Origin of the sequence: Paenibacillus camelliae (genome assembly GCF_023715345.1) — a bacterium.
GTDB classification, from domain to species: Bacteria; Bacillota; Bacilli; order Paenibacillales; family Paenibacillaceae; genus Pristimantibacillus; species Pristimantibacillus camelliae.
The window spans coordinates 230,686-288,356 of sequence record NZ_JAMBNY010000001.1; the positions used below are offsets into that span (position 1 = coordinate 230,686).

Consider the following 57,671-nt stretch of genomic DNA (forward strand, 5'->3'; position numbering starts at 1 on the left):
ATGAGATACTGCAGCTTTACTATCCGTTCGAGGTGCTTTAATCCTCTTCATCAGTCGTGCTTACAACGCTTGTTCATCGATAAAATAAGAAGCAAGCCATGATTGATTGACCAATCATGGCTTGCTTCTATATGATGGTACCTTGCTACTTTGTCAACATCACCGTTCTCGTTTCCTTATCAAAGCCAATGAATAGACCTAGCGCGTTGCTCACCTCACGCAATGGATATAGGGCCGGGTAATTTCCGTCAGGCTTAATGATGCTAGTAAACGTTACAAGCTTACCGTTAAGAAGCATCGTGTGGTCGGTAATTTCAACTGGCTTCGGTTTAAGTACTGATAGCAGCTGTTCTGCCGTTTGATCGGAGCGCCCTGCATTGATACGATAGCCTAGCTTATCGTCTGCCGTATTCATACCAGCCTGTATCGTAAAGGCTGTACGAATATCGAGGCTATCAATGATATTCAGCAGACGTTCATTGTATGCACCGTACGGGAAGGCGATGACCGATAGCGTATTACCTAGCTCCTCCTGCAGTCGCTGCTCAGCCTTGCTTAGATCATCCGTAACTCTTGCGATATACTCTTCGTCAGTTTCCATTCGATCATCTTCAGCTCTATAGAGATTGCTTATCGTTACAGGAAGCTCAATGCCTTCTCCATTCACTGCCCCAAAGGCATGCATGTCGTACGTATGATTGTGGAAAGCGATGTCTTGCTCCTTCATCTCTCGCATCTGCTCCCAGCTTAGCTTTTTTATTCCTGGAAGGCTCGGATCATCAACGCCAGACACGATTACAAAATTAACCGCAGCGTATCCGAATTCCTTCAGTATAGGAAACGCGTACGTATAGAAGTTCTCATAGCCATCATCGAATGTAATTAATACAGCATTGTCAGGTACCTCCGCAGCTTCATGAATAAATGCATCATACTGTTCAATTGATATAGGTGTGAAGCCTTCCTCCTTCAGCCACTGCATATGCTCGCGGAATTGTTTCGCTGAGATGATGCTGGCATCGGTCGGCTCCTCCATAATGGCATGGTACATCAACACTGCCACCTGATTACGATAATAAACGCCCATATCTAACTCCTCTAATTGTTCCGCATCAGGCTGAAGCCCACTCTCATCGTTCTCATTAGTCACTTTCGGCTTCTCTATGCTCGCTCCAAGTGTTTCTGTTATAAATGAAGCGGGTACATACATCGTATTCTTTTTTTCTACTAAGCCGGAGTTTTCAATTTCTACCCCATTTAATAATAAGGTTGGTTCAACTGCTGCAGTTGTTGCTGTGATGCTTGAACATGCAGCTGCGAATGTAAGCATTGTAAAAAGTATTAGTACTTTCAATGAATGAGATAATGTCTTCAACGATAACGCCTCCATATTGTTTTAGTTCTTGCTCAGTATAGCGAGCAAAACTTAATATCGAAGGCTAGAAATGCTTAACATTTCCTTAAGAAATCCACATATTTTCTAAACAATGTGCGACTACACAAACAAAAAGATGACTCTAACAGAATCAGAGTCATCTTGTAGGCGTATCGTATTCGTATTCATTTAATCTTCTGTTCCATAATGCTTCTCTACATAAAGTGGAAAGCTCAACAGGAAGGCGGTACGATGCGTATCACTTTCCGCTCGTATCGTGCCCTCGTGTAGCTCGACAACGCTTCTCGCTATCGCTAGCCCAAGCCCTGTGCCACCTGTTTCTAGCGATCTAGACTTATCCAATCGATAGAATCGATCGAAGATAAATGGTAAATCCGTTGCAGGTATCGGGTTTCCATAATTAGCAATCGTCACGACAGCGTGCGTCTCGTCAGCTCGGAGCGTTACATCGACGTACTTCCCATCCTTCCCGTATTGCATTGCGTTATGAATAATATTAGCAAAGGCTCGTACAAGCAATGCACCATCCGCAGTAATGATTACCCGCTGCTTCTCAATCATTAAACGACCCATAAGCCCAGCCTTCTGCAAGGAAGGTTCATATTCCTCCATTAGCTGGTGGAGGAAATCGTCAAGTGCCAACGGCTCCCGTGCTAGCGGCATCCCGTTATTCATTCGTGTATATTCAAACAAATCATCAATAAGATGCTTCAAATGCTCAGCCTTACTGTACGCTATGTCGACATAATGCATCATCTCTACCTCGTCACGGTAATGCTCATCCTTAATGACCTCCAAAAAACCTAAAATGGAGGTCAAAGGCGTCCGTAAGTCATGAGAAACGCCGGTGATCAAGTCATTTTTACTTTGCTCGGTTCTGCGCTCCTCTTCCATGAGCTGTTTAAGCTGCTGTGCCATAAGATTAATATTTAGAGCTACTTCACCGAGCTTATGATTCTCATTTACAGGTATCGTATGCTCCAGCTTTCCTTCAGCAATGAATCGCAAACCATCAACGATTTCATTAATGTATCGATTCAGCACATCTGCTGCTTCGTGAACATGTTGAGAGATAACGGCGATTTCATCATAGGAAGCATGCATAGCTTTAAGCTGAAAGTCACCTTTGCTCATTTGCTTAAGATCAGCCTGCACCTGTAGCAATTGTGTAATGACCGAACGGGTAAATAAAATATAGCAGGTGATAAAGAGTGATCCGCCAATTATGCATAATATAACGGTGGAGCCAAGTGTATTGATCCCCCATTTAATAGGTCCGCTGAACGGCTCTCTATCAATTAAGCTTGAAGCAAGCGTAGCCGTTATAAACAACACAATACCCGTTATGAGGGCACTTAACAGCATCGCTAGCAGCAGCTTCCAACGTACCGAGAATATCCAGCGCTTAGTCATCTTCGCTCACCTGCATATCACCTTTAAGCTTATATCCTATGCCCCATACGGTCTGTATGTAGCGCGGCTTTTGCGGATCAGCCTCCAGCTTTTCTCTAAGCTTGCGGATATGTACCATCACTGTATTTTTCGATTCCATAAAGGGATCCTGCCAGACATGCTCATAGATTTGATCCATACTAAGCACCTTTCCAGCATGCTGAGCAAGCAATAACAATATGGCAAATTCACGCGGCGTAAGCTTGACGACCTCATCATCAATCGTTACAACGTGGGAAGCGCGATTAATGACTAATTGATCGATACGAATTTCATCCTCATTATTTTTTCTCGCTGTCTGGAAGTGATTAACGCGTCGCAATTGCGCCTTAATTCTCGCGACAAGCTCCAGAGGACTGAATGGCTTCGTTACATAATCATCTGCACCAACACTAAGTCCTGAAATTTTATCAATATCTTGACTTTTTGCCGACAGCATAATGATTGGTATATGGTTCTTCTCGCGAATTCGCATACATGCCTCGATCCCGTCCATCTTTGGCATCATCACATCCAGCACAATGAGATCTACTACATTTCTCTCGAGCTGCTCCAATGCCTCAAGCCCGTTGCTCGCCTTAAGCAGCTTATAGTTTTCATTCTTAAAGTATATTTCCATTAGCTTAATAATCTCGTATTCATCGTCAACCATCAGTATTGTAGCAACGGCCATCATTAAACCTCACTTCATCTCATCTAAATTATTTCTAGCAGACTATCAATAATAGTTTATAGATTTTGTCGAGAACTGGCAAATTTATGTATAATTATTCGTAAGTAACGAATCAGTTTCATAATAATCATTTCACCCATACGAGCGAACATGGTAGAATGTGTTTAGGGAAGGAGGCAAACCTATCTAATGACAACAGACGTGAATGAAAACCAAGACAAGAAAATCGAAGAAGCTAAAAAGCTGATCTCAACGATCTACTCTCGATCACTTAAAATGCTGCAATTGGAATTTGAAAGCTTCCAAGTTGAGGGAAGAATTATGAATCATCCAGGCTTTGGCCCATTGTTTGCCTATCAGCTAAAGGATAATGATTCGGATAAGCAGTACGCTTGTGGATTCTTAATGAATGAAATGCTGGAAAAGCATAAGGATGCCGCTCGCGCACAGCAATGGCTTGCTTCCTTTTTTATCGATATGATCGATGAGCAGGTCAGCAAACCGCTGCCTACACCGCCACAAAGCCAAGAGGAAAGTAAAAAGCTGTTTGATCAGCAGATTATGCCTCATTGCGCCTCATCCGTCCGTGAAGAATTCAATACGGAAAAGCTATATATTAATATTAGCGTGCATGAAAAGGTTGGACCTGTGCTTGAAGCGGGCTTTCCTTCGATCAAGGATGGCAACAACGTGTGCGCAATGCCGATTCAATATTTGTTGACACTGTATTTGTTGAATCGTGATCCGGCAGAGCCGCTCGTTAACGGACTATATCTTATACGTGAGCAGCATGGGTTAGATTAATCACTTTCGCGACTCATCCGTTGTACATGCTGTCAGTCACAGCTTGTACGCTTTAGTTCTTGCATATGCTTTATCAAGCTCAAACGAGCAACTAGCAAAATGTCATTGCAATAAAAAAGCGCTAGCTGTAAGCAATTAGGGAGTTCATCACTATCCCGTGCTTTGAGCTTGCGCTTTTTTTGTTGATAAACATGAATCCAGCCTGCTTATTGATACTTAGGCAGCCAGCTTCCATGCGCTTCAATTAATTCATCACATAACGCCACAATATCATCCATTGACAGCTCAGCAGACGTATGTGGATCTAGCAGAGCAGCATGATAGATATGCTCTTTTTTCAGTGTCATCGCTGCTTCAATCGTAAGCAGCTGCGTATTAATGTTCGTACGATTCAATGCAGCTAACTGTGGAGGCAAATCCCCAACATAGGTTGGATGTACGCCATTGGCGTCAACTAAACATGGAACCTCTACACATGCTTCCTTCGGCAGGTTCGTAATAAGACCTGTGTTCATCACATTACCACCAATTTTAAATGGCCTATCATTCTCGATCGCATCAAAAATGTAGGAAGCATACTCATGCGTACGCTCGTGCCCTAGACTTGCTGATGCCATAATCTCATCCCGCTTACGCTGCCAATCCTCGATTTGCGCAATGCAGCGGCGAGGGTACTCATCGAGCGGGATATTAAAACGATCAATGAGCTCTGGATACTTTGATTTAATAAAGTATGGGTGGTACTCCGCGTTATGCTCGCTTGATTCGGTTACATAATAGCCGAACTTGTCCATAAGCTCGAAGCGTACCATATCATAATGCTTTTCCTTTTGCTTTTCTTTGGCAAGCGCTTTAATTGTAGGGTATAGATCCTGCCCATCCTTCGTAATTTCCAGCAGCCATGCCATATGATTAATTCCAGCGATTTTTGACTTCACTCCGTTATTTTCAATGCCGAGATGAGATAACAGATCCTTCACGCATACTTGTACACTATGACATAAGCCAACTGTATTGACCCCGCCATACGTGTTCATCACATTCGTTAGCACCGCCATAGGATTCGTGTAGTTAATGAACAACGCATCTGGACACACCTCTTGAATATCCCTAGCAAAATCAAGCATAACAGGAATCGTTCGCAGGTTGCGAAATATTCCGCCGATCCCTACCGTATCGGCAATCGTTTGACGTAAGCCGTATTTTTTAGGAATCTCAAAATCTGTAATCGTACAAGGATCGTAGCCACCTACCTGAATCGCATTGACGACATATTTGGCACCACGCAGCGCCTCTTTACGATCAGCATAGGCGACAATTCGGCAGCTGCTGCCGACCGTTTCCTTCACGTTGTTCAGGATAAGCTCTGATTCCTTAAGTCGAACAGGATCAATATCAAAAATTGCCAATTCAAACTGCTGCAAGGACGGCACAAGCATACAATCACCTAGTACATTTTTTGCAAAGATAGTACTACCTGCACCTAGGAATGTAATTTTGGACACGTATCATCTCTCCTTCTCAAGCTCTTGATTTACTTGAATTTATTAAGATCGAACACTTATAATATACTTGCTCACAAGCTATAAGCCTATAGATAATTACAAGCAAATTCATGGACAAATGTTGCATTATATTGAGAGGAGAGCAACGATGTCAGAAAAACTAGAGTATATTGCGATTCATACCTCGTTCGATCCTCAGGTCGATGAGATCTTGTTCGCAGGACAATCACAAACGGATCCACTGCACTATATGGGACCGCTTATTCATTCTCATTATATTGTTCACTATGTTATCTCGGGCAAAGGCAGCGTAACGATGCGAGGCGTTACCTATCAGCTCTCAGAGGGGGATAGCTTTTTTATCTTTCCAGATGAATCTGTACGTTATCAAGCCGATCAAGACGAGCCTTGGCGCTACTGCTGGGTTGGCTTTAGAGGAAGCCGCTTCAAGCCTATGCTGCAGGCGTGTCGCATTACAGCTGAGCAGCCCATTATACGAAGCATCCCCTTTACGGAGGTGAGCGAGTATTTCGAGCAAATTCGTCAGCAGCTTGCAGTGGGCAGCCTGCCTGCTGCATTGCAAGCTTCAGCTCATCTGCAGCTGTTGCTAGCTCGTTACAGCGAGGAAAGAGAGCAGCAGCTCCCGATGCGTTCACGCAAATCACCAGCTCAGCTCGCTATCGATGAGGTGGTTGCTTACATAGATTTTAATTATCCGCTTCCTCTAACAATTACGGAGCTAGCTGAACGAGCAGGCTATCATCGCAGTCATTTATCGAAGCTTTTTAGACAGATACACGGTATGTCACCGCTAGCGTATCTCATCAAAGTAAGGCTAGAGCAAGCCCAGCTGCTGCTTGCTCAGCAAATTCCCGTCCACCAGGCAGCACAGGCTGTTGGCTTTCATGATGCACTATACTTTTCCAAATTGTTTAAGCGCCAGGTCGGTATGACCCCATCACAATATCAGGCTGCCCATCAATAAGGACGTTAGCATACTAATAAGATTAATTCCGATTACCAAAGCCAATGATGGATCGATGGAATCACGTGGTTGGCAGCCAAGCCTTTCATTATCGCTAATATGCCTATAATAATGGCTGCCCCATTACCGATCCTAAACATCACTCTGCGCCACTGCTTCGTTGCGATTGCAGAGATCGATGCGGTCAGCGCAAGTGCTGGCAATGTGCCTAGTGAAAAAACGAGCATCGTCAGTCCACCTGCATACCATGTGCCGGTTGAAGCTGCCTGCATTCCCATAGCATACGTTAAGCCACAAGGCAAAAATCCAAATGCGATACCTGTCATTAATATGTATACTCGCTCACCGCCGCGAAGGTATTTAACGACCTTAATTAATCTTGCATGTACATGAGCTGAGACCGTCTCCAGCTGAGGGATCTGAATCTTTCGCCATACCCACAGCAGCAGCATACAGCCACCAACGATCGAAGCTACCCCCTTAATCCCGCTCCAGTCTCCTGCCACCTCAATAAAGCTGCCAATGATGCCTAGCACGATGCCAAACAACGTATACGAGAAGCCGCGTCCAATGTGATATAGCAGATTCGTCTTCAGGGCTGATAGCTTCGATTGCAGCGTAACCGCTGTTATGATACCGCCGCACATGCCGATACAATGCGCAGCACTCATTAAACCAGTAACGAACACGAGAATGAGACTACTTAATGTCATGCTCAGATCCCTCCACCTTATTCAAGCGAGGATGCAGCAGCAATGCATTAAACACAACGCATAGGGAGCTGAGAGACATCGCAACGCCAGCCATCCATGGCTTAAGATAGCCTAATGCAGCAACGGGCAGCATGAGGCAGTTATACATCAAAGCAAAGAGCAGATTCTGCTTTATATTTTTTACAGTAAGGCGACTCATTTGAATCGATACAGGAATGCTCGTCAGCTTTGAATGCAGCAAGGTCATATGTCCAGCATGCAGCGCAGCCTCCGTGCCGTTACTCATCGCAATACCGATATGTGCGCCTGCTAGTGCTGGTGCATCGTTCCAGCCATCCCCTACCATGGCTACAACACGATTGCGCTCCTGCTTCTGCTTTATTAACTCGAGCTTTTGATCGGGGAGCAAATTAGCATGCATATGTGCGATGCCCGTTTCTTGACCAATACGGTAAGCAGAGCCCTCATGATCGCCAGTCGCCATGCTCACATCAATCTTCATTCTTTTCAGAGCATTGATTGCCGGGATCGTTGTACTTTTAATCTGATCGGACAAGCCAATCAGTCCAATGCACCGGTCATCCTCATAGATATAGCATAGCGTCTCTCCGAGCTTAAAGCGTTCCTTAGCGATGATCGATACATAGGGAGCTAGCACCTTCCCTTCAAGCTTTAACAAGCGCTCATTCCCTACCATATATCGATGCTCTCCGATTATCCCTACAACGCCATGTCCGAGCTTATGCTCAGCGTCGCTCACCTCGTACAATTTAACGTTTAGCTCTTCTCCGTAGCTCCTTATCGCTTGCGCAATAGGATGTTCAGCATATTGCTCTAATGCTGCTGCGATCGCGATCATTCTTTGCTTTGAATAATAGAAGCTATGCACGAATCCAACACTTAATCTGCCCTCCGTCAACGTACCTGTCTTATCGAACATGACCTCTGCTACATGATGCAGTCGCTCTATAATGCTAGCGTCCTTCACAATGACGCCATGCTTCACTAGACGACCGCTTGCGATCGCAAGTGAGATCGGTGCGGCTAAGCCGAGTGCGCAAGGACACGCAACGAGTAGAACAGCAAGGGCACTTAATACAGCAGTCGCTTCGCTTGCGCCAAGCAGTATCCACATCGCCGCAGTGCTAACAGCTAGTACGACAATGATGGGAACAAACCACCGCACGACTTGATCCACCTGACGCTGTATATTAGTTTTCGAGCGTTGACCTTGCTTAACCAGCTCACGAATCCGCTGCAGCAAGGTGTCATTACCCGCTGTTATTGCTTGAATCACTAAAGCACCTTGACTAATTGTCGTACCTGCCCAAACCTTATCACCAGCTGATTTGCTTATTAGCTGCTGCTCACCTGTGAGCAGCGATTCATCTATATAAGCCTCACCTGCAAGAATCATTCCGTCGACTCCAACAATATCTCCCTCTGATTGTCGAACACGATCACCAGCGACAATATAAGCCGGACGCAGCGGGAATATATGTCCATCACGGTCCACCATTACCTCATGTATCTGAAGCTGTGCAAAGGGCTCATGCTGCTCCTGCAGCCTTAGCGTAGCTGAAAGCTCAATATATTTACCAAGCAATACAACGGTTATGACAACGGCTGACGTCTCAAAATACAGTGAAGGCTGATCGAACCTCGCATAATGCAGCAAACCATCCAATCCATTGGCAAACACCTCGTAATGACTATAGATATAAGCTGCCGAAGTACCAATCACAACGAGCACATCCATATTAGCTAGCTTCTCTCGAATGGCATGATAGGCACTAATATAGAAGGGTAAGCCGATAAAAAATTGAACACAGGTCGCTAATAGCAGCTGCAGCCAAGGGGCAAATAGCCAATCAGGAAATAACGTCAATAAAGGACTCAGCATCGGTATATGCTCGGCCATCGAACACAATAGCGGTAAGGTAAAGATGATCGCAAGAATCAGACGCTTTTGAAGCATCTTTTTCTCCTGCTTCATCTCATCAATTGCTGCTGTATATGGCTTTGCTTGAAATCCAAGCGATATAATTTTTGCTATAATTTGACCTAGCTCTAGCTTAGCTGGATCACCCTTTATCCATGCAGTACGCAGCGGATAGCTTACTGCTACCTGCTCCACATCCTGCAGCTTCGATAAGCTACGCTCGATTCTAGTCGCGCATGCCGAACAGCTCATCCCACTAACGGAGAGCACCAGCTCGTTTTCATTCCATTCATTTTGCTGCTGCATATTAACCCTCCTTTACTTCCGAACGAACAAGGATCATTTACTTATATGCGCTAGGACGGCTTGCTAGTCCACATTTACATAGGTAGCGGACATAAATTGCAATAAAAAAAGCAGGAGCTCTAAGAAAAGAGCTTCTGCTTTTTACTTTTGATCACGACCAGTTGATTGCCATCTGTTGGATAGGTCTTTACGCCACTAATCTCGTTCGTAGATGGAGCCGCTTCTGCTTGCGAACAATTCCGTGTAAACCTTCTCCGCGTAATGATCGGTCATCCCCGCCATGTAATCTGCGATTAATCGATGCCACGGGTACTTTTGCTTATGCAGATCATAGGTTTCAATCCAGTCGGGCGGCAGGATTAATCTCCCTGTCGCTTCATCCTCTAGGCTTTCCCACAGCTTTCGCAGCATATTCTCACTACGCTTCTGTAGACGCTGCACACGAAAATCTTTAATCATCGTCACCCAAGCAAGCTTCTTCAAGATTTCCATCGTTCGAAGCGTATTGACGTCCTCTGCGCCATCCTTTACGAAGGTAATCTTCTTCCAGCCGCTATGATGCGGATCATCGATAATGCCAACAAGCGAGGCGAAGTAATTCACCCACTGTGCCTTCATTTCTCGACGTGAACGAGAGGTTTCTCGTCCAAACTGCTCATAGATGCTTTTCCACTGCTTATAGTAATCTCCTAGCACATTGCTGACCATCTCTCGCACGTCGATGTTAGACCAGTGCAATGAGCACATGCTTGCAGGATCCTCTACAATTTCTTTTACAACACTGTCAATACGTCTGGAATCAAGTAAAAAATCCTCGGTCAGCTGGATTTTACCGGCGCGAATTCCATCCTCAATATCATGTGTTGAGTAGGCGATATCATCACACAAATCCATTAGCTGCGCCTCAAGCGTGCGGCAGCCTTTTGGCATCTGCCATAAATCACGCAAATAGCTAATGCCTTCCCACTCGCTTGCATAAACACCCTTAATCTGTCCATCCTTACCGAGCTGTGTCGGATACTTGTTCACCGCCAGCAAGGAAGCTGCGGTTAGATCTAGTCCTCGATCACTGCCCGCGCGCTTTTCCAAAAACATCAGTATACGAAAATTTTGTGCATTTCCTTCATAGTAATCATCATACCGTGCCTGTAAAATATCGTTCAGCACTTCCTCTCCGCGATGACCAAACGGAGGGTGACCTAGGTCATGAGCAAGTGCAGCAATCTCGACGACCTCTGGAACAAGCTTTAATCCGGGATGTATTTCTTGATTCAAGAATGCATATTGCTTGCCCAGCTTGCGCGATAGCTCGCGTGCGATTTGGGACACTTCTATTGAATGCGTTAAGCGCGTGCGATAGTAATCACCTGAGCCTGCACCAAACACTTGTGATTTGCCCTGCATTCTGCGAAAGGCAGGGGATTGTATAAGCCGAGCATAGTCCTTCTCGTATTCTTCTCGATCTTCACTTGATTTTATATGCTCGCGATCATTAAGCCGATACTTTCGAATACTCTTCATGATGCGCTCTCCTCTCTAGGCTGTCATGTCATTACATATCCAGCTTCTTAATCCATTGCTCCAGCGCAGCATCATACGTTTGTATGAATTCCTCACGCGCAGGCTGCTCGAGAAATATCGATTCAACTGCGTTCCGTTGAAGCTGAACAATATCCTCCGTCGTCAGTCCGCATTGCTGCTGAAGCGTAAGCAGCTCCTTCGTTAAGGATGTATGAGAAACCGTTAAATTATCGGTATTAACGGTTACTTTAATTCCTTTGTTCATATAGTCAACAATCGGATACAGCTCCCAAGCTGTAACCGCCTTTGTCTGCAAATTACTAATTGGACAGAACTCTAACGGAATGCCGCGCTCAACCATCTGCTGTAAAAGATGCGAGTCCTCCTGTAGCCGTACACCATGCCCAATACGTGTTGCTCCAAGCTTGAGGACGGAGGTTTCGATATTCTGCGCACCTCCTGCTTCACCTGCATGGATCGTTATCGGAATACCAAGCTGCTGTGCACGAACGAAGACTGGAGCATACAGCTCAGGAGGATACAATGCTTCAGCGCCTGCGAGATCAACAGCAACAAGCCCTTTATGTAAATATGCTTGAGCCGCTTCTACGACTTCCATGTTTTGCTCCTCTGAGTGCCCACGAAGACAGATTCCGATGCAGCGCACGATAACGCCAAACTGCTTCTCTCCTCGATTCATGCCTCGAATGACCGCTTCATATACGTCATCGATCGATAGACCTCCAAGACGATGCAGCTGCGGGGCAAACCGTACCTCGACGTAGCGTACGTGATCGCTAGCGCATTGGTCAACAACCTCATAGGCAACACGCTCGAGCGCTTCTGCCGTTTGCAGGTAGGGCAATACGACATCGAAGGTGCGTAAGTAATCATTCAGATCCAAGCAAGTCTCTGGCGCCCGCATTAGACTAGACAGCTCCTCAATCGCTGTCGTTGGCAGCTCTTTTCCTTGTTCAGCCGCCAATTCAATTAAGGTCTGTGGCAGCACACTACCGTCAAGATGAAGGTGCAGCTCAATTTTCGGCATTGATTTCAGTTGTTCATTCGTTAAAGTCAATGTATCTCACTCTCTTTCAGAAAGTTCCAGCTTTTGTATATGATTTGTTAGCTAATATAACATGAAAAAAGCATCAGTGCCAGTTGCTATAGCACATTATGCAAAGGATTGCTGTATTAATCTAAATTCTCGTTATTTCCTCTATAATTACTTTTAACGAGGATGATCTCCTTTGCACATAATGGTATGCCGTAGTCCTTTTTCAAATCAATAGGTTTTGAGAGAATAGCCTTACTTCTGATTCTGGTAAAAAGCTATCAACAGCTAAAGCATCCCCATTTTTTTCTATAAATTTTGTATCGTTGCGATATGTAACAGTACAAGTATATCCAATGGAGTATACGTTTTTCTTACGCTTGTTTATTTCATTAGAACAGTCGACTGTAAAACTGTTTTCTTGCAAGAAAAAGACTAATGCTGGTCAGCGACTACTCAGCAAGCTAATGTACGCTCTTCATCCCATATGAACATAATGTTTCAAGGGATTCACGTATTGAGCACAATGTGAGCTTAAAGCACAAAGAGCGAGCACAGTAGGCTCGCTCTTTGAAGCAAAACTATAATTTAGATAAGGTGATTCCGAACAGCAGTTGACTTACTTGCCGTACACAACAGGACCATGCCATCCTAAGTTTCCATCGCTCACATTTGTCACTTCGAAGCCTTGTCTAGCCAAAAACTCGCAAACTCGACCGCTGCGTGCACCGCTGCGGCAAATAACAATAACTTCTCCTTCTCTATCATGCACCTCATTCTGACGTGCATCGAATTCAGAAAGCGGTATTAAGCGAGCTTCAGCGATATGACCAGCTTCCCACTCATCAGGCTCTCTTACATCAATTAAATTAATCGCTTCACCAGATTGTAATCGCTGTTGAAGTTCATCTGCAGTAATTTCATTGTACATGGAAGTAACATCCTCTCATTGATATACTCAAAATTTTACCGAAACTCAAAAGTAAAGTCCATCCTTCACAAAGGAATCTAAGTGAAATTTTTATGTTCTACCTACTGCTTTCTCCGAATTTTTGCGGCAAGCAGTCGATTCATCGTTTCATTTTTCTCAGTAGAATGTGGCTCTTCTTTCTGATGGTTTTCTAGGCCTTGAGAAACTTGCAGCTTCTGATCATTCTGTCGATCGACGGGCTGCTGAGCTGCTTCTCCCCATTGCTCTTCCTTCGTCAATAATGTATTACCTCGCTCTGCCAGCTGCTGCTTGCGCTCATTCAGGCGCTGGAAGGTTGACTGTTCAACGGACGTTCGCTGCTGCTTGTGTCCATTACTCATGCTAGTAGCCGTTCTCAGCTTCGCTAGCCATCTTCCCCAAGGTAATGCCAAGCGTCGATTCGCAATATCAGCTAGCCATAAAATAATTAGAAGAAGCAACAGCTCTCTTGACCAATCATAGCTTTGCTTCAACGTTACGGGATCAAACTGAAATAACGATTCTGCTTCTTCTAACGTGCGTACATGACCGCCAGTCAGCTGCGCCAACGCTTCAAGCTTTTCACGTGCTTCAGCCCTATTGGCATCAAGACGATATTCCGCTGAATATGGAACAACAAAGCCAGTCGTTACAGCATTCTCTAGCTCGGCTTGCTCACCTGAATTCGTGGGCTTAGTTTCTCCGATCTGCGATAGATAGATACCGCTTGTCAGCTTCGAGACATCAGCTTCATAGCGTCCGTTACCTAACGGAACCAGCGGTAGTATCGATGTGCTGTCTTCCTGCTGAATACTCATTCCTAGATTCGAATACGATGCTTCATCGTTGCTAGTTACGATCACGCTGCCTTGTTCACTTAGCTTCAGCTCGTATGGAGATTGACTGAACTGTGGGTATGTCCATTTCACCCACTCAACGAAAATATTAGGGAATTCACTCCATGTCACCCAATCTGAGCTCCACCTGCCATTCAGATCTGATGTAAAGGCAACGCTTTTCCCTGAACCGATATTCCAGCGAGCCAGCAATGGATCCTCCTGTGGTGTCCACAGTGCGATCTCTGCCGTAGTTTTCGGACTAGTCGCTACATAGGCATCAATATGCGGCAGTCCGCCGCTCCATAGATTAGTCCAGGTGCCTGCATAGCCTTCGATAGGTAAGACGCGCTCATCGACAATATAGGCGCGTGACATCATCGTTGCTTCTCTTGAAAAGATAGCTGGCAGCGTCGTTTCGTCCTCTGTATAATAGGAGCGTCCAGAGCCGAGCTCAGCAAGTCTAGCAAGAAAGTTAACATCAGAATCTTGACCAACTGCAACCGTTGACAATGTAATCCCGTTCTTTTTTATATCTGCTAATAGCGTCTCATACTCTGGTGTATAGGGTGAGATGCCATCGGTTAGCAGTATGATATGCCTGCGTCCCGCCGCGTCCAGGTCAAACCCATCGAACGCATCGTTTAGTGCAGGATAAATATCCGTTCCTCCAGCTGGTTGAATCGACATGATGCTGCTAATAACATCGTCACCGTTTTGCAGCTTAGTCGGCTGTACAATCCAGGTCGGTCTTGAATCAAATGCAATAACACCTACTGTATCAACCTCTCGCATAAGCTCCACCGTGCGGGCAGCAGCTTCCTTAGCAAGCTCCATCTTCGAGCCCGACATACTGCCTGAATGGTCAATGACGAGCATGAGCGACAGATCTGGAATTTTCTTTTTGCCTGATAGCTGCATATTTACTGGCAAGATGGATTCTATAGGAGTATCAAAATACCCACCGATTCCGAAGCTATTATCGCCGCCGATCATGACGAAGCCTACACTATAATTGCGCACCGCTGATTCAATATGCTCCATCTTTAGTTGAGGCAGCTGGACCGCACTTACATTATTAAAAATAATTGAATCATACTGAACATACTGTGCCAGCTCATAGCTTAGCTGCTCCGGCTGAATCGTTTCATAGGCGATATATGAAGCCGATAAGGCAGCCTCGATATTACGCGAGCTGCCTTGCTCTCCTTCGACGATCAGCACCCCTGCTGGTCCACTCACCCGACTTAAGGCATAGGCCGTATTGTTTTTCGCTTGTGTATCTTCCGCCATACGTAGCACGGCACGGTAGGATCTTATTCCAGAAGAGGTTGCTAAAGCATCAATTAGATACGTATTTGTTCCTTTAATAAGCTGGATCATTTGCTCAGCAATGAGTTCGTCATTCTCATAGATGAGCAGCTCAGCTGGTGCTTCATTCGTGCTATCAATCTTTACATTAAGCTGATACTTTTCACCTTGCTTTAATTGACTTGGCACATGTAGTGTCGAGATCGCAGCATCCTCACCGACTTTACTCGATAACGGTACGACATCTACTACAATATTCATTGCATCCATGAGCTGGGCTTCCTTCGTCAAGCTTCCGATTGTCTCTAACCCATCAGAAAATAATACAATTTTCCCTCCGCCTACTTGATTCAGTATACCGCCAGCCTGTCGCAGGGCAGCCGCAATATTCGTTTGCGAGGGATCGACAATGGTGCGGAACGAATGCAGCGACTCCTGTTGCTTTATTGGCTGCAGCGCTCGATCCATCATAATATTGTTAGCAAAGGACATAACTGCCATATGATCTTTGTCATCCTTACTATCCAACGGTTTTAAATAGTTGATAACTTCATCAGTATGACCAACAGAATCAGAGCGATCGACAAGGACAAGCACATTTCGCTGTTCAACCATTGTATATGGTGTTAAACCAATTACCATGATGAAGATGAGCAGCAAAATGAGTGTGCGAAGGCTGATGGCGATATGCTTCTTGCTTCCTGTAATTCTCGTAGTATAGCGATATTGAAGCCATACATAGAGCGGCAATAGCAGCAGGATCGGAAGCAACCAAGGTGACGCAGTATTAAATCCCACGACGATACACCTCCCACTCTAGCAGCAACAATAGCATTAGACAGGCAGCAAGCCATGCCGTCAGCTTACTCATCCCTGTGCCTTCGCCTTGGTCATTCGGCTCCTCAGCGTTTGAGCTGCCGCTAATTAGCTCGGCAATGCTGGCAGTAGCAAACTCCGTTGCATCAGCCGTAATGACAGCTGTACGCTGCTGAACAGTATCGCCTTTCTCATTTAGCTCGATAAGTGAATATACGCCGGGTACGGATGGAGCTGTGACGTATCCATCTTCAACTGCGGTCTCGCTTATCTTTTCATCACTAGGTTCTTCATCTAAATGGTGCCAATAGCTCGTGCTCGTATCCGCTGACATTGATAGCGTAGGGATCGCATTGGCGAGCATAGAGCCAAGCTGCTTAGAAGAGCCAGATACTAAATAATCAACGCTATTCATCACTAATAGCGGAAACACAGCTCGCAGCGGCAGATCACTATCCTGCAGAGCAAATGTATAGCGCAGCAATGGCTTCTGATTATGTGTTCCGGCAAGGATGGCAGCGGCTCCACCGTATTGTACGAGCACGTCATGCGGCGCTAGCTCCTCAGCACTTAGCTCCCGAATTGAAGAAATAAATATATCGTCCATTGTGAAATATTGTGTTACCTCATGCTCTTTTACTACAGGCTCCGCATGAACTAGCTTAGCTTGCTGATCAGCTGCAGGGTGATCAACGATCCAAAGTGGAAAACGATCCAGCACATCCTTCCATGCGTTATCCTTCGTAAGCTTTTCATAGCTACCATCTGTAATAATAAAATGAACCGTCGACAACAGCTCCTGACTTGGAACAGCTGAGGTTGGTGCCAGCTTCGTTACTCCTACATTCATAAGCTGAAGCGCCTTTTCCAGAAAGAGATTGCCGTCGCTGATGAGCAGTGCCTCATAAACCCGTTCTTCAGCAATTAACCCATACTGCTTGTTATTGTACGGATTAGGATCCTGATCGTGTGGTGTTAAGCGTGCCATATAATAATGGCCTTGTGGCAAGTCGTACATCTGAAAGGTTGTAACACCACTTGCTGCTGCCGATTGCTTGTAGCTCTTATCTGACAGCTTTCTCCCTTGCTCATTATAGGCGGTTACGGTCAGCTCCAGCTCACGCTGCTCTTGAGGAGCATGCATTACGGTCGCAAAGCCATGAACGGCGCGTTCCTCCTGAGACAATGTAAAGCTGCGAATCCGTTCATCCTCAGCTGCCGCAGGCGATGCGTACATATGCCATATCTCTAAGCTATTATCTTCAGCTTGTATGACCTCTTGATTGATGTTGTAGCGCTCATCGACAAAGTAGTGAATCATCGATTGCTCACTGCTATTCGCAAGTGCTCGTGCTAGGCTTAATGCTGTCTCATCATCGGTAGTGCCATAGTACGGATCGATATGCTCAATGATTCGTACGAGTTCTTGCTTCTGATTACTTTGGTTAGCTAAAATTTGTGGGTACTCGCCGTTAACGATGAGCGTAACTTCGCCCCCACCCCATTCCTTGTCGAGCCAGCTAATCAACTCATGCTTAGCGGTATCTAGGTAGGTCTTGCCATCTGTGTCTATACTTGTCGCCATGCTAGCAGAGCGATCAAGCAAAATAACAGCATGTGTATCCTCTGCAAGCTTCCTTTCCACTGCTGGTTCCATTAACGCTATAACGATAAGCAGTAATATCATGAGCTGCAGCCATAATAGCAGCTGCTGCTTTAATCGCTGCCATGGGCGGTTAGCTTCCTGCTCCTGAAGTACCTGTCGCCAGAGCAGATGACTCGAAATTCGCTTTGGCTCATAGCGTTTTTTCAATATGTACATGGCGATGATGAGCAAAGCAGCTAGCCCAAACCATGCTGATGTCAATGAAAGCCAGTGCATGCTCTCACCTCCGTTTATGTTATTTACAGATCTGTTCGTCAACTACCGATATTGAATGTAGCTGCCCGACGAAAGCAGCTTCATGAAGCTATCAGGCAATGCTTCACTGCAAACTATGCTAAAAAATCCGATACCACGACTCTCACAGAGCTTACGAAGCCGCTCGCGAAATTCGCTGACTCCGCGCTTGTATTTCTCTATTACTGCAGGCGACATCGCGACCTCCTTGGCACGACTCGTCTCAATATCAATGAATCGCCACTCACCCTCAAGCTGTGGAGCTAGCTCATCACCATGCAGAATATGAACAAACACGACCTGCTGCTGCCTTGCTTGCAGGCTAGATAACAGTGAGTCTAACCCTTGCTCATACAGTCCGTCAGAGAAGATCCACGTCACACCAGCTCTTCGCGGCAGCTTGCTGCCGCCTGCAAACGGTGCTGCTGCATCGCTAATTGCTGAACCCGCATCTTCGACAAACGCCTCGTCGATCGCCTCCGAAGGTATAGAGGCTTCTGTGATCGATTCAGACAGCCTGCTTATCATCGTAAATTTTGCATGCTTGCCATGCAGCATCGGGAGCTGCCTGTGTACCTCTTTCTCATTAAACAACGAAATACTCACTCGGTCATCGCCTTGCAGCGCAACATAACCAACACTCGCTGCCATGCGAAGCGCTGTAAGCCATTTATTATGCTCACCTTCACCAATTGCGGTCATCGAGCGAGAGCTATCGACATACAGATGAAAGCTGCGCTCTTGCTCATCCCAATACTGACGAATATAAGCCTTGTTCGTACGTCCATACAGGTTCCAATCGATTCTTCGAATATCGTCACCGGCGATATAAGGACGATAATCTGCAAATTCCAAGGAGCTGCCAAGGCTGCTTGAGCTTCGTTTACCTGCCAGCATCCCCCTCGTACGAGCTCCGCCGTGCAAGGCCATCGCATCAAGCTTCGCTAGCCAGCCCTCATAGGGGAATAGTTGCTGCAGCGCAGCAAGCATATTATTAGAACCTAGCTCTGTCATGGCTATCCTCCCTTACACCTTCGCGCGCTGCTGCTCAAGCGTGCGCTCAATCTGCTCGATCAGTGTATCTGCGGCGATGCCTTGGGCAAGCGCTTCATAGCTAAGCCCAAGCCGATGCCGCAGCACAGGCTTAGCTGCATAGGTGATATCTCCCCAGGAGACATGAGCTCTTCCCAAGGTTAGAGCTCTTACTCTACTAATCGCTATAAGGGCTTGAAGCGCTCGTGGTCCAGCTCCATAACGTACATATTGCTTTATCTGCTCAGGTGCATCCTGCTCATGCGGATGCGTACGCATCACAAAGCTTACGGCAAGCTCAAGCATGTCTTCAGAGCATAGCACCTGCTTTGCGAGCTGCTGCAGTGCTTCCAGCTTCTTGCCGTCAATAACAGGTCTTGCAGACTCATGCTTTACACCAGTCGTTCGTTTTACAATTTCCTTAAGCTCATCGCGCGTCGGAAACTGAATGCCGATCTTAATGAGAAAGCGATCAAGCTGAGCTTCAGGCAGTGGGTACGTACCTTCCTGCTCGATTGGGTTCTGAGTTGCTAGAACAAAGAATGGCCTAGGCAGCGTATAGCTTTCTCCTCCTGCTGTCACCGTTCCTTCCTGCATCGCCTCAAGCAACGCACTTTGCGTCTTAGGTGTAGCGCGATTGATCTCATCCGCAAGCACAATATTGCCAAATATCGGTCCTTTGCTAAATCTTTGCGTATGACTGCTTAGATCAAGCAGCATCGTACCCGTAATATCCGCCGGCATCAGATCAGGAGTAAACTGTATTCTTGAGAACTCTAGCTCCATTGCATCGGAAACTGTTCGAACAAGCATCGTTTTTCCGAGACCAGGTATCCCTTCAAGTAATGCATGGCCTCCTGCGATCATGCACCAGAGCAGCTGTTCAACCACCTGCTCTTGACCGACAATGACCTTCGCTACTTCTTGCTTTAATTCTGCGATCATATGTTTAGCATCTTCCATCTGCAGCGTATGTTCCAAGATCGTTTCCTCCATTTCATGCCGGTCGTTAATCCGGCTGTATTGAATCAAAATATTGCTGAACTTTATTTTGCATATGAGCAGGCAAATTAGAACGCTGAAGTGCATCCTTGGCTGCCGATTCATATTCACGATACACCTCAGAATAATTTCCTTGCTGACCTGTAACCGTTGGTGAAATGCCTCCTGAGCTAATCTGTCCTCCTGCGCTTGGACCGCCATCAACAGTCGGCTCACTTTCTCCCTCATAGATTCGTGGCGTAGTGACTGTAGCATGCTGCCCTGGTGTCGAGCCTGCACCTGTGCCACCCGCTCCTTGACCGCCTCCCTGACCCGCACCTTGGCCCGCACCTTGGCCTGCTCCTTGACCTGCTCCTTGGCCCGCACCTTGGCCTGCTCCTTGACCCGCTCCTTGGCCCGCTCCTTGGCCTGCTCCTTGACCTGCTCCTTGACCTGCTCCTTGACCCGCTCCTTGGCCTGCTCCTTGATCAGGTTCCTGATCTGCACCGTCTCCTTCTCCATCGCTTGAGCCGTTGCTTGTAGTATCATTATTAGCGTCTGTTCCGGAGCCTTGGCTCGCTTCTTGCTCATTCGCTTTATATTCATCTGCCGCTCTTGCTAGCTGATCACTAAGATTAGTGTCTACACCAGCAAGCGCCTCGCTCAGATCTGACAGTTGCTGCGCTAATGAGTTACCAGCTTCACTTAATTCGCTGCTGCTTAGATTAGAGGACAGCAGGTCACTTAGCTGCCGAGCGAGCTGTTCAGCATCCTCGTCTGTAAGCGCTCCATCTGATTCTAGCTGCTCTGCAGCTTTACCAAGCTCATTAGCTAGCTCTGCCTGAGCTGTTTCCAGCTCCCTCGCTAATTGCGCTAATGCATCGGCCTGTTCTGACGTTAACTGCTTTAACGCCTCACGAACCGCTTGCTGCTGACTCTCCTTGGCCATATCCTTTGCTGCTTCTAGCGATTGCTGCAGCTGTTGAAGTGACTGCTCCCGTTCCATAGCATCATTCAATTGCTCTAAGCGCTGAACCGCTTGATCCTTTTCCTGTTCGAGCTGCTTTAGCTCTTTAAGTGCTTCCTCTAGCTGCTCGGCATGTGATAGTGATAAGCGCTCTTTGTTATCTAGCTGCTCTAGCAATTCATCTAAGCTCGCCAACAGCTGCTCCTTGTCCTGCTCCTCCAGCTCCGCTTGCTCTACAGCATCCTTCGTATGCTGTAATTCCTCTTCTAGCTCTGCAATCAAGCTTTCTTGCTCCTTCATCTGCTTAGCAACTGCATCCTTCTCATTTGGCATAATGAACAACGATCCTATGATTACAATAGTTAACCCCATTAAAGACATCCATAGCCGCGCATTCCAGCCTCGCTGCCAAGGTATGCGTTGCTTCAGCTCGGCTCGGTAGCGTTCAGCTGCAATCGCTGCATGCTCCACCACATGCTTTCCCATCATTGAAAGCTGCTGCTCTTCAGGAAGGGTTAATGCCGTTCTGACTGCATCATCGCCAAGCTCTACGTCAACTAGCTTTGCTGCACTGCTAGCAGTCATTCTATTTCTTAATCTGATGATCAAAAACATCACGATACATAGAAGCCAGATCGCCGCAGCGATCCATTTGCTATATAAAATCGGAACGAATCTCGCAACGATTAGTAGAAAAGCAGCGGGCAGTGCGCCGCAAACAACACCCTTAATGAATGCAGACAGCAACGATGTTCTATTCCATCGCCGAGCAATAAATTTTAAATGGTTGTATATCGCAGTCATATCAGCCCTCCTTACCTTCTACGTTACACTCAGCTTGTCGTCCATTAACTTACTCCGCATTATCGGATGTGGAATGCAGGAAAAGGAGTCTATGGCTAGACTCCTTGTTTCTTCCTGCTTACTGGTCTAAGATTGCGAATCGCTCCATATATAGCAAGCACAAGTATCGCTGTATAAAAGATTACGTACTCCAGCCAAAACGGCACATGATCGAAGAACGTCTTCGATGCTCGAGATGATCGAGCTAGTGACATATACCAATCTCCACCGTCGAGCACACTGTACAATGCGAAGCCTGGATTGATCGCTAGGAAATGAAGTATCCACGAATCATTAGCCGGATTATTTCCACCGAAGCCATAGCTATTATAGCCAAACGAGAACAGCAGGTAGATAATACCCGTACCTACGAACATAAACAGCACAACACCGTACGTTACAATAACCGCGATCATCGTCCGTTTGAATATCGTGGAAAACAATACACCGAATGCTCCAAACACAAGCATATTAAAAATAAAGAAAGCAAATACACTTAACAGCTGTCCAGGTGAAATCCCACCATATAAAAATACAATTCCGTATAAAGGAAGTGTGCTAAACACAATAAGCAGCATAAAGCTAATGCTAGCAATCAGCTTGCTTACAATGATCGTAAAGGACGTTTGCTGCGTAGTCAGTAATAGATTAAGAGTTTGTTTTTCACGCTCGCTGCTTATCACACCTGCCGTCAATCCAGGCGACATAAAGGCAATAAGACCTAGCTGAGCAAATGACAATACGATGAACGCAATGCCCGTAAACCCACTGGAATATATGGAATTTCTCATATCTATGCCTACGATTGAGAAGATTACGCCAGAAAACAAGCCCATTGCAATCAAATATGCCAGCAATGTCCACATCGATCTGGAGGTGCGCATCCGTAATCGATATTCCTTGTCAATAACAGGATTCATAAAAAACTGCTTCACGGACTGCAAAGGTTGAAGTTTACTCATTGCTCTGCTCCTCCTCCCTTCGTAATCGCTAGGAAGATATCTTCCAGATCCGTCTGCTGCTCCTGGTAGGAGATAACCTCATAATCGGCCAGCAGTATGTGCTTTAACAATGCAGCCTGTTCTGCATCCTGTCCAGAGAATTGCACCTCAAGCTTCGCACCATCAATAAAGACACCCTGTACAAGAGGCTGATCGAGCAAAAATTGCTTCAGTTCCTCCTGTCGACCGCTTGTTTTTATCGTTAGCTGCCGCTTCGCCATCAATTGCTGCTGTATGCGATTAATGTTGCCGACAGCAATCATACTGCCATGCTCGATAACCCCTATTTCATCAACCATTTCCGCCAGCTCAGGCAAAATATGCGATGATATAATGATCGTCTTGCCCATGCTTTTCAATTCCTTTAATATTTCGCGCATCTCAATGCGTGCACGAGGGTCAAGACCTGAAGCCGGCTCGTCAAGAATTAACAGCTCCGGATCATGCACGAGGCAGCGTGCCAAGCATAGTCGCTGCTTCATCCCCCGTGAGAGGGAATCTACATAAGCATCCTTTTTGTCTGATAAATTAACGAGCTCCAGCAGCTGAGGAATAAGCTGCTCACGTTCCTTACGAGGTATGCCATAGCTGCCGCCATAAAAGTGTAAATATTCCTCTGTTTTCAGCTGGTCATAAACACCGAAGAAGTCAGGCATATACCCGATCTTCTTGCGAACCTCATGCGGATGCTCCGTCACATCCAGTCCATCCACCTTGACCGTTCCTTCTGTTGGAAGCATCAAGGTTGCGATAATCGACATCGTTGTTGATTTACCTGCTCCATTGGGTCCGACAAAGCCAAACACGCTTCCTTTTGGAATAATCATGTCGATCCCCTTCAGCGCTTGAAAGGTGCCAAATGTTTTAGTTAGTCCACTGATCTCAATCATATTGTCCGTCATGGCTGCACCTCGCGATCTAATAGCAGCATAGGCAGGATGCCCTCGTAGTATTCGTTTCCGCTATCGAGCTTAATTTTTATACTATTCCATTCATCTACATAGGGATCTAGTTCGTAGCTTTTCGTTGTAGCTTCCTCCCATTCCCCGCTCTGTACATTGTATATCTGCATCGTTAGCTGTGCACTGAACTGCGAAGGCTGCGGAATGAATTCGGCTGTTCCATTGTAATCAGATGGCAGCGTATATTTTAACTTTACTGCTCCATCGGTCAATGAGAAAAACTGCTTTTTATCATTGAGGATGGAGTATTCGCCTCTTTCAACAACTGCACCATTTGGTTCAATCATTTGCTGAGCCCATATCCCTTCACTAAGCTGCTGCTCTATATTGACGACCCACATTTTCAGCTCATCGTTTTTCACTGACTTGTTGTTTACTACGTAGCCTGCCTCATCCTCCTTGTAGCTGAATGCGATAATCATCGCTGCGTAAGAGAATGGTGTATTATCGAGAAGATAGGTTTCTCTAGATAGCTCATCCCAACCCTTCCCGCTTCCTTGACTTAAACTCGACCCATAATTGTTATGGTACGCATTCATATTTGCAAACCCGTTGCTTGAGATTGCTCGCGGCAGTCTATACTCGAGCGACTCGCCCGCTGGCAAATGATCGATATAATATAATCTAGAATAGGCAACGAGAGAAACATGGTTAAGATCTACGCCCGTTTCATTATAGACAGTCATCATATTATCCTGGTCGTCTACAGCTTCAATGTCTACTGTAATGGAGCCGTATTGCTCTGCGTTATAGATTTGTTCCTCCAGCAGCGTAGATTTCATTGTCCAATACTTATTATTTGTAAACATGACCTCTTTGCTTGGAGTATGATGATAAACTCTTTGCTGCTTATTCGTGCTTACCTCTGAGCCTGCGTTCGTATTACCTGTCATTATAGTCGGATTTACATGCTCAGGGAGCTCCATTACTACATCCTTACTGTTAGGAATGAATATATTGTTCACTCCAGTTTCACGTACCGCGCCTTCATCTATCATCGCTACTCGTATTCCATTCACGTACAGACTAGATTTGTCTCTTGAACCGATCACGACAATAATGATCGTCGACAGCACGGCCGTAAGTGGTATCACCCACCAAGACCATTCTCTGCGATCGACACGCTTCAACACGACATACAGAATCGGTGCAACAATTAAAATATAGATAAAAAATATAATAAGCAGTGCAGCTACTTCAGGTGGATGCAAGCGTGGAAAATAATTCGAGCTGTTCTCCATTGCGTACATATCTGGTTGATTGACTGTTCCGGCTAGCATCAATTGCTCACTTAGCAGCGATTGAATAAACGCCGTTCTTCCGTCCCATGTCGAGAATGGCTTAAGCCCAAGATCAAATGCCGTATAATATACGCTCCCATGTCCGAACCGTGCTACTGCCGTAATTGGGATGCCACCATCCTGAACAATGGTGTCGCCTTTAATAAGCCTTCCATTGATCACCGGAAGCGGCTGCAGCGGCTCAGTTATACCAACATAATCGGATAATTTGGTCGCTTGCTCCCACTGCTTCGTATCTCTGCCTTCAACGGGAACGATGTCTGCAAATGCTGCAGCGGTCTGTTCATAGCCTGCTCCACCACCAAAGAGCAAGGTGCCTCCATTAGCAACCCAATCCTTAATGGCCTTAACCTTTTGCTCGGACCACTCTGCTGTCGATATATCATTCAACACAAGAAAAGTGAACATCGATAAATCATTCATCGATTCAGCATAAAAATCGGCATCGAGCACGATCGGTGTGATTGAAAAGCCTTGATTGTTCAAAAATGCCACAAAATTCAATGTATCTGGATCATTCGCTGCAATACCAATCGTTGTTGCTGTCGCTACACTTTGCCCAATTGCATGCTTCACGCCTGTCGTATCAAGTAGTTGCCCTCGATCAACACCGCCCTCGTAGAATTGGATTAATGTTTCGTTCTGCGTAAGGTTTCCAGCTACTGTCATATACGCCTCGACGGTGCTGCCCTTCGTTACCTCTAGCGGCAAGATATGAGCAACCGAAAGCCCTCGATGATTCTCCAAGTTTAAGACAAGCTCGCCCTTCAGATCTCGATCATCATGATTGGTCACCGTAAATTGTACAGGTGCACTTTTACCGAAAACATACTGACCGTTGTAGCCAACCTTTACATCAATATGAAGCTTGTCTCCTGCTGTATTGCTGCCCTCTGCCTTAGTCGCTATTGCCGGTATTGCTTGCGTCATCCATAGTAAGCTAACTAGTGCTATCATCAGCAGCATATATTTCATTCGATTAAACACATTATGACCCCTTCCACCATCCATTTCACTATGACTCCGATCTAGCTTTTCTTATTCTAAACGTAGAGCTGTACATAAATGTTGCATTGCTCCAATACATCAGGAAGTACGTGACAATTGTATAAACATCGAGTACATTAAACGTTGGGAGATGATCATATGAAATCAAGACAATCGATGCTTTTTACTATTGTAACCCTTTTGTACTGGATATCTATGTATATTTATGTTCCTATTCTATCACCATATTTATCCAAAATGGAATATTCCCTGCAATTTATAGGAATTGTACTAGGAAGCTACGGTCTTATCCAGCTGTTATTCCGCTTTCCGATCGGAATTTGGTCGGATACGATAGGTAAACGCAAGCCCTTCATCATAGCGGGGATGATTACTACGACGTTAAGCTGCTTATTATTTCTAATTCCAGACCTTTGGGTGTGGCCTCTGCTTGGTCGTGCTGTAGCAGGTATCTGCGCCTCAACTTGGGTTGCATTTACCGTAATGTATGCAGGTCAGTTCTCGAATGAAGAAATTCCAAAAGCGATGGGCCATATCAGCTTGCTTGTCGTCGTCGGACAAATGATCGGTATGCTGCTTTCAGGCTGGTTAACTGATCTACTTGGCACATCGGCACCCTTTATCGGAGGAGCTATCGTTGGCTTTATAGGCTTGCTCCTTGCTCTGAAGCTTTATGAGCCACCGACAGGAACAAGTCGGGAGCACGGCATGTCTTCTAGTTTAATTAAGGAAGTGATCCGCACTAAACCGCTGCTGCGCGCCAGCTGGCTGTCAATTCTCGCACATGGCGTATTGTTTATTACGATGTTCGGCTTTACTCCGCTTAAGGCAACAGAGCTAGGTGCAAGCGGTACTCAGCTTACATTGCTTGTGTTTTGCTTTATGCTGCCTCACGCACTGGCTGCCATAGCTGCAACGAAATGGTTCATCCCTACCATCGGTTCTGAACGTACGATTTTGATCGCTTTTATCATTAGCGGCTTATGTACCTTCGGTTTAATCTGGGCGCCAAGTTTACCTTGGATGTATGCAACGCAAGCGTTTAATGGGTTTGCTCAAGGATTGCACCTACCACTATTCCTAAGCTTGGCCATTATGGATATTAAGCCTCAGATGAAAGCGACGGCGATGGGACTGTATCAAGCAATCTACGCAATCGGTATGTTCTCGGGGCCGTTCATTGCGGGATATCTTAACAAATCCTATGGAATCGAATATGGCTTTTTGCTCGGTGGTGTTCTAGCCGTAATCGCTGCAATTTTTGTGCTTTACTGGCTGTATGCCGATAAAAAACGATCTACATCGAAGGGAATGTCACGCGATGAACAAAACGTTGGTGCTTGATGTCGGGGGTGTATTAGCGAGTAATTTGACGCCAGGGCTATGGGAGCAGCTTGCAAGCATCGGGTCATGTGACCAGAAGCATCTTTACGCTGATTATAAAGACGAGGTTAGTGAAAAGTTATGGTGCGGCCAAATATCAGAGGAGCAATGGTGGGAGTGGCTCTCTGCTCGTGGAGTTATCGTGGCTGAGGAGCAAAGAAGCAACCTCATAACCAATCATCTAAAGCCATTGCCAGCCCTTGAGCTGCTCCCGTCATGGTCGCAGCGATGCGATATCGTTATTATGAGTAATCATCGAACAGAATGGCTGAGCCCATTGCTCAGCCATTCTCGTGCTTATATCAAAAATTGTTTCATATCTGATCAAGCAGGGATGTACAAGCCTAGTCTTGATTGGTTCAGACTAGTTGACCAGCACATCTCTATGCCAGTCCATTTCGTAGATGATAGTGAAAAAAATATTAATGCAGCCAAACAATTAGGCTGGCAAACAACGCTTGCCGATAAGCATGGAAAATGGACAGCAGCTATTGATGAATGGCTGCGTTCATAATCGCGATGGCGATTAAGATGAGCATAAGCAGATGATCCTGCTTACGCCACTCAACCTTAACATGGAGCTTGGACTGACCACTAATCCGTTCAAAGCCTCTGAACTCTAAGCTAGTCGCCACTTGATCTGCAACGAGCAGCAGACTTCGCATGTAGGCTAACATTAAGGCGTTCATCATACTCCATTTAAAAAGTCCAACCTGCTTGAAGCGCGTTCGACATAGTGAGAACAGCACGCGCCAACGCAAGGTTAAAATTGGAATCAGTCGGAAGATTAGTGATACGAGAATGGCATAGCTATCAATTGGCACACGCAGTCGGCGAAGTGGGCGCAGGCTTTGCTGCAGCGCTCGCTGAAGTCGAAACGGTGTCATAAGTGATAGCAGTGGCAGCCCCAGCACAATAATAATAAGCAGAGCCGCCATGCGCCGTGCAATAGGCAATGCCGATTCTATATCAAACCCTAGTGGATTGATAGAAAGTCCACCTACTACGGTGAAGATGATCGACATGATGCTATATGCCATAATTAAGCCGAGCCAAGGCTTCAGGCTCTGTCTAAGCAGCATACTTGTTGTGATCGATAGCAGCCCATAGATTACGATAGACCACCAGCTATCCCATAATACAAGGCTTACGGAGCAGATGAGCATCCCCAGCATCAATGCACGCGGATCAAACCATGTCGTTTGCTTCATAATGAAACGCTCGCGTGCATGTCGATCCTTACTTGTAAGTACGGAAGCTCCTTTACCTACTTCTTCTCCTTCTTTAAGCTTGCTCCCTACCTCACCTACTGCTCTTTGGCTATCGAACTCAACCTTTATGTTCTCATTCTTCTGGACAAATTCTACCCTTTTACTTTCTTTCTCACATTCAACACCATAGCCATAGCCCATCAGCTTATTAAAAAGTGCTTGATCTGACTCAAGTAGCGCTTCGCTAGCCTCACGTATTCCAGACTCATTCAAAACCAGCTTCTTATCCACAGTCGCTGCGAGTTCCTGCAGCTGATGACTGACGATGATAAGACCTTTTCCTTGCTGCTGGCTTTCCACAATGCTTTTGAGCAAATGCTGCTTGCCAGCATAATCGAGTCCTGCAAACGGCTCATCTAGCAGCAGCCAAGCTGCTGGCAATGAAAATGCGATTGCTAGCGCGAGACGTCTCTGCTGACCAACACTTAAGCTAATCAGCTCTTGCGCTTGAATCTCCTCTGTAATTCCGAAGGCTAGCACTTGATGATCCAGCTGAGCTTCTACAAATTCGGGATGCTTTCGATATTGCTGCTTAATTATTTTCAGCTCCTGCTGAACAGTCCCGCCAAACCATTTGTCCTCCACATGCTGAGATACATGCTGGATCTGAAGAAGCGCTGTTTTATTCCATTTCGATTTGCCACGCCAGCTTTTGCTGCTAAGCTGCTCGCTGCCGAGTGTAATCGTACCTGCAGCGATATCTTCAACACCTGCGAGACGATCAAGCAGCGTTGACTTGCCGGCACCATTACTTCCAGTTATCAAATAAGAAGCACCTGCATGAAAGGTATAGGTTAAAGGCTGTGAATGCTCAGATAATAGCTTGGCCTGAATTAGTGATATATGCTGAGGCTTTTGATTATGTTGCTGTACGTGCATTACGCTTCACCACCTCTGCTAAAGCATATGGATTAAACTGAAGCTGTTCAGCCTGCAAGCCGAGTTCCAAGCTTTTGCGGACGCTCCAAGGCACCTCTAGAGACCTTTTCCTTGCTTCGGAAGCTTCCCCGTCCACGCTAGTAAATAACTGTCCAGCTAAACCATCATATACAAGCTCCAGCTTGTCCATTACCCATACTGTATCGTTAGCCTGAAGCTCATCCAGCTGCTGAGTAATCCATAGCACAGCAATGCCATGCGACTGGGCAAGTGAGCGAATAAGGCTGCATACATGCCATTTGTTGTCCTCAGACAGCATAGAGGTTACCTCATCGAGTACAATAAGCTTGGTATCCATCAGCATAGCACCTGCAATGGCAACAAGCTGCTTCTCACCTCCCGACAGATGATTCATTGGGACGTGCTTTAAGTGTTGAAGCCTTAATGTTGCTAGCAGCTCATCGATCTCCACCTCGATAGATTTATCCTTACTAGCTTTACCATACTGCTCATAGCAAATGATCAGATCCTCGAAAGGCGTGGAGCCAAGCAAATATTGCGACGTCAGCTGAGTGATGATAGGAAACGGCTCTTGATTGAATCTATTTTCCCTTCCTTTGATCGCCAGCTCAGCACGTTGATGACCTGCAATAAAGCGGGCAAGAGTGCTTTTACCCGATCCGTTATGACCAATTAGCGTAATCCACTCACCTTCTCGTATTGATACAGAGATAGGCTCAAACAATATATAACCGTCAGATTGCCTGATCGGCTGACATTGCTTCGCGTCATATATAATAGCTTTATTTTTTGACAAAATATCAATCTCCCTCTTCACAACAAAAAAAAGTTATGATACACTCCGTATTGTTAACCTAAAATAAATTATATTTGGTTAACAATAATATTGCAAGATGAGAGGAAGGAATAGAATGAAGGCAGTACCCATTCGCTCACTCGTGTATATTGCACTGTGCAGCGCAGTATTTATTGTGTTTTCAGCCATCCAGCTCAAGCTATCGTTTTCTCCAGTGCCGATTACACTGCAAACGTTGGCTGTCATTATTGCAGGCATGCTGCTAAAACCTCGTGACGCATTTATTAGCGTTGTTATTGTCGTTATATTAGGAGTACTCGGACTACCCGTTTTTGGAGGAAAAAGTGGACTCTCACATTTGCTAGGTCCAACAGGTGGATTTCTGATCTATTTTCCGTTTGGTGCGTTGTTGATCAGCTTAGGGATAAACGCGATTGTAGGCAAAGGAGCTACGCTGACAGCTAAAAAGTTGATTAGTCTGCTTATTCTTTTCCTATTATGTAGCTCTTGGCTAGCTTATGCTGCTGGCGTTCCTTGGTTTATGGCGGTGTTAGATATGTCTCTTGCCAAATCACTTGCACTTGCCTGCTACCCTTATCTCATTGGCGATACACTTAAGGCTGCAGTCGCACTTGCACTGTTCATCGCGCTGTATAAGCCGATTATGAAGCTGCGCAATCAGCAGCTTAGCTACATATCCCAGAACAATCATTCCGCAGATATGTCCTAACTAAATAAGCATCTGTCCACCACAGCAAGCCCTGCATAACGATGTATTAGCAGGCTTGCATCGGTGAGCAGATGCTTTTTATATTTCAATTAATCTAGGCAATCATCCGATTCTTCCTTCGGCATATCATCAAGATTAATTTTCTCTGTTAGCGTATCGCGAACAATCGAGATGACAAGCTGTAGCAAGTAGTTAATGTCTGCTTGACTTTGCTGGAACTCTGTTACTACTGGAATACTATCTAGCTCATCCTGAAGCTCTTCCATCTCTGCTTCAATCTTCTTTACCATCTCTGGATTTTTGAATGTGTTCTCAAAGGCAACAACTTCTTTTTGCTTTTTCTTAATCGCTGTAATAAGCTGCTGAACACGTGGATGGCTGTTGATTTTATCCTCTGCGCGACGATAGTGCAAAACCTCTTCTGATTGAGCAAGCATACTTGCAAGCTCTCTTGCTTTCTCTTGCACATCTTCCTTCACACGCAAATCTACAATATCATAGGATTCTACCTGTGCATGAATCCCGTTATGCGAACAAGCACCGCCGCTTTCGCCGCCGTGTTGGAATAGCTTACCCTCTATTGAATCCTGAAGCCTTTTCATCAATTGATCTCGCTCCTATTCGATTAGTTTGTCATAATTGAGCTATCTATTGGTTCTGCTTTAATGTAAAAGCTTTGAGCGTCTGTAACTTTAACGATCATGCGTTTACCAATCCAATCCTGTGGACCTTCAACGTGCACAAGCTTATTCGATCTCGTACGTCCTGAAAGCACCTTCTCATTGTTCTTACTTACACTTTCAAAAAGTACCTCAACCTCTTGACCGACCATCGCTTCATTCTTTTTACGTGAAATCGATGCAAGCAGCTCATTCAAACGATATAAACGCTGCTTCTTTACTTCAACTGGCACATCGTCTTCCATCTCCGCAGCAGGCGTGCCTGCTCTCGCTGAGTAGATAAAGGAGAAGGCAAAATCAAATTCTACCTCTTTTACGAGTGAGTATGTTTCTTCAAATTGCTCTTCCGTTTCACCTGGGAAGCCGACAATAATATCTGTTGTCAGCACGGCATTCGGAATCGCTTTTTTTATTTTAGCTACAAGCTCTAAGTACTGCTCGCGATTGTACTTACGACTCATTCTCTTCAAGATCGTCGAGCTGCCTGATTGTACAGGTAGATGGATATGCTCAACAAGATTGCCGCCTTTAGCGAGCACCTCAATTAAGTGATCGTCAAAGTCACGCGGATGACTCGTAGTAAAACGAATACGAGGAATATCGATTTTGGAAATATCGTCCATTAGATGACCGAAGCGATAGTCTATATCCTCGAAGTCTTTACCATACGCATTGACGTTCTGTCCAAGCAGCGTTACCTCTTGATAACCCTCACGAGCCAGCTGACGCACTTCTGCAATGACATCCTCTGGACGGCGACTACGCTCCTTGCCTCTTGTGTATGGCACGATACAATACGTACAGAACTTGTCACAGCCGTACATAATGTTGACCCAAGCGCGCATTCCGTCACGCTTCTTAGGCATATTTTCAATAATGTCGCCTTCCTTGGACCATACCTCAACAACGAGCTCCTTGCTGAAGTAAGCTTCCTGTAGCAGCTGAGGAAGACGGTGAATATTATGTGTTCCGAAAATCATATCCACAAATGCATGGCTTTGGAGCAGACGATTAACGACAGCTTCCTCCTGAGACATACAGCCGCAAACCCCAATAATCAATTCAGGATTTTCAACCTTCAAGCCCTTCAGATGCCCTAGCTCTCCGAATACTTTATCCTCTGCATTTTCCCGTATCGCACAAGTATTCAGCAAGATAACATCTGCTTGCTTGCGATCCTCTGTAGGCTGATAGCCCATCTCCTCGAACATGCCCTTCATGACTTCCGTATCATGCTCGTTCATTTGGCAGCCGTACGTATAGATTAAGTAATATCTGCCTTTACCAAATTGCTTCATTTCCTCAGGAATAGAAAAGTCATAATGGACTTGAATCTCTTCCTTACCGCGTCGCTTTTCTTCACGGTAGTTTGGCGCGGCGTTTAGCTGAATATTTCGACCATTGACGCGTATTGTTTTTTTACCGTCAACTTCACTTATAACCTTTACATTCGAGAAGTCAAAGTATTTAGAGTAATCCTTTTTACCAGTTGACATCTATCTATCCACTTCCCTTAATTATCGTTTCATCTTCTACTAATCATACCAATATCAAATTATATCATATAATACTACTCCGATACAGTATACAACTATTTTACTTTTAGACGAGCTTTATGCGGGCTATTGGAAGGCGCATACGCCCCTTTACGCTTATCAAAAAGCTCTTACATAGTCTTGTAAACGTGTTCCACTGTTTTCTACCACGAAACTTCTGTTCATTAACAAAAAAAGCCTCTGATCTGGCCTATGGGTTAATCACATAAGCTAGATCAGAGGCTATTCTTTGATATATTAGTCAATAATTTCGGCTGTGTCGCCATTGTTAACGCCAGCTGCATTGGCTTCATCGGTATCAATATGCATATCCAATGCAAAATCAGCTGATACACGTGCAACGACGTTTTCAAATACAACACCACGCTCGCCACCTACGCGAACACGAAGCTTTTGCTTATCCGAGATGCCCCATTTTTCAGCATCTGATGTATGGAAATGAATATGGCGTGCTGCTACGATTACGCCCTCTTCGATCGTAACCTCACCAGCAGGTCCTTTAATAGTGATGCCAGCAGAACCAGCGATATCGCCAGACTCACGAACTGGAGCCTTTACGCCAAGCGCAAATGAATCCGTACGGGAAACCTCCAATTGAGTAGCTTTACGAGCAGGTCCTAGAATACGAACTTTAGGAAATCCGCTTTTTGGTCCAACAACCTCTACGGTTTCATTGGCTGCATATTGTCCTGGCTGAGATAATGGTTTAAATTCAGTTAATTGATAACCTTTCCCGAATAGCACTTCAACATGCTCTTGGGATAGATGAATATGTCTTGCTGATACGCCTACAGGTATTAATTTTTCCATTTCTCTGTACACTCCAATAATTTTTTATCTCTTTCGTGTATGACACACGTAAGGCATATGACACTTGTTCATATACCTTTATCATATCACTTTTTCCATGATAAGAACAAGCAGTCGTAAGCTTAATACGAAGCTCAAAACAAGAAAACAAGAGAAAAGACGCCTATAGGCGTCTTTTTTCTAATTAATATGTAAGTATGACTTTGCCGAACTATCGTTTTGAATTTAAATTACGAATGAGGAATTGATAAGCGTTACGCCACATCAGCTTCTCTACAAATTCTCGATCATAGTATTGCAGAAGTAGGTTTTCCAGCTGATTTACGTCACGAGGTGATTTTAAGCCTTCGATATAACTGTCAATACCATCAAAATCAGATCCTAACATTAGCTGGTCTTCGGCACCGAGCGCAAGCATATGATTAATATGCTTTAGTAAATCATGCATTGTAGCCATTCGACCTTCTGTAACAAACCATGGCACATAGGTTAGTCCAATAAGACCCTCACAACGTACGATCGCTCTGATCTGTTCATCCGTTAAGTTGCGCGGATGATCGCACACAGCCTTTGCATTCGAATGTGATGCAATAATTGGCTTTTGGCTTGCTTTGTATACGTCCCAAAAGCTTTTTTCTGACAAATGCGATACATCGATTGTAATTCCTTGCTCATTACAGCGATGAACAAAATCCTTGCCCAAACTTGATAGCCCAGCACCGTTATCCTCTAATATTCCATCTGCGGCCCAATTCGCTCCATTCCAGGTAAGTCCAGCGAATCGAACACCTAAGCGGTGCATCAGCGAAGTAAGAAATAAATGGCCCTGTAATCCATCTACTCCCTCCAGCGATAGAATCGCACCTACCTTATTTGTAGCCTTGCAGCGCTCCACATCAATCGCAGAGTCAACCACGATCATATTGGGATGATTAGCTACACGCTCATAGAAGATCTCGATGCTCTTCATAATCGTCACAAGATCCTTCGGGTGATCTGAAGGAATATAAACAGCAAATACTTGGATCATGTAATTAGCATCTAATAACGATTGCAGCGTTACGTCCAGTCTAGAAGCAAATTGCTCCTTATGAAAATCTAAGCTATTATCTTTGAGCAGCTTACTTATGACATCACAGTGAAAGTCAATTTTGCGCATTTCGTACGCCTCCTCTGCTCCGTACTATGAAAGCAAATAACCTGTTTACTGTGGAAGTAAACAGGCCTAATATTCTCATCCGCTCTATATCCGCATGGACCATATTGGCCATCATTATCTAGGCTCCACGATGAGCTTTATTGCCGTCCGATCTTCTCCATCAATAACAATATCAGTAAATGCAGGAATACAAATCAAATCAACTCCACTAGGTGCGACAAAGCCACGCGCAATGGCTACTGCTTTGATCGCTTGGTTCAAAGCGCCAGCACCGATTGCTTGCAATTCAGCTGCTCCACGCTCTCTAAGCACTCCTGCTAGTGCTCCTGCTACTGAGTTTGGATTCGATTTGGCTGAAACTTTTAATACATCCATGTTAAGAACCTCCCCTAGAATGTTTGATGGACTTTACTTTAATATTACTATTCGTGAAAACGGGAAAGATTCCTGCACACTGAATTTTTATAATTTCAATTATTCTGAATTTAATGACAAGTAAAAAAAGCTGCTTATTTCATAAGCAGCCATGATTCTTCCGTAAGCCTTATTTTTTGAATAGAAACAGCGTGTCCTGTTTTATCGTCGATATCAACAACCACTCCATGCAAATGCCATTTGCCTTCATCAACGACGAATCTTGCCGGCATACCAGTCAGGAATCGATGCAGCACCGCATCGCGTTGCATGCCAAGCACACCTTCCTTCGATCCAACCATGCCAACATCTGTAATGTACGCCGTTCCCTGTGGCAGAATGGTATCATCATTCGTCTGAACATGGGTGTGTGTACCGACAACCATCGAAGCCTTTCCATCCAAATACCAGCCCATTGCGATTTTTTCAGAGGTTACCTCAGCATGAAAATCTACAAGGATATGTGAGGTTGTCTTTTGTGCATCTGCAATCAATCGTTCTGCAGTCGTAAACGGATCATCATTCGCTGGAAGATAGGTTCTACCTTGAATATTGATAATGGCTAGCTTTTTACCGTTAACGTTAATAATCGCCATTCCTTTACCCGGTGCAGAATGATGGAAATTCGCTGGACGTACTATGCGAGGCTCATCATCGATCCATTCAAAGATGTTCTTATTGTCCCACGTATGATTACCCATCGTAATCCCATGAATACCCCATTCAAAAAACTCTGTTGCAATCTGCCGGGTTATGCCTCTACCAGCAGCTGCATTCTCACCATTAGCGATAATAATGTGCGGGTTATACTTCGACTTTAGAGCTGGAAGTACTTGCTTTACCGCTTCTCGCCCTACACTGCCTACAATATCGCCAATAAATAATACTTTCATTCGTTAATCTCATCCTTTATGTAAAGTGCATGCTTCGTATCATACCATATTGTACGCATTATATGCTACAAAGCATTACTATGTAATCATACTAAGAAGTGAAACGAGGAGCGCAGCGTACGGTATTGGTACGTGAGCTACAATGTTTTCGTAGAAAACATACTTCGTAAGAATTTCGGTAGCGTTCCATATTCGAAGTCGACTTAGCTACAACGCATCACATCGTCATCAAAGTCGTATGTTTTGAACTTCCTCTTCCTCTACAAAAGAGAGAAGTGGCTTTCGCCACTTCTCTCTCAAATCACTTCGCATATTCAACGGCTCTTGTTTCACGAATAACCGTTACTTTAATGTGACCTGGGTAATCCAGCTCGCTTTCGATTTTCTTCGTAATATCGCGAGCAAGACGGAATGCTTCAGTATCATCGATTTTATCTGGTTGAACCATTACGCGAACTTCACGACCTGCTTGAATCGCATATGATTTTTCAACGCCATCAAATGATTCCGTTATTCCTTCCAATTTCTCTAAACGCTTAATATAGGTTTCGAGAGTTTCACGACGAGCACCTGGTCTTGCAGCCGATAGGGCATCTGCTGCACCTACGAGCATTGCAATAACTGATGTCGCTTCTGTATCACCATGATGAGATGCGATACTATTAATAACAACTGGATGCTCTTTATATTTTTTGGCAAGCTCAACACCAATTTCTACGTGTGAACCTTCCACTTCATGATCCAACGCTTTACCAATATCATGAAGTAATCCTGAGCGTCTAGCAAGCACAACATCCTCGCCTAGCTCAGCTGCCATTAGACCTGCTAAATAAGCAACTTCCATCGAATGTTTAAGAACATTTTGACCATAGCTTGTACGATACTTCAATCGACCAAGAATTTTAATCAAGTCTGGATGTAATCCATGCACTCCAACCTCGAAAGTAGCCTGTTCCCCGTATTCACGCACTCGATCATCAATTTCCTTACGTGATTTTTCAACCATTTCCTCGATTCTCGCTGGATGAATACGTCCATCTGCTACGAGTTTTTCTAAGGAAGTACGTGCGATCTCACGTCTAATTGGATCAAAGCCCGACAATATGACCGCTTCCGGTGTATCGTCTATAATGAGATCGATACCAGTCAATGTTTCTAGTGCACGGATATTTCGACCTTCCCGTCCAATAATACGACCCTTCATTTCTTCATTTGGCAGCGTTACTACAGAAACTGTTGTTTCCGCTACATGATCAGCAGCACAGCGCTGAATCGCAAGTGATATAATGTTACGAGCCTTCTTATCAGCTTCTTCCTTGGCCTGTTGTTCAATATCCTTAATCATTTGTGCAGTTTCATGACGTACTTCTTGTTCAACATTAGATAGAATGATCGACCTTGCATCCTCCATCGTCAGGTTGGAAATACGTTCTAACTCATTGAGCTGTTGCTTATAGAGCGAATCGATTTGTTGCTGTGTTTCCTCAATTCGTTTCTCCTTGCTGGCTACAGACTCTTCTTTGCGTTCTAGTGTTTCTAACTTTTTATCAAGCGATTCTTCCTTTTGGACTAATCGTCTTTCTAAACGTTGTGTTTCGTTACGACGTTCACGAATGTCCTTTTCAGCTTCCGTACGTAGTCTGTGGACTTCGTCTTTCGCCTCAAGTACGGTCTCTTTTTTCAAAGCATCTGCTTCTTTCTTCGCATTTTCTACGATTTGAATCGCAGCCTGCTCTGCACTAGAAATCTTCGCCTCGGCAATCGACTTTCGTATCATGTAACCAATCCCAAAGAAAATTGCGCCAACAAGGATACAAATGAGGATCCAGATAACTTCTGGTGGCATCTAGTTCACCTCCTTGTTGCATACACCAAGGCATTGCTTGGGATGTTATTTGGTTTAACCGGCTTTCAAACCGTCTCAATTACGCCATTTGACGAAAAATGATGATTTTGGTTCAATTCTTGGAAGTAAAATTGAAACAAAATTTTTAGGAATACTTCTTCATTGTATCTGTTCATAAAATCAGTTGTCAAGCAATTCTCCATTTATATCCACATCTACACTGAATATTCTCTCTTTTTCTATTCTTTGCATAGTTTTTCGGCAAATATCACCAGAATAACCACGTCTAAGAAGGAATTGCATCAGTTTTCGACTGCGTTCGAGCTTATCTCCTCGAATACTTCTTAGTTTTTTCACGGCAGCTTCATAGGCTGCCTCCAACTCCTGCTCATCATCGATAGTCTGCAGCACACGGGAAATATGCTCTCTAGATATTCCAAGCGCTTTCAGTTCTTGTGCAATTCTCAGCTGTCCTTTCCCTTGGCGATTGCGTTTAGACTGCACATAGAGCTCAGCAAAAGCCAGGTCATCAATATAACCTTCATTAATTAGTCGAGCAATCGCAACGGCGATATGCTGTTCTTCGAACTCTTGTCTTCTTAAATATTGCGCAACCTGCTGACTGCTGCGTGCTTTGGGCGCCAAATATCGTATTCCTTTAATATAAGCCATATATTTAGCATTCTCTTCTTTAATTTCGTCAACTAGTGAAGAAGTTAAACCTCTCCCTTTCATTAATCGGTACGAAATAAACAAATCCTCATGCACAATGATCGGCTCGGGTATTGATTCAATGGTAATGCTATACTGCTTTCCTTGCTTTCGATCAACTTTTACCGATGTGATAAGCAGCTCATTGCTTTCGCTAGTCACTTTCGTCTCACCTCATACAAAAAACGCCGTTCTATATAGAACGGCGATTATTAGTTATTAGAACAGCTCTTCCAAATCATCCTCGTCCTCATCATCCGATGAGAAGTTAGCCTGTTGTGCAGCAGTTAGATCGAATGCAGCACGAATTTGACTTTCAATCGTCTCAGCAATTGCCGGATTCTCCTTTAAGAACTGCTTAGAGTTTTCACGTCCTTGTCCTAAGCGTTCACCGCTATAAGAGAACCAAGCACCACTTTTTTGTACAATGTCCATATCAACACCGATATCAATAATGCTGCCTTCTCTTGAAATACCTTCACCATACATAATATCAAGCTCCGCTTGCTTAAATGGAGGAGCAACTTTATTTTTGACAACCTTAACGCGAGTACGGTTACCTACCATATCATTACCTTGCTTTAATGTTTCTACACGACGTACGTCAAGACGGACGCTGGAGTAGAACTTAAGTGCACGACCACCAGGTGTCGTTTCCGGGTTACCGAACATAACGCCAACCTTTTCACGAAGCTGGTTAATGAAAATGGCAATTGTTTTTGATTTCGAGATTGCACCAGAAAGCTTACGCAATGCTTGAGACATTAAGCGCGCCTGCAAGCCGACATGAGCATCACCCATATCGCCTTCGATCTCTGCTTTTGGTACAAGTGCTGCAACCGAGTCAATGACGACAATATCTATTGCACCGCTGCGAACAAGCGCTTCTGCAATTTCCAATGCCTGTTCACCTGTATCTGGTTGTGAAAGGAGTAGCTCGTCAATGTTAACACCGAGCTTGCTGGCATACAACGGATCAAGCGCGTGCTCTGCATCAATAAATGCAGCTTGTCCACCAGCTTTTTGCACTTCTGCAATAGCGTGAAGCGCAACAGTCGTTTTACCAGATGATTCGGGACCGTATACTTCGATGATACGGCCTCGTGGATATCCTCCAATACCTAACGCAATATCTAGAGCAAGCGAACCACTAGAAATGGTTTCAACCTGCATATGTGTAGATTCACCTAATTTCATAATAGAGCCTTTACCAAATTGCTTCTCAATTTGACGCAATGCATTGTCCAATGCTGCACGACGATCACTCACGAGATTCACATCCTTCAATATTTATATTAGTATGATAACCTACTTCTGAGCTCTTGCCAATACTTTTTTCGAACACACATTCGTATTTTTTGTGTCCGCACCTCCATTCATCATTTAAAAGCAAAAACCGCAGCTATGCGATTAACGCTTAGCCACGGTTCTTCCATGTATATGGTTACTATAGCAAACTTCCATTTCTTTTACAATAATTAATTACTAGCAGCTCCAAAGAAAGTTCAGCTTTCAGCACCGAGAAGCTTGGATGAAGCTTAGGGGCTGAAGAGCGCAGCGTACGCAATTGGTACGTGAGCACTGGAAGACCAGCTGAATTCAAGATTCGACGTCGAATAAGCTATCAGTCCTACTTCGTGATCAAAGCTGAACCATTTTGAACTTCCCTTCCAATACGGGTTCAAAAAGTTCAGCTTTCAGCACCGAGAAGCTTGGATGAAGCTAGAGATTGAGAAGCGCAGCGTACGTTTTGGGTACGTGAGCACCGGAGATTTCGGTAGCGTTTCAGATTCGACGCCGACTAAGCTACTACGAGTTACATCGTGATCAAAGTTGGACTTTTTGAACTTCCCATCTACATGTCGATTGAAACACCATGTGCCTTTATCGCCAGCCACAACCGATACTGCAGATGCTTCACAGCACGCAGCTGAATCGTTGCTCGATCTCCGGTAAGCTTCAGCTCAAAAACTTCTGTAGGCTTATTCTTTTCAGCTATTCCAACATAGACGAGTCCAACAGGCTTTCCTTCACTTGTGCCAGGACCCGCTACGCCCGTAATCGATACGCCGAACGTCGAATCAAGCAGCTGACGAACGTTCTCGGCCATTAGCTGCGCAGTAGAGCTGCTAATGGCTCCTGGAGCCCCCTCACCAGATAGCTGCTCCATGGGAATGCCAAGCAATTTATGCTTCATCTCATTCGTGTACGTAACAACCCCACCTACAAAGCAGGACGAGCCCGTAGGCACCTTCGTCATCAATTCAGCGAATAAGCCACCACTGCAGCTTTCAGCGGATGCAAGTGTAAAGTGTTTGCTTTGCAGCATACGCACGATCTGTCGCTCGATCGGTACGTCCTCCAGGGCATAGAGATGCTCACCAACAATTGACTTGATATGAGCAATCGTCTCGTTAAGCTTCACATCCGCTTCCTCGCTGCTTAATGCCTTCGTTGATACACGGACGGTCACCTCTCCCTCCTTCGCATAAGGGGCGATCGTAGGGTCACTTTGTTGATCGATTAACGGTAGAAGCTTCGCTTCCAGATTGGATTCGCCTATACCAGCGAACTTAAGCAGCTTCGAATATAGAGGTTTTTCTTGACCAAGCACCTCTCGCAGCCATGCAACGACAGGGCCGTTTAGCATCGTATTCATTTCCTTAGGTGGGCCAGGCAGTAGTATATAGTAGGTGCCGTCCTCCACAAGTGCATTACCGACCGCTAAGCCCGCTTCATTCACTAGCGGTGTCGCACCTTCGATCATGTGCGCCTGACGAATATTACTCTGCACCATTTCTGCTCCACGACCTTCGAATAAAGCTTTGATCTTACGCATGGCTGGCTCATCAATGGTAAGGGATCTCCCCAGATAACGTGCTAATATATCCTTCGTAAGATCATCCTGCGTTGGCCCAATACCACCCGTAAAGATGAGTAAATCCGCTCGTGTACGTGCGACCTTAATCGCCTGCTCGATGCGGTCTGCGTTATCACCTACGACCGTTTGAAAGTATACATCAATGCCTAGCTCTGCTAGCTTTAGCGACAGATCCCGTGCATTCGAATTAACAATTTGTCCTAGCAGCAGCTCCGTGCCGACAGCGATAATTTCTGCCTTCATGCCTACACCCCTTCATTTTCCAATTAAGTTTGTTTATATTCACCTATATAAGTCAAATAATGCACGCTCTCGAGAATACGAGAGCGTGCATTATTTTATTCCACTGGAATTAACGATTTATTTTTTACAAAATAATCAATGCCCGAATATAGTGTAATCAGCGCAGCTGCCCAAGAACAGATGAGATCAAAAGGAAAATCAATAAGACCGAATGGGAAATTGTTGAGCAAAATTACAATAATCATCGTAATTTGAATCGCTGTTTTCCATTTACCCCATGCACTTGCAGCGACGACCTTTCCTTCTAGCAATGCGATTTGACGCAGGCCTGTTACGGCAAACTCTCGACATATAATGACGATGGCTACAAGCGCACTTAGCTTGTCCATCTCAACTAAAGCTATAAGCACTGAAGCAACAAGCAGCTTGTCTGCTAATGGATCAAGCAGCTTCCCTAAATTAGTAACGAGCTTGTTTTTTCTTGCTATGTAACCATCTAATCCGTCCGTGCTCGCAGCAATAATAAAAATTAAAACAGCAATAATCTGCGTGTATGAGATATCAATATCAGATACCGTTACCGAGCCTAGATCAAGCTTAACGAGCAGAAAAAATAAAATAACAGGCACCAAAAAAATTCTAGCTATCGTAATTTTGTTAGCTAAATTCAAAGCTTTCCCTCCATTACCGTTCATCCGCATCCAACATACCTGCTTTGAACACTCAGTATGTCAATATTATCTATCTAAAATTCACAAATTGCAAATCCAAATCGAGCTTAGCATTGCGCAGCATGTGCATAACTGCTTGTAAATCATCCTTGCTCTTACCCGTAACACGCAGCTGATCACCTTGAATTTGGCTTTTTACCTTTAACTTAGAATCTTTAATTAAAGTATTAATTTTTTTCGAAATATCCTGCTCAATGCCTTGACGTATTTTTATTTTTTGACGAACGGTACCACCTGATGCTCCTTCAATTTTTCCATAATCAAGGTTTTTCGTTGGAACATTACGCTTTACCATTTTAGCTAGCAAAATATCGATAACCGCATTCAGCTTATAGTCATCATCACTAACGATTGTCAGCTCGTCCTTAACCAATGTTAGATTCGTTTTACTGCCCTTGAAGTCAAAGCGAGTTGATATTTCACGCTCCGCTTGAGTAACCGCATTGCTTAGCTCTTGTAGATCTACGTTAGAAACAATATCAAACGAATATTCGCTCATCAATGAATCTCCTTTCAAGCAAAACGACAGCTACTGTGCTGTCGTATCTGCCGCTTGTAATTGTAATAAAATACGCTTACTGCCCTTGTTGTTATCCCCGTCTTCTACAATAACATTATCAAGCTTTACTTCTAAATTTCCCGGACGTCCTAGAACAAGGTAGACATCTCCCTTGACGGTAAAGGCTGCCTGCTCTCCATCCTTAATGTTGGCATAATACAGCTTTGTTCCATTCTTCCCATTTTCATAAACTTCCAACCAGCTCGCATCGCCGCTATTGGTAACAAGAAGTTCATAGCTATCCTTTGCAGGAGATACGACAAAAATATCGTCACGCCCTTTTGTCTCCTGAAAGGTAAGGGCTACTGGCGGTGGAGTTGGTGTAGATGTTGGCGTAGGCGTTGGAGACGCCCCCGTCTTCGTAGGTGTTGGTGTAGTGGTAATATCACTATTATCCGTAATGGGTGTGCTGTCCGGCTCATTAGCTGGTTTCCCTTCCTTGCTATAAACGTTGTAATACCATATAACGATAATAACGAGCAATAAAAATAACCACATCAACAAGGAAAAGCCTATTTTTCCAAAGCGCTCTGACCTTGAAGAACGCATACGTTTGGGCTTCCTCGCAGGCAGTGTTTCTGCCACATGTACTTCAGGCTCAGGCACTTCATTCTGATAATGCTTCAGTACTTCCTCCGCATCAAGCCCTACACACTCTGCGTAATTTTTTATAAATGCTCTTATATAAAATTTGCCTGGTAAGACTTTAAAGTCCCCTTCTTCCAGCGCTTCTAAATAACGTTTTCTAATTTTAGTTTGTTCTTGTACATCATCTAACGATAGCCCTTTTTCTTGACGTGCTGTCTTCAGCAAAGCACCTAGTTCTGACACAATACAACCTCCTTCGTTCTAATATCGCTGTGTCTTAAAAATCTTCGGAATAGCTGGTAAATGTCTCATACGTAATTTCTTCATCTGGAGAGTTGCGTAGCTCTACAATAATATCGAAATGGCTGTAATCATAGTTGGACTCACGTATAAAAATATCCGGATGCTCAATCACTTTCGTGGAAGGCATCTCCATAATTTCTTGAATAAGTGCATAATGACGCTCGTTGGAACGAATTGTACTTACAATGCCGTCGATAATAAAAATATTGTTAGCATCCATTTCCTGATCCGATAGCTGTGAACGCACCGTCTGCCTTAGAAGAGTGGATGAAACGAAGGTCCAACGCTTATTAGAGCATACACTGCCCGCAATTATAGATTCTGTCTTGCCGACTCGTGGCATCCCTCTAAGCCCTATCACATAATTACCTTCACGCTTAAAAACTTCACCTAGAAAATCTACAAGCAATCCTAGCTCGTTGCGAGTAAATCGGAAGGTTTTACGGTCATCCGAATCTCGCTCTATGTATCGTCCATGACGAACTGCCAATATATCAACAATGGTAGGAGTTCTTAATTTATTGACTGTAATATCATCGACCTTCGTAAGTAGCTTACCCAATAACTCGATTTTTTCATCATCATCCGTTTGCAGCAGTAAGCCCCTTGTATGATTGTCTACACCATTAATTGTAAGAATATTAACCTCCAGCATACCTAACAGAGAAGCAATATCCCCTAGTAGACCCGGTCTATTTTTATGTATTGTGTACTCCATGTACCATTGCTTCCGTTCCACTCCAGTCACCATCCTATATGTATGTAAAACTTTCTAACGTTATGTATTCTACAAAATTCAACACTTTCCTGCAATATCAGTAAATTCATCAGCGAAAAGCCCCCAATTGGAGGCTTTCGCAAAAAAATGATAAATCTAAATGTAAAACACCCGTATAATTATGCCTTTTCAGCTAGCTTTACCATCAGCTTTGCGATGGTATGACGATCAGTTTCGTCACCAGCATCCCATAGCTGCTTTAATACTGCTTGCTCATCGTTTTTTGGATCAACACGTTCATCAAGGAAGGAACCGATTTCGTATGCTAGGTTGGAAATCGTCTCTTCAGATAAGCCCATGTTTTTACCTTGTGCTACACGTTCCTTCAAAAACTTTTTCCATGTTTCAAATTGATCTAATACAGTAGACATTGCCTCTCGCCTCCATTAACTCAATTGTTGAATGACTCAACAGAAGTTATTGTGCGCAAGCAGACATAAGGCTATGCTAGTAATTAATTGCTACTTAAGGAAAATGTACTACGTTAGCCAACCACCATTTGGACTAATGACCTGACCGGTAATGTACGATGATTCAGGTAATGATAAAAAATATATAAGCGACGCGATCTCTTCTGTCGAACCAAAGCGACCGACTGGAATTTCCTGTGCAAGTGCTTCCTTTTCTAATGGATCGAACGTATTCATCATCTCGGTATCAACGACCCCAGGAGCAACCGCATTAACCGTGACACCTGAAGGGGCTAGCTCCTTCGCCAGTGCCTTTGTAAAGGCGTTCATGCCGCCCTTCGTTGTCGAATAAAGCACCTCACAAGCAGCACCTGTCATCCCCCAAACAGAAGAGACGTTAATAATTCTTCCGTATTTTTGTGTAATCATATGTGGCATAAACAGCTGCGTACACATAAACATCCCCTTCAAGTTGATGTTCATGACGGTATCCCATTGTTCTTCTGTTACATCAACTAACATTCCATAATGGGAAATTCCGCCATTATTAACGAGGATGTCTGGAGCGATACCAAGCGCATCAAGCTTTTCCTTCATTCTTAGCAGTTGCTCTCTAGAGCCTAAGTCTGCCGATATCGTAAGCACCTCGGCTCCAGCAGCAATGCATTCTCTGGCAGTCTCATTCGCTTGCTCATGTCCTTGCAAGTAGTGAATAACGATGCGATACCCTTCCTTAGCAAAACGCTTTGCTATTGCAGCACCTATGCCTCGGCTTCCCCCGGTTATCAACACCGTCATTTCACGTAACGGCTTTACCATTTAAGTAGATGGAGACTCTACAATGGACACTGCGAGCTGATTAAAGTCAAAATGCTCCTTCAATCGTGCATTCACATCGTCCAGTGTACTTTCTTCATAATATTTAAGCACATTAAACATATCACAGTTTCTAAAACGATAACGTGTAAATTCAGTTGCAATCGCCTCAGGGGAATTAAGCATTCGTAAATAGTTACCAATTTTTTTACGTTTTACACGTTCAAATCGTTCTGCGTCAATGCCTGTTTGCAGCGTTTCCGTAATGTAGGCTCGAATCGTTTCAACTAGCTTATCCGGATCAGGTGTATCTCCGCCGAGCACAGAAAATGCGTATTGCTCAGAGCAGTTATACTCAAAGCCGAACGAATCAAAAATAAGCTGCTGGTCGTATAAAGATTGATAAAACGGAGAGCTGCTGCCAAACATAATGTCCAGCATTAGCTTGGAGATTACCTCTTGACGTAGAAGCTCTTCACCTTGCTTATGCACGGCTTGTTCCTTAAAGCCAAGCATACATTTCGGCAACGATACATGCAGCTTTTTCTCAACGCGAGATTGCCGAATAGCGCCAGGCTCCTCTTCAAAGAATCGCTCAATGTTACCTAGCGGCACATAGGATTTGGCTGCTTGATTACGCTTAACGAGCTCGATAATATGTTCCGCATCGACACCTCCAACAACAAAAAGCAGCATGTTAGAAGGGTGATAAAACGTATTGTAGCAGCGATACAGCAAATCTTTATCAATTTTATAAATCGACTCTACCGTACCTGCAATATCAATTGATATCGGATGCTTCTGATACATCGCCTCGAATAACCCGTAGTATACACGCCAATCGGCATTATCATTGTACATATTAATTTCCTGTGCGATAATTCCTTTTTCCTTGTCGACATTCTGCTCTGTAAAATGAGGACGCTGTACGAAATCAATTAACGTCGTTAAATTATCGTCGATGTTTTCTGTAGCAGAGAACAAATACACAGTACGGTCAAATGAAGTGTATGCATTGGCGGCAGCACCCTGCTTGGAGAATTTAGCAAAAACATCTTGACCATCCGGCTCTTCAAACATTTTGTGCTCCAAAAAGTGAGCAATGCCATCTGGAACCTTGATCGGTGTCTCGTCACCAACCGCAAAGTGGTTGTCAATGGATCCATATTTCGTGGCAAAGGTTGCATATGTTTTCTGAAATCCTTGCTTAGGAAGCACAATAATCTCAAGTCCATTCTCAAGAACTTCACGATACAGCGTTTCCTCTACATGCGGATAACTAAGTGTCTCCATTCGTTACACCTCCTGACGGTCACGTAAGAAATATATAGTATCTAGAGCAACTTGGTTAGCAATTCTTTGCACATCGTCCTTGCTCACCTTACTAATTTGCTCAATAACCGATTCTACTGAACGATCTACATTCGCATATTGCTTATTAAAGTCAAAGCCTGCAATATCATTAGCGTTGTCTAGAATTTCACGCATAGCGTTTGTGAGCATGGCCTTCGTTTGCTCCAGCTCCACATCAGAAATATGTCCAGCCTTCATATCATCAAGCTGCTTCTCAATGATGCCTAGTGCTTTTTCGTAATTCTCAAACTCAATGCCTGATTGAATCGTAACTATTCCTTTATGAGCATCATAGCGAGAAGAGCAATAGTAAGCTAAGCTTTCTTTTTCACGCACATTTACAAAGAGCTTCGAATGAGGATAGGTACCCAATATGCCATTATATACGAGCGCACATACGTAGTCTGGATCCGCATAGCCAACATTCATACGTAAACCAAGATTAAGCTTTCCTTGGCTAACCTCCATTCGATCGACAACTGTCTTGACGGAGCTCACTGAATGACTCGCTTCAGCAGGCTTATATTGAATTGGCTTTGCACTGGCAGGCATCTGAAAGTTTTGCTCGACAAGCTTCGTGACTTCCTCTAGCGTTGTATCACCAACGACATATAGATCAAATTGCGCCTCACTCAGCCAATCGCTGTAACGTTGAAATAGCGAATTTGCATCAATATGAGGCAGGTCTTCAAGCTTACCTGATGCATTCAACCGATACGGCTCATGCTCACACATTTCCTGTATACAGCGCTCAGCCGCATAATGAATTTTATCGTTAATAATAGAGTCAAGCTGCTTTTTTAACGTGCCTTTTTCAGCATCAACATAGGCTTCACGAAAGCCACCTTGTTCAATCAATGGATTGGTCAACACATCGCCCAAATACTGCAACGCACCGTTTAACAAAGAATGCTCGCTGTTAACAAAACGATCATTAATTACATCCATTCTAAGCTGAATGAATTGTGTATTTCCTCGCTTCACAATGTTAAAGCCAAAGCCTGCTCCATACATATTGTCGAGCTGCTCTCGTAGCTGAATCGTCTCAGGAAAGCGAGCCGTACCGCGGCGTAATACATATGGGATTAGTGCGGTCGAGGTAACTGTTTGCTCCTCGAGAGGGGTTCCAGCAAATAACGTAATCGCATAGGTTTTAAAGCGATTGGTTGGAAGCACATGAATCGTAATATTTTTTACCTTTCCAACTTGGAATTCCATTGATCTAGCCCCTTTCCTCTTACCTGTTTATTTATTCTAACGCATTATAAATGGAAGAAGCAACCATTAGACAACCTCCCAATGATTGCTTCCCATATTTATTGATTTACTTACAAAATATATGTTTACCTATCGTTAATACTTGCTGTCTAGTCCAGATCCATGCGCTAGTTGCTGTATCAGGATTAAAGTAATAAATACAGCCATACGTTGGATCCATCCCATTAATCGCATCACGAACCGCACGCTTTGCTGTTTCATTAGGTGTTAAGTAAATTTGTCCATCATCAACTGCAGTGAACGCTCGTGGCTGGAATATAACTCCATATACAGTGTTTGGGAAATCTGGATGCTTCACACGATTTAATATGACAGCAGCTACAGCAACCTGTCCTTCATACGGCTCTCCGCGTGCCTCGCCATAAACTGCATTAGCCATGAGCTGAATATCATTTTCTGTAAAACCAAGCAAATTCGACTGTGCTGCCGAGCTTTTATTGTTAGCATTACCGCTTGGTTTATTGGTGCTAGGACTAGATTCAGCTGTTAATGCAGGATACCAATTTTTAGTTGCATTAACGAGCTTATTTTTCGTAGCTTGACCAACTACTCCATCAGAGGTTAAGCCGAATTCCCACTGAAACCATGTTACAGCATTTTTCGTCTTGGAGCCGAATTGAGAATCAATTTCTCCATTGTAATACCCTAAGTATTTTAATCTGCCCTGCAGCTCAGATACATCCTCACCATACGAGCCAACCTTAAGAATGGCAGAGCTAAAGGTTGGAAGTGTCTTGGGCTGATCGGATACTCGAGAGTATATCATGAGACTCGTTAATAGCATTGCAACGATGCCGAACACCATAATCTTGCGAAATTTCATATTCAATACGCCTTTCTCTTGATGCATTTTCATAGTCAGTAGCTGACATGCACATAGTATGAGAAAAGGGCATTAATAATATACTTCATTCTTGTAATTTATGTTTTATTTGGCTTCCCATTGTTCCTGAGTCACTAGAACCGTCCTAGGTTTACTACCTTCATATGGGCCGACTATCCCTTTAGCTTCTAGCTGATCAATAAGTCTTGCGGCGCGAGTATAACCAATTCTCATTCGACGCTGCAATAGGGAAACCGATGCTTGATTTCCTTCGATAACGATCCGAGCTGCATCGTCAAACAGCTCATCCATATCATCGTCTACCGAGTCATCTGACTCTTCATCTAATTCCGGAACGAGCTCCTCGTTATACTTCACTTCACCTTGTCCACGTACGAAGCTAACGAGCACTTCAACCTCTTCATCAGATAGGAATGCCCCTTGAACACGAATAGGCTTATTCATTCCCATAGGTAAAAACAACATATCTCCTCGTCCTAGCAGCTTCTCTGCTCCTGCAGAATCGAGAATCGTACGAGAATCGACCTGAGAGGATACCCCGAAGGCTATACGAGACGGAATATTGGCTTTAATGACACCTGTGATAACGTCAACTGAAGGACGCTGCGTCGCAATGATTAGATGAATGCCCGCCGCACGTGCCATCTGAGCTAGTCTAGCGATGGAATCCTCTACTTCATTGGATGCGACCATCATTAGATCGGCAAGCTCATCCACAATAACTACGATATATGGCAGCACTGCGTTAGGATTATCCTTCATTAATTGATTGTAGCCTTCAATGTTACGAGTACCAGATTTAGAAAATAGCTCATACCGCTTTTCCATCTCAACAACAATCTTTTTAAGTGCCAACGATGCTCGCTTCGGATTGGTGACAACCGGCGCGAGTAAGTGCGGTATACCATTATATACATTCAGCTCTACCATTTTAGGGTCAATCATTAAAAACTTCACTTCATCCGGCTTTGCCTTGTACAAAATACTCGCAATAATACCGTTAATACAAACGGACTTACCAGAACCAGTTGCTCCTGCAACTAGTAAATGCGGCATTTTAGCAAGATTACCTACAATCGTTTGTCCAGATATATCTCGGCCAAATGCAATGGATAGCTTTGATTGAGCGTTCACAAAGACTGGAGTCTCCATTACTTCGCGCATCGTAACGACTGAAATCTCGCCATTCGGTACTTCTATACCAATCGCAGATTTACCAGGTATTGGCGCTTCCATCCGTACATCCTTCGCAGCTAGTGCTAATGCGATATCGTCGGTAAGTCCGACAATTCGGCTAACTTTTACCCCCGTTGCAGGCTGCACCTCATAACGCGTTACAGCAGGGCCTCTAGCAACATCTAACACCTTGGCACGAACACCAAAGCTTTCAAGTGTTGCTTCGAGCTTTCTTCTCGCGTCATACATCTCATGGCCATCTGTCGTCTTGCCCGCTGACTTGGGCATACTTAACAATGAGAAAGGTGGCATCTCATATGGAATTGGTGTCGGATGAAGAGGTGCATGAACCACCTTAGACGAATCAGAGACATCCGCCTCCGTAATGAGTGCATCGGATGTTACAGCTTGTCCCTCTGGGTATTGAAAGGCTTCTTCATCGTTAATTTCAGCTACCTGAGTCGCTTCTGCTCGCTGCTCCTCAATTAATGTATCTGCGAATTGCGCCACGGCCGCAGCATCACTTGGTACCGTCGTAGCATGTTTATCTTTTACAAATTCTGTTGGAATAGTGTTATTGTCTTCTTCATGACTGTATGGTTCATCCTGAAGGTCATTTCTTATGTAATCATTATCGTTATCTTGATTCACAGGAATATTAGTATATGAAGTTTGAGCTCTTTGCTGGTCTGCATCATACTCTACCTCAGATGAAGGAGCATAGCCCTCTAGAATCTGAGCATGAGCATCATTCGCCTCTTCTGTTGCTCCATTATGCTGATCATTATGATGCAACTCCCAATCATCCTGCGGCTCGCTTTGCTCCGTATTCATATGAAAGAACCAAGATTTCCGTTTCGGTTTAGGCAGCTCCACTACAAAGGTTTCATCATCCTCATCGTCATTATCAATGACTTGTTCCTTATATTTGGCTAATGCTTTCTTCCTTGAACGAAGCAGGCTCAGCTTAGCCGAGAGAAGCTTATAGAGTCGTACAGATTTCGTGCGAACGAACCGCAGCATCTCGACATAAGATTTCCCAGAAATAAGCATGAAAGCGATAAGGTATTGAACAATATTGAGTATCAATGCTCCATAATAGCCAAACAGCATAAACAATAGTGAATACTGAACTGCTCCGACATAGCCTCCACTAATGGATAAGCTGCGGATAGATTGCTCGGTTTGAGGTTCTGATGAAAATAACTGGGTGCGCAGCTCCAAATCTAATGTTTGGAAAATTAATTTACCCGTAATCCCCGTTTCATCTAATCCCATATATCGCGCATTAATGTGCGAGATTGAGCTGCTTAACGTTAACGCAAGCACTGCAAGCACAAGCCCTGTTTTACGCGATGACCAGCCTTTCGGCCAAGCTCGCTTTATCATGACAGCTAGTCCGACAATAATCCCGACGATAGCTAAAACAAAATAGAACTTCCCTAAAATTACACCAAACAATCTGGAGAGCGCTCTTCCAACAGCAGCTTCACCAGCGAGGGCGATCATGGAAATCGTAATAATTAGAATGCCGTAAGCTTCATATTTTAATTGCGCTCCTATAGAACGCTTCTTTTTTCGTCTCTTTGCCAATATGCTCCCCCCTTTTTCCATTATATCACATGGTTTAGGGAGGGGCTATGATCACAAATACTCTAATATTACTTATACGATGCTAGTACCATGCCCTGAAATAATAAAAAGCTAACTACACATGATGATGTGTAAGTTAGCTTTTAGTTAACACCATTAACAAATTATTCTTGATGGAACGGGATGAGAGAACCCGGGGCATAACGAGTATCTAAGTAACAATCCAGTGGAGGATTAATTAGCCTAACTACTAATGCTTTACCTGTTTTTAGCGGCTTAACCTCCATTAGCATTCCTTCGTACACATAATTGACAACCTCATTCTCTGTTGCCTGCTCCCCGTATATAAATTCAACGGGCACAATGGTGTGCAGCATTAATGTACTTCTCCTTTCGACATCGCGATTAGCTGCTTTAATTCCAGCATTGCTTCACCAATTCCTCCAACTCGATCAATTAAGCCATGCTGAACAGCTTCACTTCCGATAATTGTTGTACCAATATCTCTCGTCAACTCTCCAGTTTTAAGCATTAACGTTCTAAAGGTTTCTTCGGAGATATTAGAGTGAGCAACGACAAATCTTGTTACTCTTTCTTGCATTTTTTCCAAGTATTCAAAAGATTGCGGGACACCTATAACTAGTCCATTCATTCGAATCGGATGAATCGTCATTGTAGCTGTTTCGGCAATAAAAGACACGTTGCCAGACACGGCGATCGGCACACCAATTGAGTGTCCGCCACCTAAAACAAGCGTTACCGATGGCTTTGACATCGATGAAATCATCTCAGCAATAGCAAGGCCTGCTTCCACATCCCCTCCTACTGTGTTAAGAATAATGAGCATGCCCTCAACCTTACTATTTTGCTCTGCGGCAACAAGCTGTGGAATAATATGCTCATACTTCGTTGTTTTGTTTTGTGGAGGAAGTATCATATGACCTTCAATTTGTCCAATGATGGTTATGCAATGAATATTACTTTCCTGCGGTTGTGGCAGTGCAGCAGTTCCTAGCTGCTGGATCGCATTCATTGCTTGGTCTTGATTCTGGTTTTGATTTGGATTTTGATTTGGGTTATTAGGCATAGGATTAGGCTGCGGATTTTCACTTGGGCTATTATTTTCCTGAATATCCTGCTCTTGCTTTAATTTAGTTGACATGTAGCACTTCTCTCCCTTACTAATATCAATTTATGTCGTTAGTATGGGTACTTATTCTGTTTTTATCCTACATCACCTGAAATCCAATTAATGAAACAAAAAACTAGCCATCCAGCTCTGTTAAGAGCGGATGGCTAGTTTTAGGTGAATGGAAAGCAATCTTATACTTCCATAATTATTGGCAAAATCATAGGGCGACGACGTGTTTGCTCATATAGGAAACGTCCTAGAGAGTCTTTTACGTTCGTTTTTAGTGAAGCCCATTCGTTCACTTTATCACTCATTAATTTATTTAATGTAGAAGTTACGATACGATTTGCTTCATCAAGCAGACCTTCTGATTCACGAACATACACGAATCCACGTGAAATAATGTCTGGACCTGACAATATCGTGCCGTCTTCTTTGCTTAAAGTTACAACTACGACTAAGATTCCATCCTGCGAAAGCAGCTTGCGATCTCTTAATACAATGTTTCCTACGTCTCCAACCCCAAGGCCATCGATTAACACACGACCTGCTGGTACTTTTGGTCCTCTTGCAGCTTGACCATTTTGAAACTCGACAGTGTCTCCGTTGTCAAGAACGAATACATTTTCCGGCTCAATTCCAACTTCTTCGGCTAAATCGGCATGGATGCGAAGCATACGATATTCGCCGTGTATTGGAATAAAATATTTTGGTTTAACAAGATTTAACATCAGCTTTAGTTCTTCTTGGCTACCGTGACCTGATACATGGACGCCAGATACTGATCCAGAACCATAAATTACATTAGCTCCGAGACGGTACAGCTCATCTACCGTTCTACCTACATAGCGTTCATTACCAGGGATAGGTGTCGCGGCAATGATCACCGTATCTCCCGGTAAAATATCGACTTTACGGTGCGTAGAACGTGCCATGCGCGTTAATGCACTCATCGGTTCGCCTTGGCTGCCTGTGCACAATATAACGACTCTGTCAGCAGCTAAACGATTTACTTCCTCAGGCTCAATAAGCATACCTTCTGGGATGTTCAAGTATCCTAGCTCATTCGCAATCGTAACAACGTTAACCATGCTACGACCTACGACTGCAATTTTGCGGCGAGTTGCAATCGCAGCGTTAATCACTTGCTGAATACGATGCACATTAGATGCAAACGTAGCAACGACGACACGCTGAGTAGCTGTACGGAAGATTTCCTCTAATCGGTTACCTACATTTTTTTCTGATGGAGTATATCCTGGACGTTCTGCATTTGTTGAGTCAGATAGAAGTGCTAACACTCCTTTTTTTCCAATCTCTGCAATACGTTGTAAATCCGCATATTGCTCATTAACAGGAGAATGATCGAACTTGAAATCACCTGTATGAACAATTGTACCTTCTGGTGTGTCCAAGCAAACGCCTACAGAATCGGGTATGCTGTGATTTGTTTTGAAAAAGCTCGCTTTAATTGATCCAAGCTGCAATTCACTATCAGCACTAATTAAAATCCGCTTTGTATCTCCTAGAATTCCTGCTTCCTTAAGCTTAACATCAATAAGTCCCAAAGTTAGCTTGGTTGCATATACAGGAACCTTTAGGCTTTTTAGTACATATGGAAGTCCACCGATATGATCTTCGTGACCATGTGTAACGATAATTCCACGTACTTTATCATGATTCTCTATAAGATAGGCTACATCTGGAATGACAATATCAATCCCTAGCATGTCCTCCTCTGGGAACTTAAGGCCGGCATCTACAACGACAATATCATCATTGTATTGAACAACATACATGTTCTTACCGATCTCACCGACCCCGCCCAAAGCGAAGACCAATAATTTATCTTGGCTATTCTTTTTTGACAAGTGAATCTAAACCTCCTACAGTCATTTTTCCGTTGATTATTCACAAATCTATTACTAAAAAACGTCAGATGCCGCTCTGACGGAATTTACAAAATTAAATATTTACTTGCCGCACCCATTCACTTAACTCCATTATACATGATTAAAAAGTAATTACACAAGTCGAGATACAAAATATGCCTGTGAAATGATGGAACAGTTCGTAATCATCCTAGTCCTACGCACCAAATGCTAACATAAAGCTTGTTGTTGATTGTAGTATTCCCCCACTTTTCAACCATAATGCAATGGAAAAAGGCTGCATGCCAAGTTGACATGCAGCCTTCTCAAAAGCATTTATTTCTATTGTAATTGATCTTTAATCGGCTTGAGTGAAGCAACAAAACTTGCTTCATCTGGCGTAATTGGCGCCAGTGGCAAGCGAACGGAGCCTACCGGTAAACCTACAAGCGAAAGCGCGTGCTTAACCGGCACAGGATTAGGTGTAGGATGCGGACAGTGGAATAACCCCTTAAATACTGGTGATAGCTCCTGATGTAGCTTAGCAGCCTTTACAACGTCTCCTGAGACATAGCTATTAATCATATCCTTCATTTCTTTACCAACAATGTGAGAGGCCACACTTACGATGCCATATGCTCCAACCGCCATTGCAGGCAGCGCAGCACTATCATCGCCAGAGTAAATACGGAAGCCTTCTGGTGCGCCTGCTGCAATTGTTGTAAGCTGCTCCAAATTAGCGCAGTCCTTCGTTGCAACGACGTTTGGCAGCTCTGCTAGACGAAGTGTAGTTTGAGCAGAAATATTGACACCCGTTCTACCTTCAACGTTGTAAAGCATTACTGGTAGCTTTGTGCTCTCAGCAATGGATTTAAAATGAAGGTACAACCCTTCCTGAGATGGCTTATTGTAATACGGTGCAACGAGCAATAAACCATCGACGCCACACTGCTCTGCCTCCCGTGATAATTCAATGGAAGCACGAGTATTATTACTGCCAGTACCAGCAATAATCTTTACTCTGCCGTTAGCCTGCTTCACAGCAAATGAGAACAGCTCTAATTTTTCTTCATGTGTTAAGGTTGGTGATTCACCGGTCGTGCCAGCTACGACAATACTGTCACTTTGCTGATCCACAATTAAACGCTCCAATAGCTTTTCCGTTGTCGACCAATCAATATTACCTTCGCTATCGAAAGGCGTTACCATTGCGGTAATCAATCTTCCGAACTCCATCCGAATTCCTCCTACCATTTGCCATATATCAGACATCATATTCATCATTGTATAGTGTTTAACGATTAAGATCAAACGTTGAATGCAGTGCTGTTAATGCTTTCGACATGTACTCCTCTTTTACAAGAACCCAGATCGCAGCATTGGAATCTGCAGATTGCAGAATTGGAATACTTTCTTTTGTTAAAGCTGCGACAATACGAGCCATGACACCGGGTTGACCATTCATCCCACCGCCAATAATTGAGATTTTAGCACACTCATCATTAAGCAGAACATGAAAGCCACGTTCCTGCAGCAGTGTATAAGCGATTCTATTCTGTTCTGCTTGCACAGTAAATATCGAATGTGAAGCTGATACATTGATAAAATCAACACTAATCTGATGATTAGCTAGCGTCTCAAATATTAGCTGAGGGTCATGTTTACGCTCATCGGTTCCCGATACGTAAAGCTGAGTAATACCTTTGGC

The 57,671-nt window shown here is 44.2% G+C and carries 50 protein-coding genes (2 of these 50 only partly in view); 6 read left to right on the forward strand and 44 right to left on the reverse strand.

Going from position 1 to position 57,671, the window contains the following annotated elements; all coding sequences use genetic code 11:
* Nucleotides 1–41, forward strand: partial view of a hypothetical protein gene (locus tag M3180_RS01120; protein ID WP_251665384.1) — the end only. Its footprint begins 400 nt before the window's first position; only the last 41 of its 441 coding nucleotides appear in the window; its start codon lies off the left edge, out of view; the stop codon is at nt 39–41.
* A 104-nt stretch (nt 42–145) separates the two neighbouring features.
* Here the strand turns inward: M3180_RS01120 and M3180_RS01125 are convergent, their stop codons facing one another.
* From M3180_RS01125 to M3180_RS01135, 3 genes are all read right to left on the reverse strand, one after another.
* Nucleotides 146–1,375 (reverse strand): polysaccharide deacetylase family protein, encoded by a 1,230-nt coding sequence (locus M3180_RS01125; protein ID WP_251665385.1) that lies wholly within the window; start codon nt 1,373–1,375, stop codon nt 146–148.
* A gap of 189 nt (nt 1,376–1,564) precedes the next feature.
* Nucleotides 1,565–2,809 (reverse strand): sensor histidine kinase, encoded by a 1,245-nt coding sequence (locus M3180_RS01130; protein WP_251665386.1) that lies wholly within the window; start codon nt 2,807–2,809, stop codon nt 1,565–1,567.
* Complete coding sequence (locus M3180_RS01135; RefSeq protein ID WP_251666329.1) at nt 2,802–3,521, reverse strand: response regulator transcription factor; 720 nt, start codon at nt 3,519–3,521, stop codon at nt 2,802–2,804. The genes M3180_RS01130 and M3180_RS01135 overlap by 8 nt, the downstream gene beginning before the upstream one ends.
* Before the next feature lie 189 nt (nt 3,522–3,710).
* Between M3180_RS01135 and M3180_RS01140 the strand changes: the two genes are divergently transcribed.
* Complete coding sequence (locus M3180_RS01140) at nt 3,711–4,325, forward strand: hypothetical protein (RefSeq protein ID WP_251665387.1); 615 nt, start codon at nt 3,711–3,713, stop codon at nt 4,323–4,325.
* 206 nt (nt 4,326–4,531) lie between these two features.
* On the opposite strand, the gene M3180_RS01145 is transcribed toward M3180_RS01140, so the two are convergent.
* Nucleotides 4,532–5,830: an alpha-glucosidase/alpha-galactosidase gene (locus tag M3180_RS01145; RefSeq protein ID WP_251665388.1), complete on the reverse strand. Its 1,299-nt coding sequence runs from the start codon at nt 5,828–5,830 to the stop codon at nt 4,532–4,534.
* Between the two features lie 148 nt (nt 5,831–5,978).
* Here M3180_RS01145 and M3180_RS01150 point away from each other — a divergent pair, with 148 nt between their 5' ends.
* Nucleotides 5,979–6,815 carry an AraC family transcriptional regulator gene (locus M3180_RS01150; RefSeq protein ID WP_251665389.1) on the forward strand — a complete coding sequence of 279 codons (837 nt, stop codon included), beginning with the start codon at nt 5,979–5,981 and terminating at the stop codon, nt 6,813–6,815.
* Between the two features lie 32 nt (nt 6,816–6,847).
* Here M3180_RS01150 and M3180_RS01155 read toward each other — a convergent pair whose 3' ends face one another.
* The 13 genes from M3180_RS01155 to M3180_RS01215 all read right to left on the reverse strand — a co-directional run bounded on the left by M3180_RS01155 (nt 6,848) and on the right by M3180_RS01215 (nt 26,261).
* Nucleotides 6,848–7,528: a sulfite exporter TauE/SafE family protein gene (locus tag M3180_RS01155; RefSeq protein ID WP_251665390.1), complete on the reverse strand. Its 681-nt coding sequence runs from the start codon at nt 7,526–7,528 to the stop codon at nt 6,848–6,850.
* Nucleotides 7,515–9,776 carry a heavy metal translocating P-type ATPase gene (locus M3180_RS01160; protein WP_251665391.1) on the reverse strand — a complete coding sequence of 754 codons (2,262 nt, stop codon included), beginning with the start codon at nt 9,774–9,776 and terminating at the stop codon, nt 7,515–7,517. The genes M3180_RS01155 and M3180_RS01160 overlap by 14 nt, the downstream gene beginning before the upstream one ends.
* A 195-nt stretch (nt 9,777–9,971) precedes the next feature.
* Nucleotides 9,972–11,297: a deoxyguanosinetriphosphate triphosphohydrolase family protein gene (locus M3180_RS01165; RefSeq protein ID WP_251665392.1), complete on the reverse strand. Its 1,326-nt coding sequence runs from the start codon at nt 11,295–11,297 to the stop codon at nt 9,972–9,974.
* 31 nt (nt 11,298–11,328) lie between these two features.
* The gene (add, locus tag M3180_RS01170) at nt 11,329–12,375 is read right to left on the reverse strand and encodes an adenosine deaminase (RefSeq protein ID WP_251665393.1); all 1,047 of its coding nucleotides are present in this window, start codon (nt 12,373–12,375) and stop codon (nt 11,329–11,331) included.
* A gap of 595 nt (nt 12,376–12,970) precedes the next feature.
* Nucleotides 12,971–13,282, reverse strand: coding sequence for a rhodanese-like domain-containing protein (locus tag M3180_RS01175; RefSeq protein WP_251665394.1), 312 nt, complete (start codon nt 13,280–13,282; stop codon nt 12,971–12,973).
* A 101-nt stretch (nt 13,283–13,383) separates the two neighbouring features.
* Nucleotides 13,384–16,245: a VWA domain-containing protein gene (locus M3180_RS22870; RefSeq protein WP_251665395.1), complete on the reverse strand. Its 2,862-nt coding sequence runs from the start codon at nt 16,243–16,245 to the stop codon at nt 13,384–13,386.
* Nucleotides 16,235–18,145 carry a vWA domain-containing protein gene (locus M3180_RS01185; RefSeq protein WP_251665396.1) on the reverse strand — a complete coding sequence of 637 codons (1,911 nt, stop codon included), beginning with the start codon at nt 18,143–18,145 and terminating at the stop codon, nt 16,235–16,237. The genes M3180_RS22870 and M3180_RS01185 overlap by 11 nt, the downstream gene beginning before the upstream one ends.
* Nucleotides 18,146–18,187: 42 nt before the next feature.
* Nucleotides 18,188–19,177 (reverse strand): DUF58 domain-containing protein, encoded by a 990-nt coding sequence (locus M3180_RS01190; protein ID WP_251665397.1) that lies wholly within the window; start codon nt 19,175–19,177, stop codon nt 18,188–18,190.
* A gap of 12 nt (nt 19,178–19,189) precedes the next feature.
* Nucleotides 19,190–20,191: an AAA family ATPase gene (locus M3180_RS01195; protein WP_432806886.1), complete on the reverse strand. Its 1,002-nt coding sequence runs from the start codon at nt 20,189–20,191 to the stop codon at nt 19,190–19,192.
* A gap of 13 nt (nt 20,192–20,204) precedes the next feature.
* Complete coding sequence (locus tag M3180_RS01200; protein WP_251665398.1) at nt 20,205–21,947, reverse strand: DUF8809 domain-containing protein; 1,743 nt, start codon at nt 21,945–21,947, stop codon at nt 20,205–20,207.
* A gap of 95 nt (nt 21,948–22,042) precedes the next feature.
* Complete coding sequence (locus tag M3180_RS01205; RefSeq protein ID WP_251665399.1) at nt 22,043–22,948, reverse strand: ABC transporter permease; 906 nt, start codon at nt 22,946–22,948, stop codon at nt 22,043–22,045.
* Nucleotides 22,945–23,877, reverse strand: a complete 933-nt coding sequence (locus tag M3180_RS01210) for an ABC transporter ATP-binding protein (RefSeq protein WP_251666331.1) — start codon at nt 23,875–23,877, stop codon at nt 22,945–22,947. The genes M3180_RS01205 and M3180_RS01210 overlap by 4 nt, the downstream gene beginning before the upstream one ends.
* Before the next feature lie 8 nt (nt 23,878–23,885).
* Entirely contained in the window at nt 23,886–26,261 is a 2,376-nt protein-coding gene (locus tag M3180_RS01215; RefSeq protein ID WP_251665400.1) for a DUF8725 domain-containing protein, read from the reverse strand.
* Between the two features lie 135 nt (nt 26,262–26,396).
* Here M3180_RS01215 and M3180_RS01220 point away from each other — a divergent pair, with 135 nt between their 5' ends.
* Nucleotides 26,397–27,602 carry an MFS transporter gene (locus M3180_RS01220; RefSeq protein WP_251665401.1) on the forward strand — a complete coding sequence of 402 codons (1,206 nt, stop codon included), beginning with the start codon at nt 26,397–26,399 and terminating at the stop codon, nt 27,600–27,602.
* Nucleotides 27,580–28,155, forward strand: coding sequence for an HAD family hydrolase (locus M3180_RS01225; RefSeq protein ID WP_251665402.1), 576 nt, complete (start codon nt 27,580–27,582; stop codon nt 28,153–28,155). The genes M3180_RS01220 and M3180_RS01225 overlap by 23 nt, the downstream gene beginning before the upstream one ends.
* Here M3180_RS01225 and M3180_RS01230 read toward each other — a convergent pair.
* A complete protein-coding gene (locus M3180_RS01230) occupies nt 28,130–29,791 on the reverse strand; it encodes an ATP-binding cassette domain-containing protein (RefSeq protein WP_251665403.1) in 1,662 nt (553 codons plus the stop codon). The genes M3180_RS01225 and M3180_RS01230 overlap by 26 nt on opposite strands.
* Nucleotides 29,772–30,608, reverse strand: a complete 837-nt coding sequence (locus M3180_RS01235) for an ATP-binding cassette domain-containing protein (protein WP_251665404.1) — start codon at nt 30,606–30,608, stop codon at nt 29,772–29,774. The genes M3180_RS01230 and M3180_RS01235 overlap by 20 nt, the downstream gene beginning before the upstream one ends.
* A 115-nt stretch (nt 30,609–30,723) precedes the next feature.
* Here M3180_RS01235 and M3180_RS01240 point away from each other — a divergent pair, with 115 nt between their 5' ends.
* Nucleotides 30,724–31,338, forward strand: a complete 615-nt coding sequence (locus tag M3180_RS01240) for a biotin transporter BioY (protein ID WP_251665405.1) — start codon at nt 30,724–30,726, stop codon at nt 31,336–31,338.
* Nucleotides 31,339–31,427: 89 nt separating this feature from the next.
* Here M3180_RS01240 and M3180_RS01245 read toward each other — a convergent pair whose 3' ends face one another.
* From M3180_RS01245 to dapG, 25 genes are all read right to left on the reverse strand, one after another.
* Nucleotides 31,428–31,940 (reverse strand): YlbF/YmcA family competence regulator, encoded by a 513-nt coding sequence (locus M3180_RS01245; protein ID WP_432806899.1) that lies wholly within the window; start codon nt 31,938–31,940, stop codon nt 31,428–31,430.
* Between the two features lie 23 nt (nt 31,941–31,963).
* Nucleotides 31,964–33,514, reverse strand: a complete 1,551-nt coding sequence (gene miaB / locus M3180_RS01250) for a tRNA (N6-isopentenyl adenosine(37)-C2)-methylthiotransferase MiaB (RefSeq protein ID WP_251665407.1) — start codon at nt 33,512–33,514, stop codon at nt 31,964–31,966.
* 297 nt (nt 33,515–33,811) lie between these two features.
* Entirely contained in the window at nt 33,812–34,384 is a 573-nt protein-coding gene (locus M3180_RS01255; protein WP_251665408.1) for a phosphate propanoyltransferase, read from the reverse strand.
* A 211-nt stretch (nt 34,385–34,595) separates the two neighbouring features.
* A complete protein-coding gene (locus M3180_RS01260) occupies nt 34,596–35,543 on the reverse strand; it encodes a dipeptidase (protein WP_251665409.1) in 948 nt (315 codons plus the stop codon).
* A gap of 114 nt (nt 35,544–35,657) precedes the next feature.
* Nucleotides 35,658–35,918, reverse strand: a complete 261-nt coding sequence (locus tag M3180_RS01265) for a stage V sporulation protein S (protein WP_025335291.1) — start codon at nt 35,916–35,918, stop codon at nt 35,658–35,660.
* 134 nt (nt 35,919–36,052) lie between these two features.
* Nucleotides 36,053–36,850 (reverse strand): TIGR00282 family metallophosphoesterase, encoded by a 798-nt coding sequence (locus M3180_RS01270; RefSeq protein WP_251665410.1) that lies wholly within the window; start codon nt 36,848–36,850, stop codon nt 36,053–36,055.
* Between the two features lie 301 nt (nt 36,851–37,151).
* Nucleotides 37,152–38,696, reverse strand: coding sequence for a ribonuclease Y (rny, locus tag M3180_RS01275; protein ID WP_251665411.1), 1,545 nt, complete (start codon nt 38,694–38,696; stop codon nt 37,152–37,154).
* Between the two features lie 180 nt (nt 38,697–38,876).
* A complete protein-coding gene (locus tag M3180_RS01280; RefSeq protein ID WP_251665412.1) occupies nt 38,877–39,569 on the reverse strand; it encodes a regulatory protein RecX in 693 nt (230 codons plus the stop codon).
* Between the two features lie 57 nt (nt 39,570–39,626).
* Nucleotides 39,627–40,676: a recombinase RecA gene (gene recA, locus M3180_RS01285; RefSeq protein WP_251665413.1), complete on the reverse strand. Its 1,050-nt coding sequence runs from the start codon at nt 40,674–40,676 to the stop codon at nt 39,627–39,629.
* Between the two features lie 586 nt (nt 40,677–41,262).
* Nucleotides 41,263–42,531, reverse strand: a complete 1,269-nt coding sequence (locus tag M3180_RS01290) for a competence/damage-inducible protein A (protein WP_251665414.1) — start codon at nt 42,529–42,531, stop codon at nt 41,263–41,265.
* A 95-nt stretch (nt 42,532–42,626) separates the two neighbouring features.
* Nucleotides 42,627–43,202, reverse strand: coding sequence for a CDP-diacylglycerol--glycerol-3-phosphate 3-phosphatidyltransferase (gene pgsA / locus M3180_RS01295; RefSeq protein ID WP_251665415.1), 576 nt, complete (start codon nt 43,200–43,202; stop codon nt 42,627–42,629).
* A 70-nt stretch (nt 43,203–43,272) separates the two neighbouring features.
* The gene (locus M3180_RS01300; protein WP_285855547.1) at nt 43,273–43,764 is read right to left on the reverse strand and encodes a YajQ family cyclic di-GMP-binding protein; all 492 of its coding nucleotides are present in this window, start codon (nt 43,762–43,764) and stop codon (nt 43,273–43,275) included.
* A 27-nt stretch (nt 43,765–43,791) separates the two neighbouring features.
* Nucleotides 43,792–44,652: a helix-turn-helix domain-containing protein gene (locus M3180_RS01305; protein ID WP_251665417.1), complete on the reverse strand. Its 861-nt coding sequence runs from the start codon at nt 44,650–44,652 to the stop codon at nt 43,792–43,794.
* Nucleotides 44,653–44,686: 34 nt separating this feature from the next.
* Nucleotides 44,687–45,451 (reverse strand): DUF3388 domain-containing protein, encoded by a 765-nt coding sequence (locus tag M3180_RS01310; protein ID WP_251665418.1) that lies wholly within the window; start codon nt 45,449–45,451, stop codon nt 44,687–44,689.
* Nucleotides 45,452–45,609: 158 nt separating this feature from the next.
* Nucleotides 45,610–45,861: a DUF3243 domain-containing protein gene (locus tag M3180_RS01315; protein ID WP_251665419.1), complete on the reverse strand. Its 252-nt coding sequence runs from the start codon at nt 45,859–45,861 to the stop codon at nt 45,610–45,612.
* 108 nt (nt 45,862–45,969) lie between these two features.
* Complete coding sequence (gene ymfI / locus M3180_RS01320; protein ID WP_251665420.1) at nt 45,970–46,719, reverse strand: elongation factor P 5-aminopentanone reductase; 750 nt, start codon at nt 46,717–46,719, stop codon at nt 45,970–45,972.
* Entirely contained in the window at nt 46,720–48,009 is a 1,290-nt protein-coding gene (yfmH, locus tag M3180_RS01325; protein WP_251665421.1) for an EF-P 5-aminopentanol modification-associated protein YfmH, read from the reverse strand.
* 3 nt (nt 48,010–48,012) lie between these two features.
* Nucleotides 48,013–49,287 (reverse strand): EF-P 5-aminopentanol modification-associated protein YfmF, encoded by a 1,275-nt coding sequence (yfmF, locus tag M3180_RS01330; RefSeq protein ID WP_251665422.1) that lies wholly within the window; start codon nt 49,285–49,287, stop codon nt 48,013–48,015.
* 106 nt (nt 49,288–49,393) lie between these two features.
* Nucleotides 49,394–50,113 carry a spore cortex-lytic enzyme gene (sleB, locus tag M3180_RS01335; RefSeq protein ID WP_432806900.1) on the reverse strand — a complete coding sequence of 240 codons (720 nt, stop codon included), beginning with the start codon at nt 50,111–50,113 and terminating at the stop codon, nt 49,394–49,396.
* 162 nt (nt 50,114–50,275) lie between these two features.
* Nucleotides 50,276–52,960 (reverse strand): DNA translocase FtsK, encoded by a 2,685-nt coding sequence (locus M3180_RS01340; protein WP_251665424.1) that lies wholly within the window; start codon nt 52,958–52,960, stop codon nt 50,276–50,278.
* Nucleotides 52,961–53,124: 164 nt separating this feature from the next.
* The gene (locus M3180_RS01345; RefSeq protein ID WP_251665425.1) at nt 53,125–53,337 is read right to left on the reverse strand and encodes a YlzJ-like family protein; all 213 of its coding nucleotides are present in this window, start codon (nt 53,335–53,337) and stop codon (nt 53,125–53,127) included.
* Complete coding sequence (locus M3180_RS01350) at nt 53,337–54,047, reverse strand: ClpP family protease (RefSeq protein WP_251666332.1); 711 nt, start codon at nt 54,045–54,047, stop codon at nt 53,337–53,339. Before M3180_RS01350 ends, M3180_RS01345 begins: the two co-directional genes overlap by 1 nt.
* 236 nt (nt 54,048–54,283) lie before the next feature.
* Entirely contained in the window at nt 54,284–55,963 is a 1,680-nt protein-coding gene (locus tag M3180_RS01355) for a ribonuclease J (RefSeq protein WP_251665426.1), read from the reverse strand.
* A 342-nt stretch (nt 55,964–56,305) separates the two neighbouring features.
* The gene (gene dapA / locus M3180_RS01360) at nt 56,306–57,199 is read right to left on the reverse strand and encodes a 4-hydroxy-tetrahydrodipicolinate synthase (protein WP_251665427.1); all 894 of its coding nucleotides are present in this window, start codon (nt 57,197–57,199) and stop codon (nt 56,306–56,308) included.
* Between the two features lie 58 nt (nt 57,200–57,257).
* Nucleotides 57,258–57,671 carry the final stretch of an aspartate kinase gene (dapG, locus tag M3180_RS01365; protein ID WP_251665428.1) on the reverse strand. It continues 801 nt past the right edge of the window, so the window shows 414 of its 1,215 coding nt (coding positions 802–1,215); its start codon lies beyond the right edge, outside the window — the gene reads right to left on this strand; the stop codon is at nt 57,258–57,260.

Coding starts and splice junctions, on each gene's coding strand:
- M3180_RS01130 (WP_251665386.1), bottom strand. CDS start 2,809: ATGACTAAGCGCTGGATATTCTCGGTACGTTGGAAGCTGCTGCTAGCG.
- M3180_RS01135 (WP_251666329.1), bottom strand. CDS start 3,521: ATGGCCGTTGCTACAATACTGATGGTTGACGATGAATACGAGATTATT.
- M3180_RS01140 (WP_251665387.1), top strand. CDS start 3,711: ATGACAACAGACGTGAATGAAAACCAAGACAAGAAAATCGAAGAAGCT.
- M3180_RS01150 (WP_251665389.1), top strand. CDS start 5,979: ATGTCAGAAAAACTAGAGTATATTGCGATTCATACCTCGTTCGATCCT.
- M3180_RS01155 (WP_251665390.1), bottom strand. CDS start 7,528: ATGACATTAAGTAGTCTCATTCTCGTGTTCGTTACTGGTTTAATGAGT.
- M3180_RS01160 (WP_251665391.1), bottom strand. CDS start 9,776: ATGCAGCAGCAAAATGAATGGAATGAAAACGAGCTGGTGCTCTCCGTT.
- M3180_RS01165 (WP_251665392.1), bottom strand. CDS start 11,297: ATGAAGAGTATTCGAAAGTATCGGCTTAATGATCGCGAGCATATAAAA.
- M3180_RS01175 (WP_251665394.1), bottom strand. CDS start 13,282: ATGTACAATGAAATTACTGCAGATGAACTTCAACAGCGATTACAATCT.
- M3180_RS01185 (WP_251665396.1), bottom strand. CDS start 18,145: ATGCACTGGCTTTCATTGACATCAGCATGGTTTGGGCTAGCTGCTTTG.
- M3180_RS01190 (WP_251665397.1), bottom strand. CDS start 19,177: ATGACAGAGCTAGGTTCTAATAATATGCTTGCTGCGCTGCAGCAACTA.
- M3180_RS01195 (WP_432806886.1), bottom strand. CDS start 20,191: ATGGAGGAAACGATCTTGGAACATACGCTGCAGATGGAAGATGCTAAA.
- M3180_RS01200 (WP_251665398.1), bottom strand. CDS start 21,947: ATGACTGCGATATACAACCATTTAAAATTTATTGCTCGGCGATGGAAT.
- M3180_RS01205 (WP_251665399.1), bottom strand. CDS start 22,948: ATGAGTAAACTTCAACCTTTGCAGTCCGTGAAGCAGTTTTTTATGAAT.
- M3180_RS01210 (WP_251666331.1), bottom strand. CDS start 23,877: ATGATTGAGATCAGTGGACTAACTAAAACATTTGGCACCTTTCAAGCG.
- M3180_RS01215 (WP_251665400.1), bottom strand. CDS start 26,261: ATGGATGGTGGAAGGGGTCATAATGTGTTTAATCGAATGAAATATATG.
- M3180_RS01220 (WP_251665401.1), top strand. CDS start 26,397: ATGAAATCAAGACAATCGATGCTTTTTACTATTGTAACCCTTTTGTAC.
- M3180_RS01225 (WP_251665402.1), top strand. CDS start 27,580: ATGAACAAAACGTTGGTGCTTGATGTCGGGGGTGTATTAGCGAGTAAT.
- M3180_RS01230 (WP_251665403.1), bottom strand. CDS start 29,791: ATGCACGTACAGCAACATAATCAAAAGCCTCAGCATATATCACTAATT.
- M3180_RS01240 (WP_251665405.1), top strand. CDS start 30,724: ATGAAGGCAGTACCCATTCGCTCACTCGTGTATATTGCACTGTGCAGC.
- M3180_RS01245 (WP_432806899.1), bottom strand. CDS start 31,940: ATGAAAAGGCTTCAGGATTCAATAGAGGGTAAGCTATTCCAACACGGC.
- miaB (WP_251665407.1), bottom strand. CDS start 33,514: ATGTCAACTGGTAAAAAGGATTACTCTAAATACTTTGACTTCTCGAAT.
- M3180_RS01255 (WP_251665408.1), bottom strand. CDS start 34,384: ATGGAAAAATTAATACCTGTAGGCGTATCAGCAAGACATATTCATCTA.
- M3180_RS01260 (WP_251665409.1), bottom strand. CDS start 35,543: ATGCGCAAAATTGACTTTCACTGTGATGTCATAAGTAAGCTGCTCAAA.
- M3180_RS01265 (WP_025335291.1), bottom strand. CDS start 35,918: ATGGATGTATTAAAAGTTTCAGCCAAATCGAATCCAAACTCAGTAGCA.
- M3180_RS01270 (WP_251665410.1), bottom strand. CDS start 36,850: ATGAAAGTATTATTTATTGGCGATATTGTAGGCAGTGTAGGGCGAGAA.
- rny (WP_251665411.1), bottom strand. CDS start 38,696: ATGCCACCAGAAGTTATCTGGATCCTCATTTGTATCCTTGTTGGCGCA.
- M3180_RS01290 (WP_251665414.1), bottom strand. CDS start 42,531: ATGAAGGCAGAAATTATCGCTGTCGGCACGGAGCTGCTGCTAGGACAA.
- M3180_RS01315 (WP_251665419.1), bottom strand. CDS start 45,861: ATGTCTACTGTATTAGATCAATTTGAAACATGGAAAAAGTTTTTGAAG.
- ymfI (WP_251665420.1), bottom strand. CDS start 46,719: ATGGTAAAGCCGTTACGTGAAATGACGGTGTTGATAACCGGGGGAAGC.
- yfmH (WP_251665421.1), bottom strand. CDS start 48,009: ATGGAGACACTTAGTTATCCGCATGTAGAGGAAACGCTGTATCGTGAA.
- yfmF (WP_251665422.1), bottom strand. CDS start 49,287: ATGGAATTCCAAGTTGGAAAGGTAAAAAATATTACGATTCATGTGCTT.
- sleB (WP_432806900.1), bottom strand. CDS start 50,113: ATGATATACTCTCGAGTATCCGATCAGCCCAAGACACTTCCAACCTTT.
- M3180_RS01345 (WP_251665425.1), bottom strand. CDS start 53,337: ATGCTGCACACCATTGTGCCCGTTGAATTTATATACGGGGAGCAGGCA.
- M3180_RS01350 (WP_251666332.1), bottom strand. CDS start 54,047: ATGCCTAATAACCCAAATCAAAATCCAAATCAAAACCAGAATCAAGAC.
- dapA (WP_251665427.1), bottom strand. CDS start 57,199: ATGGAGTTCGGAAGATTGATTACCGCAATGGTAACGCCTTTCGATAGC.